Origin of the sequence: Streptococcus equinus ATCC 9812, assembly GCF_000187265.1 — a bacterium.
Classification (GTDB): domain Bacteria; phylum Bacillota; class Bacilli; order Lactobacillales; family Streptococcaceae; genus Streptococcus; species Streptococcus equinus.
The window spans coordinates 1-49,931 of sequence record NZ_GL698432.1 but is presented as its reverse complement, the minus strand read 5'-3'; the positions used below and the strand labels follow the sequence as shown (position 1 = coordinate 49,931).

Genomic DNA, 49,931 nt, shown 5'->3' with positions numbered 1-49,931 from the left:
CGTTTTGTTTCAATTATGGAATTATCATTCGGAATATAAAGTTGAAATATGAAAGATATTCGTAAAAAATCTAAAATAATTCGTTAAAAACGAATTATTTTTCAGATAAAATGGAATTTTTCAGAAAATTGTGGTAAAATTGAACAAATATTAATTTTGGAGGCTTCTCATGAAAGCAATTATTACTGTAGTCGGAAAAGATAAGGCAGGTATTGTAGCGGGCGTTTCAGCTAAAATTGCTGAATTTGGTTTGAACATTGATGATATTTCTCAAACTGTTTTGGATGATTTCTTCACAATGATGGCTGTTGTTTCATCAGACGAAAAACAAGATTTTACAAAACTTCGTTCTGAATTTGAAGCTTATGGTGAAACTCTAAACGTCAAAATTAACATTCAAAGTTCGGCAATTTTTGATGCCATGTACAATATTTAAGGAGGCTACCTGTGGATATTAGACAAGTCACTGAAACGATTGCTATGATTGAAGAGCAAAATTTCGATGTACGTACGATTACTATGGGAATTTCTCTTTTAGATTGTATTGATCCTGACATCAATAAGGCAGCTGATAAGATTTACAGAAAAGTTGTTGAAAAGGCTGGTTCTCTTGTTGAAGTTGGAGATGAAATTGCTGCTGAGTTGGGGATTCCAATTGTTAATAAACGTGTGTCTGTTACTCCTATTTCAATTATTGGTGCTGCAACTGATGCAACGGATTATTTACTTTTGGCACATGCCCTAGATAAAGCTGCTCATGAGATTGGTATTGATTTTATCGGTGGATTTTCTGCCTTGGTTCAAAAAGGCTATCAAAAGGGTGATGAGATTCTGATCAATTCTATTCCTCGTGCTCTTGCTGAAACAGAAAAAGTTTGTTCGTCTGTGAATATTGGTTCAACAAAATCTGGTATCAATATGACTGCGGTTGCTGACATGGGACGTATTATTAAAGAGACAGCTGAATTATCTGATCTTGGTGCAGCAAAATTAGTTGTTTTTGCTAATGCGGTTGAAGATAATCCTTTCATGGCTGGTGCTTTCCATGGTGTTGGTGAAGCTGATGTTGTCATTAACGTTGGTGTTTCTGGTCCTGGTGTTGTTAAACGTGCTCTTAAAAAAGTTCGCGGTGAAAGTTTTGATGTCGTTGCGGAAACAGTTAAGAAAACAGCTTTTAAGATTACACGTATTGGTCAATTGGTTGGTCAAATGGCTAGCGAACGTTTGGGTGTTAAATTTGGTATTGTTGACCTTTCTCTTGCACCTACACCAGCAGTTGGGGACTCTGTTGCACGTGTTCTTGAAGAAATGGGACTTGAAGCAGTAGGTACTCACGGTACGACTGCAGCGCTAGCATTGTTGAATGACCAAGTTAAAAAAGGTGGTATCATGGCTTGTAACCAAGTTGGTGGTCTATCTGGTGCTTTTATTCCTGTTTCTGAAGATGAAGGAATGATTGCTGCTGTTCAAAATGGTTCATTGAATCTTGAAAAATTAGAAGCTATGACAGCTATTTGTTCAGTGGGTTTGGATATGATTGCGATTCCTGAAGACACACCTCATGAAACGATTGCTGCAATGATTGCTGATGAAGCTGCAATTGGTGTGATTAATCAAAAGACAACTGCTGTGCGCATTATTCCAAAAGGTAAGGAAGGCGACATGATTGAATTTGGTGGCCTTCTTGGTGCAGCACCAGTCATGAGTGTTAATCACAATTCTTCTGCTGATTTTATTCACCGTGGTGGTCAAATTCCAGCACCTGTTCACAGTTTTAAAAACTAGTTTAGACAATATTTTGATGATAATAGCCTAGGATAGATTTCAAAGACTATCTTAGGCTTTTTCTTTGGGGAGACTGTATTTTGAGTGAAGGGGTTTCAAGAAAATATGATATAATAAAGTGGCATTAAAGTCTTTAGACTATTTTTATTTTGTTAAAACTGTCTCTATTTGTTTCTGGTTGATTTAGGAGGAAGCTGATGGAAAAAACAAGATTGTATATTGCTCGTCATGGTAAGACTATGTTTAACACAATTGGTCGTGCTCAAGGATGGAGTGATACTCCTTTGACTGATAAAGGTGAACAAGGTATTAAGGAACTTGGTGTTGGCTTGAAAGATGCCGGTTTGGTCTTTAAAGAAGCTTTTTCAAGTGATAGTGGTCGAACTCTGCAGACAATGGAAATCATATTGCGAGAGTGTCATCAAGAAAATATTCCTTACACTCGTGATAAGCGCATCAGAGAGTGGTGTTTTGGTAGTCTTGATGGTGGCTATGATGGTGAATTGTTCAATGGTGTCTTGCCTCGAGTATTTGATAAGGATATGACAAAGCTAACCTATGAAGAATTGGCTGAAGGGATTTATAAGGTAGATACTGCTGGGTGGGCTGAAACTTGGCCTGTTTTGAGTAAGCGTATTTTAGAGGGATTCACAGCAATTGCTAAAAAGATTGAAGCATCAGGAGGTGGTAATGCCATTGTTGTTAGTCATGGGATGACAATCGGAACTTTCTTGTGGTTAATCGATCCAACTACTCCGCGTGGCTTAGGACTAGATAACGGCAGTGTGACAGTTGTTAGCTTTGAAAAGGGAAAATTTACTATTGAGTCTATCGGAGATGTTAGTTACCGTCTTCGTGGTAGACAATTATTAGAAGAAAGAAAAGATGAGAAAAAAGCGTAATTTACCAACCCTAATTGTAGGGTTACTGATTATTGTAATTTTTATTTTTGGAATATTTATTTTTGTCCAAGGCGGCCATTTTTCAATGGAAGGAAAAGTTAAGGACGTTTCGATGAGTCAGACGACTTCAACCAGTGTGTCTTCATCTGAAAAGTCTAAGGTAAAGAATTCGGACTTACCTGATGTTTCAACGAAGGATTGGGAGTTGGTTTTGGTTAATCGTGATAATGTCACTCCAGAAATGAATCCTGATTTGACTCAAATTGATAATATTACTGTAGATTCTCGTATTGCTGATAATGCTCGTAATTTTTTAGCAGCAGCGCAGGCTATTGATGCTAGTGAACATTTAATCTCAGGTTATCGCAGTGTAGCTTACCAAGAGGAGTTATTTAATTCATATGTTTCACAAGAAATGGCAGCTGATTCAAGTTTGACGCAATCGCAAGCTGAAGATCTGGTAAAAACATATTCACAGCCTGCTGGAGCTAGTGAACATCAGACTGGTTTAGCTATGGATATGAGTACTGTAAATTATCTTAATCAAAGTGATGCTGATGTTGTTGAAAAAGTGACAGCAATTGCTCCAGAGTATGGGTTCGTACTTCGTTTTCCAAAAGGAAAAATGGAGTCAACTGGTGTTGATTATGAAGATTGGCATTTCCGCTACGTTGGTAAGGAATCTGCAAAATACATGACTGAAAACAATTTAAGTCTTGAAGAATATATTGCATTGTTGAAGGAGAATAAGCGATGAAATCTCGATTTTCTCTAGTCCAATTTCTGATTTTTCTTGCTGTTTTGGTATTTGGAATTTTTTCACCATTGTATGCTCATCGTGCTATACCGAATGCTGATAAAGTTGAAAAAGTTTCCTATACTCAGAAAGAGTTTTTTGACACAATCGCTCCAAGTGTTCAGGAAGTAGCGAGTGCATACGGTGTTAAATCATCTATAGTGATGGCACAAGCTGCTCTGGAATCTAATTATGGTCGCTATTTATTAGCATCAAAGTATCATAATTTATTTGCAGTTGCTGCTCAGCCAGGAGATAAGATAATCACTCTTAAGTACAGGCATTATTTTGTCAACGAATGGCAGACTGAAATCGGACAATTTGCGGTTTACAAATCATGGGATGATGCGATTTATGATTACTTTGCTCTTTTAAAGGAGGAAAAAATTAGCAATAGCAAAGGAGCTTATGAGCTGATGGTCTCAGATAAAGGGTATAAGAAATTAGCCCAAGCATTGCAAGATATGTCCTTTAGTACTGATCCTGATTATGCGGATAAATTGGTTAAAATCATTGAAGAAAACAACTTAACTTCATACGATAAATAACGAATTAGCACTCTATTTAAAAGAGTGCTAATTTTTTACGCTTTTTCCTTGACACTGTTTTTTAGAGGAGTATAATAGAATTATAAATTAGCAGTCGATGTATATGAGTGCTAAAAATGAAAGGGGCGAGGTTATGATAACACAACGTCAAAGTGATATTTTAAACTTAATTGTTGAATTATTTACGCAGACGCATGAACCTATTGGCTCTAAAACTTTACAAGCGACGATTGATTCAAGTAGTGCAACTATCCGAAATGATATGGCAAAACTTGAAAAACTAGGATTGCTTGAAAAGGCACATACATCAAGTGGGCGTATGCCAAGCGCTGCTGGATTTAAATATTTCGTTGAACATTCATTGACTCTTGATATTATTGATGAACGCGATATTTATCAGGTTGTTAAGGCTTTTGATTTTGAAGCTTTCAAGCTTGATGATATTTTGCAAAAAGCAAGTCAAGTTTTAGCAGATATGACTAGTTATACATCGGTGATTTTGGATGTTGAGCCAGCTCGACAAAAACTGACAGCTTTTGATATTGTTCAATTATCAAGTCATGATGCTTTAGCTGTTATAACTTTAGATGAATCAAAACCAGCAACGATTCAATTTGCTATTCCAAAAAATTTTATGTTGAAGGATTTAGTGACATTGAAGGAAATCGTTGACGAGCGGTTGCTCGGACGCACGGTGATGGATATTCATTATAAGTTACGAACTGAAATTCCTCAGGTTTTGCAAAAGTATTTTACTGTTACAGACAACGTTTTGGATTTGTTTGATTATATTTTTGCAGAATTGTTTAGAGAACTGGTTTTCGTAGCTGGTAAAGTTAACTCACTTGATTATGCTGATTTAGAAACTTATCGTTTTCTAGATAATGACCAGAGAGTTGCAGTAGCTCTTCGTTCTTCTATGAAAGAAAATGAGGTTGCAAATGTTCAGGTCGCAGATAGTCAAGAACCATCCTTAGCAGATGTGACTGTTTTGACACATAAGTTTTTGATTCCTTATCGTGGATTTGGGCTTCTTAGCTTGATTGGTCCGATTGATATGGATTATCGCAGAAGTGTTAGCTTGGTTAATGTTATCGGGCGAGTCTTAGCGATGAAACTTGGTGATTACTACCGTTATCTTAATAGTAATCATTATGAAGTCAACTAAGTTTAGTAATTAATTTAATTTAATTTGATAAAAAGATAGGGAGGGAAACAGTGTCAGAAGAAACTAAAAATGAAGAACTTCAAGAAGAAGTTGAAACCACTGATGTTGTGACTGAAAAAGAAACAAAAGAACAGCCTCAAGAAGAGGCTCAAAACGAAGAATTGCAAAAAGCACTTGAACGTGCTGAAGATTTTGAAAACAAATATCTTCGAGCACATGCTGAAATGCAAAATATTCAACGTCGTGCTAACGAAGAACGTCAACAATTGCAAAAATATCGTTCACAAGATTTAGCAAAAGCTATCTTGCCAAGTTTGGATAATTTGGAACGTGCACTTGCTGTTGAGGGGTTGACTGATGATGTGAAAAAAGGACTTGAAATGACACGTGATAGTTTGATTCGCGCGCTTAACGAAGAAGGCGTTGAAGAAGTTATCGCTGAAAATTTTGACCACAACTTGCACATGGCTGTTCAAACACTTCCTGCAGATAATGAACATCCAGCAGATAGCATTGCACAAGTTCTTCAAAAAGGTTACAAACTTCACGAACGTCTCCTGCGTCCAGCAATGGTCATTGTTTACAACTAATTGGCTTGACCGCAATGTCATTAAACTATAACTGAAAGTAAATAAAGATAAATTCATAATAAAAAAGAGGGATAGAACATGTCTAAAATTATTGGTATTGACTTAGGTACAACAAACTCAGCTGTTGCAGTTCTTGAAGGAACTGAATCAAAAATCATTGCTAACCCAGAAGGTAACCGTACAACTCCATCAGTTGTTTCATTCAAAAATGGTGAAATCATTGTTGGTGATGCTGCAAAACGTCAAGCAGTAACAAACCCAGATACAGTTATCTCTATCAAATCTAAAATGGGTACTTCTGAAAAAGTATCTGCAAACGGTAAAGAATACACTCCACAAGAAATCTCAGCAATGATTCTTCAATACCTTAAAGGTTACGCTGAAGATTACCTTGGTGAAAAAGTAACAAAAGCAGTTATCACAGTTCCTGCATACTTCAACGATGCTCAACGTCAAGCAACTAAAGATGCTGGTAAAATCGCTGGTCTTGAAGTAGAACGTATTGTTAACGAACCAACTGCAGCTGCTCTTGCATATGGTCTTGATAAAACTGATAAAGATGAAAAAATCTTGGTATTCGACCTTGGTGGTGGTACATTCGACGTATCAATCCTTGAACTTGGTGATGGTGTCTTCGACGTACTTGCTACAGCAGGTGATAATAAACTTGGTGGTGACGACTTCGACCAAAAGATTATTGATTGGTTAGTTGCTGAATTCAAGAACGAAAACGGTATTGACCTTAGCCAAGATAAAATGGCTCTTCAACGTTTGAAAGATGCTGCTGAAAAAGCTAAAAAAGATCTTTCAGGTGTTACACAAACACAAATCTCACTTCCATTCATCACTGCAGGAGCTGCTGGACCTCTTCACTTGGAAACAAGCCTTTCACGTGCTAAATTTGATGAATTGACTCGTGACCTTATTGAACGTACTAAAACACCAGTTCGTCAAGCACTTTCAGATGCTGGTCTTTCAATCTCAGAAATTGACGAAGTAATCCTTGTTGGTGGTTCAACTCGTATTCCTGCTGTTGTTGAAGCTGTTAAAGCTGAAACTGGTAAAGAACCAAACAAATCAGTTAACCCTGATGAAGTAGTTGCTATGGGTGCTGCTATCCAAGGTGGTGTTATCACTGGTGATGTTAAAGACGTTGTTCTTCTTGATGTTACTCCATTGTCACTTGGTATCGAAACTATGGGTGGTGTATTTACAAAACTTATTGACCGTAACACTACAATCCCAACTTCTAAATCACAAGTCTTCTCAACAGCTGCTGATAACCAACCAGCTGTAGATATCCACGTTCTTCAAGGTGAACGTCCAATGGCTGCAGATAACAAAACTCTTGGTCGCTTCCAATTGACTGATATCCCAGCTGCACCTCGTGGTATCCCACAAATCGAAGTAACATTTGATATCGATAAAAACGGTATTGTATCTGTTAAAGCTAAAGACCTTGGTACTCAAAAAGAACAACACATTGTTATTCAATCTAACTCAGGTTTGACTGATGAAGAAATTGAAAAAATGATGAAAGACGCAGAAGCTAATGCAGAAGCTGATGCTAAACGTAAAGAAGAAGTTGATCTTCGTAACGAAGTTGACCAAGCAATCTTTGCAACAGAAAAAACAATCAAAGAAACTGAAGGTAAAGGCTTTGATACAGAACGTGATGCTGCTCAATCAGCTCTTGATGAATTGAAAGCAGCTCAAGAAGCTAACAACCTTGAAGATATGAAATCTAAACTTGAAGCTCTTAACGAAAAAGCTCAAGCACTTGCAGTGAAAATGTATGAACAAGCTGCTGCAGCACAGCAAGCAGCACAAGGTGCTGAAGGTGCTCAATCAGCTGACTCATCTAAAAACAATGGTGACGACGTTGTAGACGGTGAATTCACTGAAAAATAATTTAGTCTTCTAGACAAATGACATTGGGTTGAAACTCAAAAGTTGAAAACATAAATCTAAATGCAGAGGTTGCAACCCAGCCTCTGCTTTTGGGTAAATAGACAAAGTCAACGATTAATTTAATAACCTTCTAGATGATGTAGAAAGGAAAAGTGTTCAGAAGTGGACACAGGCTGAAAAGGGCGTAAAATTTATTTTATATATTGGAATACGCCTACGACTCTGTGAAAAAAAGATAAACTTTACCTAGATGCAAGCATCGTCGGACAGTTTCCTATTTTTCTTTGAGTCGCTTAACGGCTTAATATTATAATTATGAACAATACAGAATTTTACGATCGTTTGGGTGTATCTAAAGACGCTTCGCAAGCTGAAATTAAAAAAGCATACCGCAAAATGTCTAAAAAATATCACCCAGATATTAATAAAGAACCTGGTGCGGAAGAACAGTACAAAAAGGTTCAAGAAGCCTATGAAACGCTAGGTGATGAGCAAAAACGTGCAGCTTACGACCAATACGGTCCTGCTGGATCTAACGGTGGCTTTAATGGCGGAGCTGGTGGTTTTGGTGGTTTCGATGGAGCTGGCTTTGGTGGCTTTGAAGATATTTTCTCAAGTTTTTTTGGTGGTGGCGGAGGAATGCGCAATCCTAATGCGCCTCGCCAAGGTGATGACCTTCAATACCGTGTTAACTTGACATTCGAAGAAGCTGTCTTTGGTGTTGAAAAAGAAGTTGCCTACAACCGTGAATCAACATGTTCAACATGTTCAGGTTCAGGTGCGAAACCTGGAACTAGCCCTGTGACATGTAGTCGCTGTCATGGTTCAGGTGTGATTAACGTTGATACACAAACACCACTTGGTATGATGCGTCGCCAAGTAACTTGTGACGTCTGTCATGGTACAGGTAAAGAAATCAAAGAGCCATGTCATACTTGTCACGGAACTGGACACGAAAAGAAAACACACAAAGTGTCTGTTAAAATTCCAGCAGGTGTTGAAACAGGTCAACAAATTCGCTTGCAAGGTCAAGGTGAGGCCGGCTTTAACGGTGGACCGTATGGTGACCTCTTTGTTATCATCAATGTTTTACCAAGTAATAAATTTGAACGTAATGGTTCAACAATTTACTACACAATGAATATCAGCTTTGTTCAAGCAGCTCTTGGTGACACTGTGGAAGTACCAACTGTCCATGGTGATGTTGAAATGACAATTCCAGCTGGAACACAAACTGGTAAGACGTTCCGCCTTAAAGGTAAAGGTGCTCCAAAATTACGTGGTGGCGGTCAAGGTGACCAACACGTTACTGTTAATATTGTGACACCAACAAAACTTAACGATGCACAAGTTGAAGCTCTTAAACAATTTGCGCAAGCAGGTGGCGACAAAGTTGTAAATCCTAAGAAAAAAGGTTTCTTCAACAAAGTTAAAGACGCCTTTGATGGTGAATAATTGAAAACTAAAAAGAGATTGGAATCTATTTTCCGGTCTCTTTTTTTATGGTAAAATCTGTATGGGGACAGATTGTTCGAAATTTTCTGGAAAGTCTCTTAGGAAGGTGATAAAATACTCACATGGTAAGATATAAAGCAACAATTTCATATGATGGTGGGCTTTTTGCTGGTTTTCAGCGTCAGCCGAGTGAACGTTCGGTGCAAGAAGAACTTGAAAAGACGCTGCAGAAGTTAAACAGTGGCACTCCTGTCAAAGTACATGGTGCTGGTCGTACGGATTCTGGTGTTCATGCTTATGGTCAGGTCGTTCATTTTGATTTGCCTCAAGCGCGTGATGTTGAGAAATTGCGTTTTGGCTTGGATACGCAATCTCCAGAAGACATTGACGTGGTGAAGGTTGAATTAGTCAGTGATGACTTTCACTCTCGCTATAATAAACACAGTAAAACTTATGAATTTTTAGTTGATGCTGGTCGTCCTAAGAATCCGATGATGCGCCATTATGCGACGCATTACCCATATCCGTTAGATTTGGCTTTAATGCAGGAAGCTATCAAGGATTTGGTGGGGACACATGATTTTACAGGATTTACAGCTTCAGGAACATCTGTAGAAAATAAAGTTCGCACGATTACACGAGCAACGGTTGACATTGACGAAAAAACTGGTTTCTTTGTCTTTACTTTCAGTGGAAATGGTTTTCTTTATAAACAAGTCCGCAATATGGTTGGGACTTTGCTTAAAATTGGTAATGGTCGTATGCCAGTTAGTCAGATTAAGACGGTTTTGGAGTCTAAAAATCGTGATTTAGCTGGACCTACGGCTGCGGGTAACGGTCTTTATTTGAAGGAGATTATTTATGACGAATAAGTACATTTTGGCAATTTCTGGAAATGATATTTTTAGTGGTGGCGGTTTGTATGCTGACTTGGCCACTTATACGACAAATCATCTGCACGGTTTTTTAGCGGTAACTTGTTTGACAGCAGTGACTGACAAAGGGTTTGAAGTTTTTGCAACAGATAATGACGTTTTTGCGCATCAATTAAATAGCCTCAAGGATGTTCCATTTTCAGGTATCAAGCTTGGACTTTTACCGAATGTGGATGTTGCTGACTTAGCACTTGAATTTGTTAAATCTCATATAGAAATTCCAATTGTACTTGACCCAGTTTTGGTTTGTAAGGAAAAACATGATGTTGAAGTATCAGCTCTGCGTGATGAACTTTTGAAATTTTTCCCATATGCTACAATCATCACACCTAACTTGGTAGAAGCAGAGCTATTAGCACAAACGTCAATTAAAACTTTAGATGATATGAAAGCTGCAGCTAAGCGTTTGTATGATTTGGGTGCAAAAAATGTGGTCATCAAAGGTGGAAATCGTTTAAGTAAAGAAAAAGCTATCGATATATTTTATGATGGTAGTGAGTTTTCAGTCTTTGAAAATGACATTCTTGACACAAATAATATTGGTGCTGGTTGTACCTTGGCATCAAGTATTGCAAGTCAGCTAGTACTTGGAAAATCACCTAAAGAAGCAGTTGCTGAATCAAAAGAGTTTGTTTTTCAAGCGATTCGTCACTCAGACCAATATGGAGTAAAACAAAATTATGAGCAGGACTAAGACATATCATTTAACCCTAATGGCTGTTTTGACTGCCTTGAGTGTTGTTTTGGCGTTTATTCATGTCCCAACGCCGACGGGTTATTTGACCCTGTTAGATGTTGGTATTTATTTTACGGCTTATTATTTAGGTTCAAAATCTGGAACGGTTGTTGGTGGCTTATCTGGCTTTCTCATCGACCTGTTGTTAGGTTATCCACAATACATGTTTCACAGTTTAATTGCTCATGGAGCGCAAGGGTATTTTGCAGGATGGACTGCAAAAAAACGCATTCTAGGGCTTATTCTGGCTAGTATTTTGATGGTTGGCTGGTATTTTTTAGCGGCTCTTCTTTTAGGTTATGGTCTAGGAGGAGCTCTGGCTGGTATTCCTGGAAATCTTTTGCAAAATCTTTTTGGAATGTTAGTTGGTTACTTCGTTTATCTGGCTTATCAACGTTTTGAAAATAAATAGGTACGGAGGTTTAGTATGGATTTAAAGGCTTTAGCGAATCAAACACGAGTGATTGTCGTTGATATTATTGAACGATCTGCCATTAAAAAAGGACAAATTTTTGTCCTTGGATTATCATCTAGTGAAGTGGCTGGAGGTTTGATTGGAAAAAATAGCAGCGCTGAAATCGGTGAAGTGATTGTAAAAACACTTGTTGAAGAATTGACTGAGCGTGGCATTTATTTGGCAGTTCAAGGGTGTGAGCACCTGAATCGTGCCTTGACAGTAGAACGTGAACTGGCTGAGAAAAAGGATTTAGAAATCGTTAATGTCATTCCAAATCTGCACGCTGGAGGAAGTGGTCAAGTTGCTGCTTTTAAATTCATGCAAGATCCTGTAGAAGTAGAAGAAATTGTGGCACAAGCTGGTCTTGATATTGGTGATACATTTATTGGAATGCATGTTAAGCGCGTGCAAGTGCCATTAATTCCGGTACAGCGCGAGTTAGGTGGTGCGCATGTCACAGCTTTAGCTAGCCGACCAAAATTAATTGGTGGTGCGCGTGCGACTTACACCGCTGATCCAATTCGTAAATTTTAAAAATAAAAGGTTGAAGTGTTAAACTTCAACCTTTTTCTTGTCTTGTTATTTTGAAAGTGTTGGGTTAGCGTACATGGTTGGTAGAGAGATATCGTTTTCCAAAAGTGCCTCTTGATAAAGACGATAAAAATTAGAATAGATATAGTTTTGTTTACCATTTTGTACGAAAATATCAACGCGGAAAACTAACTGAGCAGTGCTATTTGTACGTGGGCCGAGGATTGTCGGACTACCAACGATTTCAGGGAAATCAGGTAACTGCTCTTTATTGATGGTTTTAATGATATTTGATACTTTCTCCAAGTCTGTGTGAGCATAGATTGGGATATCAATCTGAACTCGCATATCGCCGCGTGATTTGTTAGAAACAACGGTGATGTTGCGGTTAGGAATAAAATGTAATGTCCCATCAAAACCGCGGATTTGCGTTGTGCGAATACCAACGCTTGAAATATTTCCTTCGACAGAACCGATAACAACTGAATCCCCAACTTCAAATTGATTTTCAAGCAAGATGAAGAAACCATTAACAACATCAGTTAAGAAACCTTGTGCGCCAAGACCAAGGGCAACCCCAGCAAGTCCAGCCCCAGCAAGTAGACTAGAGACAGGTACACCAAGAATGCTTAGCATCCAATAAATAAAGAAGAAATAAAGGGTGTAATTCATGATGTTGTGAAGCAATTTGACAATGGTTTTTTTGCGAGCTTCAGTCTGTCGTGAAAATGAAATTGATTTTGCAATAGCGTGTGTGAAAATGAAATTTAACACGCGTTTTGCGATTAAAAATACGATAAGAAGAAGGAGAAGTGATACGATTTTTGAGATGATATCAACTGCAATTTCTTCTACCTGCAGACGTTCGATATATTTTGAAATAATGTTCATACCCATAGTTTATTAAAAAAATACACGTCAAGCAAGTCTTTATTGATTTGTTTTTTGAAACAAAAATTGACAGTGAAAAATGCTGAAATCAAGCAAAAAAACTTAGCGCCTAAAACCCTTGATATAGCACTATTCTTTGACAAAAAAGCCTGAAATATGTTAAACTAAACTGTATATAAAATTTTAAGGAGAAATGACTTCATGTCTGTATCATTTGAAAACAAAGCTACTAACCGTGGCGTGATTACATTCACAATCGGTCAAGATAAAATCAAACCAGCTCTTGATCAAGCATTCAACAAAGTTAAGAAAAATTTGAACGCACCTGGATTCCGTAAAGGTCACATGCCACGTGCCGTATTCAACCAACAATTTGGTGAAGAAGCTCTTTACGAAGATGCATTGAACGCTCTTCTTCCTGCAGCTTACCAAGCAGCAGTTGCTGAACTTAGCCTTGATGTTGTTGCACAACCAAAAATTGATATCAAATCAATGGAAAAAGGTCAAGAATGGACTTTGACTGCTGAAGTTGTTACAAAACCAGAAGTTAAACTTGGTGACTACAAAAACCTTGAAGTTTCAGTAGAAGCTACTAAAGAAGTAACTGACGCCGAAGTTGACGAAAAAGTAGAACGCGAACGCAACAACCTTGCAGAACTTATCGTTAAAGAAGGCGCTGCAGAACTTGGTGACACTGTTGTTATCGACTTCGTTGGTACAGTTGACGGTGTTGAATTCGACGGTGGTAAAGGTGAAAACTTCTCACTTGAACTTGGTTCAGGTCAATTCATCCCTGGCTTCGAAGACCAATTAGTTGGTGCTAAAGCTGGTGAAACTGTAGAAGTTAACGTAACATTCCCAGAACAATACCAAGCAGAAGATCTTGCTGGTAAAGATGCTAAATTCGTTACAACTGTTCACGAAGTTAAAGCTAAAGAAGTTCCAGCTCTTGACGATGAACTTGCAAAAGACATCGACGAAGAAGTTGAAACTCTTGACGAATTGAAAGCTAAATACCGTAAAGAACTTGAATCAGCTAAAGAAATCGCATTTGACGATGCTGTTGAAGGTGCTGCACTTGAATTGGCTGTTGCTAACGCTGAAATCGTTGAATTGCCAGAAGAAATGGTTCACGACGAAGTTCACCGCGCTATGAATGAATTCATGGGCAACATGCAACGTCAAGGTATCTCTCCAGAAATGTACTTCCAATTGACTGGTACAACTGAAGAAGACCTTCACAAACAATACGAAGCTGACGCTGACAAACGTGTTAAAACTAACCTTGTTATCGAAGCTATCGCTAAAGCAGAAGGATTCGAAGCTTCTGACGAAGAAATCGAAAAAGAAATCAATGACCTTGCTTCAGAATACAACATGGAAGTTGAACAAGTTCGTAACCTTCTTTCAGCAGACATGCTTAAACACGACATCGCTATGAAGAAAGCTGTTGAAGTGGTAACAAGTACTGCTAAAGTAAAATAATTTATCTTTAGATAAATAATTAAAAAGAGGCTGGCACAAAAGTGCTCAGCTTCTTTTTTGTGCCCATACAATTGAAGATGCCATGTTTATGCACCATTAATTAGTGATGCCTGCTTAGCAAGCTAGATTTCTGATCTTAAACAATTCTTTGCAGGAACTTGGTTTGTCTCACTTTCTTTTTATGCATTTCTCAGGAATTTTTGATAAATCTTTTGACGAATTGGCAAAATTAGCGTAAAATAGAGAGTAACGAAAATTAAGATAATAGGTTTTTTGTGGCTGTTTGCCCATATCCTAAGATTAATAAGGAGAACTATCTTGGAATTAGAAGTATTTGCTGGACAAGAAAAAAGCGAACTTTCAATGATTGAAGTTGCACGTGCCATCCTTGAAGAACGTGGACGTGATCATGAAATGTATTTCAGCGATCTTGTAAATGAGATCCAAAATTACCTTGAAAAATCAGATGCAGAAATTCGTGAAGCATTACCATATTTTTATTCTGCATTGAACGTTGATGGAAGCTTTATTCCACTTGGCGACAACAAATGGGGACTTCGTTCATGGTATGCTATCGATGAAATCGACGAAGAAATCATTACACTTGAAGATGATGAAAATGGAGCACCTAAACGTAAACGCAAACGTGTAAATGCGTTTATGGACGGTGATGAAGATGCTATCGATTATTCAGATGATGATCCAGAAGATGATGATTATTCTGCAAAATCTTCAGATATGGAATACGATGATGAAAATCCAGATGATGAAAAATCTGAAGTTGAATCATACGATTCTGAAATCAACGAAATTATTCCAGATGAAGATTTGGATGAAGACGTTGAAATCAACGAAGAAGATGATGAAGACGACGATTTAGACGAAGAATAATATCTAAATCAAAAAAGTTTAATTAAAAAAACTTTGTCTTATCATTTGACAAAAGTTTCTGGATAGTTTATAGTATTATTCGGGCACCTCTTTTTTAGAGGTCGGAGAAAAGCTCCCTAACTTTTTAGGGAGCTATTTTTGTTTTCCTAAAAGTAATTGGACATTTACTTTTTATCTGTCAAATAATGTTGCTGATTATTTGATGTTCTTTTGCTTTTTAATTTTCAAGCACTTATCGTTTGCTATCATTTTTTATTTTAAAGGAGTTTTATTTAATGACTAAGTATATTTTTGTTACTGGTGGTGTTGTTTCTTCTATCGGTAAGGGAATCGTGGCTGCAAGTCTTGGTCGTCTTTTGAAAAACCGCGGTCTTAAAGTAACTATCCAAAAATTTGACCCTTATATTAACATTGACCCAGGTACAATGAGCCCTTATCAACACGGTGAAGTTTACGTGACAGACGATGGTGCTGAAACTGACCTTGACCTTGGTCACTATGAACGTTTTATTGACATCAACCTTAACAAATATTCTAATGTAACAACTGGTAAAATTTATAGCGAAGTTCTTCGTAAAGAACGTAAAGGTGAATATCTTGGTGCAACTGTCCAAGTTATCCCACACATCACAGATGCTTTGAAAGAAAAAATCAAACGTGCCGCGACAACAACTGACTCAGATGTTATCATCACAGAAGTTGGTGGTACAGTTGGTGATATTGAAAGTCTTCCATTCCTTGAAGCACTTCGTCAAATGAAAGCAGATGTAGGTTCAGATAATGTTATGTACATTCATACAACACTTCTACCATACCTTAAAGCTGCTGGTGAAATGAAAACTAAACCAACACAACACTCAGTTAAAGAATTGCGTGGTCTTGGTATTCAACCAAATATGTTGGTTATTCGTACTGAAAAACCTGCTGGTCAAAATATTAAAAATAAATTGGCACAATTCTGTGACGTTGCTCCAGAAGCTGTTATTGAGTCACTTGATGTGGATCACATTTATCAAATTCCACTTAACATGCAAGCTCAAAACATGGACCAAATCGTTTGCGACCACTTGAAACTTGATGTACCAAAAGCTGATATGTCAGAATGGTCAGCAATGGTTGATAAGATTATGAATCTTAAAAAATCAACTAAAATTGCTCTTGTTGGTAAATACGTTGAATTGCCAGATGCATACCTTTCAGTTGTTGAAGCACTTAAACACTCAGGTTATGTTAACGATGCAGCTATCGACCTTAAATGGGTTAATGCTAATGATTTGAACGCTGACAACGTTGATGAAATGCTTGGTGATGCTGACGGTATCATCGTTCCTGGTGGATTCGGTCAACGTGGTACTGAAGGTAAGATTGAAGCAATTCGATATGCGCGTGAAAAAGATGTTCCAATGCTTGGTATCTGTCTTGGTATGCAATTGACATGTGTTGAGTTTGCTCGTCACGTCTTGAACATGGAAGGTGCAAACTCTACAGAACTTGACCCAGATACTAAATACCCAATCATTGATATCATGCGTGACCAAATCGATATCGAAGACATGGGTGGAACACTTCGTTTAGGTCTTTACCCATGTAAATTGAAAGCTGGCTCACATGCAGCACAAGCTTACAACAACCAAGAAGTTGTTCAACGTCGTCACCGTCACCGTTATGAATTTAATACTAAATTCCGTGAACAATTTGAAGCGGCTGGTTTCGTCTTCTCAGGTGTTTCTCCAGACAACCGTTTGATGGAAGTTGTTGAATTGCCAGAGAAAAAATTCTTCGTGGCTGCTCAATATCACCCAGAACTTCAAAGCCGTCCAAACCGTCCAGAAGAGCTTTACACAGCCTTTGTTACAGCGGCAATTGAAAATAGTAAATAATGGATAGAAATGCTCGTCAAACCTTTATGGCTTGACGGGTATTTTTTTGAAAACACTTTATATGAAGGAAGTATTCACATTTTTAGAAAAAATAGTATAATAGTGAGCATGAGAAAAATGAGAATCAGAAAAATAAGAAAACGTATTGTTTTATTATGGATTGTTGCACTGTTATTTGTCACAAGTATTGGGGCAAGTTTTTATTTTTTCCACGTTGCACAAGTTCGTGAAGAAAAATCATTTATCAATCACAAGGCGCGTTCAAAAGATAATGCATTATATGCTTACGAACAAAATTTTGATCAATTATCAAAAGAAACACGCTGGATGACTAATCAAGGTTTAAAACAAGATGCTTGGTATGTTCCTGCAGCAAATGAAACAAATAAGACTGTCATTGTAGTTCACGGATTTAATAGTAAAAAAGAAGATATGAAACCTTACGCATGGATGTTCCATGAGATGGGCTATAATGTTCTTATGCCAGATAATATGTCTCACGGTGAAAGTGAAGGGCAGATTATTGGTTTTGGCTGGAATGACCGACTAAATGTTATTAAGTGGGCTGAGCTACTAGCTTTAGAGAACTCTAACAGTCAAATCACTTTATTTGGAGTTTCAATGGGAGCTGCAACTGTCATGATGGCTTCAGGAGAAGACTCTTTACCGAAACAAGTCGATAATATTATTGAAGATTGTGGGTTCAGCAGTGTCTGGGATGAGATAAAATATCAAGCTAAAGAAATGTACAACCTACCTTCATTCCCATTAGTCTATGAAGTTTCAGTTGTTTCAAAAATTAGAGCAGGATTTTCATATGGACAAGCAAGCTGTATTAATCAGCTTAAGAAAAATGAACGACCAACTCTTTTTATTCACGGTAGTAAAGATGAATTTGTTCCGACAAGTATGGTTTACAAAAACTATCGTGCTTCAAAAGGTGAGAAAGAGCTTTATATAGCAAAAGGTGCGGGTCATGCGAAGTCGTTTGAAACTGATCCAACAACATATTTTGAAAAAATTTCAGCTTTTTTGCAAAAAAATGAAAAATAGTGTTGACAGAAACAAGAATCACTGATATAATTATTTATGTTGTTAAGGAACAGCGGAAATGGCGGAATTGGCAGACGCGCAGGACTAAGGATCCTGTGATCGCTTTAGATCGTGAGGGTTCAAGTCCCTCTTTCCGCAGAGCAGACAAGCTAAGGCTTGTCTTTTTTGTTATTCAATGGAAAGTAATAGTATGAAATAAAGCTTTCATTTTCAGTAAATTTTGTTATTTGTGGGCGTTTTTTCATAGAAAATCAGTCAAATTTCAAGTAACGCTAGCAATCTGATGAGATTTGTGATAAAATGTACGTGTAAAAGGGATTATCCCAAAAAATAAATAGGAGGCCTATATAATGGCAATCGTTTCAGCAGAAAAATTTGTCAAAGCAGCCCGTGACAACGGATATGCAGTTGGTGGATTTAACACAAACAACCTTGAATGGACTCAAGCAATTTTACGTGCAGCAGAAGCTAAAAAAGCTCCAATCCTTATCCAAACTTCAATGGGTGCTGCAAAATACATGGGTGGTTACAAACTTTGTAAAGCACTTATTGAAAACCTTGTAGAATCAATGGGTATCACTGTACCAGTTGCTATTCACCTTGACCACGGTCATTTTGAAGATGCATTAGAATGTATCGAAGTTGGTTACACTTCAGTTATGTTCGACGGTTCACACCTTCCACTTGAAGAAAACCTTGAAAAAGCTAAAGAAGTTGTTGCTAAAGCACACGCTAAAGGTATCTCAGTTGAAGCTGAAGTTGGTACTATCGGTGGTGAAGAAGACGGTATCATCGGTGACGGCGAACTTGCTCCAATCGAAGATGCTAAAGCTATGGTTGCTACAGGAATCGACTTCCTTGCAGCAGGTATCGGTAACATCCACGGTCCATACCCAGCAAACTGGAAAGGTCTTCACCTTGATCACCTTGAAAAATTAACTGCTGCTGTTCCTGGATTCCCAATCGTATTGCACGGTGGATCAGGTATCCCTGATGATCAAATCAAAGCGGCTATCAAACTTGGTGTAGCTAAAGTTAACGTTAACACTGAATGTCAACTTGCATTCGCTAAAGCTACTCGTAAATTTGTTGCTGAATACGAAGCAAACGAAGAAGAATACGATAAGAAAAAACTCTTCGACCCACGTAAATTCTTGAAACCAGGTTTCGAAGCTATTACTGAAGCTGTTGAAGAACGTATCGACGTATTTGGTTCAGCTAACAAAGCTTAATCAGACTTCGTTTCGTTAAAAAAACTTCCCTTTTTGGAAGTTTTTTTGATTTTTTCTTTAGAAATCGCTTCTTTTGTTGACATTATTTTAGCGAGTGCTATAATGAACCTGTTAGCCGATTTAGCTCAGTCGGTAGAGCAACGCACTCGTAACGCGTAGGTCGTAGGTTCAATTCCTGCAATCGGCAAAAGGAAGAAGAGTCCCCATATTTGGGACTTTTTTTGTTTCCAAAAGACTCTTATTTTTCCGGCAGCTTTAGAAATAATATACCTTTTTCTAAAACTTTTTTAATGATTATTGACTAAAATACTTGCTAAATTAGGTCCAATATGTTATCATTTTATGGTATGTGGTGTAAAACACCTATAATCTAAGTAGGAGGACGCAGATAAAATGGCTAAAGTTTGTTATTTCACAGGTCGTAAGACTGTATCAGGAAACAACCGTTCACACGCAATGAACAAAACTAAACGTGCAGTTAAACCAAATCTTCAAAAAGTTACTATTCTTGTAGATGGAAAACCTAAAAAAGTTTGGGCATCAGCTCGTGCGCTTAAATCTGGTAAAGTTGAACGCGTATAAAATAAAAGCCGAAAGGCTTTTTTCTTTGTTTTGTAAACGGTATTTTTCCATTATTTTTTACAATACGGCTAATATATGGTAAAATAAACTGATTAAAACTTTTGAGGTAGTAAATATGACTGTGAAAATTAATACAAAGGATGGCCAGATTGAGTTATCTGACAACGTAATTGCAACTGTTGTTGGCGGTTCAGCAACAGAAATTTTTGGTGTTGTTGGTATGGCAAGTAAAAGTGCTCTTAAGGATAATTTTCAAGCGCTTCTGCGTAAAGAAAACTACGCAAAAGGTGTTGTTGTCAAATCAACAGAAAGTGGTATTTCAGTCGATGTTTACACAGTAATGTCATATGGTGTAAAAATTTCTGAAGTATCTAAGAACATTCAAGAACGTGTCAAGTTTAATCTTGAAAATCAACTTGGCCTCTCAGCAGACATGGTGAATGTTTACGTACAAAATATTAAAGTTGTAGGAGAAGATTAGTGTCAAATATTACAACAAGTTTATTCCAAGAAATGGTTCAAGCTGCTAGTACTCGTCTTGGAAATCAAGCAGAATATGTAAACTCCCTTAATGTTTTCCCTGTACCAGATGGTGACACAGGAACAAACATGGGAATGACAATTGAAAATGGTGCCAAAGAAGTTGCAGACAAACCTGCATCTACAGTTGGAGAAGTCGGACAAATCCTTTCAAAAGGTCTTTTGATGGGTGCACGTGGTAACTCAGGTGTTATCACATCTCAATTATTCCGTGGATTCGGTCAAGCAATCAAAGATAAAGAAGAATTGACTGGTAAAGATCTTGCTCACGCTTTCCAATCAGGTGTTGAAGTGGCTTATAAAGCTGTTATGAAACCTGTAGAAGGTACTATTTTGACTGTTTCTCGTGGCGCTGCTACAGCTGCTCTTAAAAAAGCAGAAGAAACTGATGACGCTGTTGAAGTTATGCGTGCTGCACTTGAAGGTGCAAAAGGCGCACTTGCTAAAACACCAGAAATGCTTCCTGTTTTGAAAGAAGTTGGTGTTGTCGATTCAGGTGGTCAAGGTTTAGTCTTTATTTATGAAGGTTTCTTATCTGCTTTGACTGGTGAATACATTGCTTCTGAAGATTTCAAAGCAACTCCAGCGGTTATGACCGAAATGATTAACACTGAACACCACAAATCTGTAGCTGAACACGTTGCAACTGAAGATATCAAATACGGTTACTGTACTGAAATCATGGTTGCTCTTAAACAAGGTCCTACTTATGTAAAAGAATTTAACTACGATGAATTCCAAGGATTCTTGGGTGGTCTAGGTGATTCACTTATCCTTGTTAATGACGATGAAATTGCTAAAGTTCACGTCCACACAGAAGATCCAGGTTTAGTCCTTCAAGAAGGTCTTAAATATGGAGCTCTTAAAAAAGTTAAAGTTGATAACATGCGTAACCAACACGATGCTGTTCTTGAAAAAGATCAAGCTCAAGCTGCAGCTGCTAGCAAAGAAGTAAAAGACTTTGCAATTGTTGCTGTATGTGCTGGTGATGGCTTAGCTGATATCTTTAAATCACAAGGTGTTGACTACGTTATCTCAGGCGGTCAAACAATGAATCCATCTACAGAAGATATCGTTAAAGCAATTGAAGCTGTTAATGCTAAAAATGTTATCATCTTGCCAAACAACAAAAACATCTTCATGGCTGCACAATCAGCAGCAGAAGTGTCTGAAGTACCAGCCGCAGTTGTTGAAACACGTACTGTACCTCAAGGATTTACAAGCTTGCTAGCTTTCAACCCAACTCAATCATTAGAAGAAAACGTTGAAGCTATGACTGCTAGTCTTTCAGATGTTGTTAGCGGTAGTGTAACACTTGCTGTTCGTGATACTTCTATCGATGGTCTTGAAATCCACAAAGATGACAACCTTGGTATGGTTGATGGTAAAATCGTGGTTTCAAACCCTGATATGACAGCTACTTTGAAAGAAACATTCGCTAAAATGATTGACGAAGATAGCGAAATTGTCACTATCTACGTTGGTGAAGAAGGAAATCAAGAATTGGTTGAAGAAATGGCTGATTACCTTGAATCAACTTACGAAGACGTTGAAGTTGAAATTCACGAAGGTAAACAACCAGTTTATCCATACTTGATGAGTGTTGAATAATATATTATTTGATAAAAGATAAAGGAGGCACTTCGGTGCTTTCTTTTTTTGTCTTCACAAATAAAAAGTGTCAATTAAACATCTAATAGAGAGAAAATTGTTAACTAACAAAATTTTCTGAAAATTACTTGACTTTATTTTTTAAAGTGTTAACATGGTGTGTAAGATTTAATTGATAGGAGAAAACAGATGAGAAGTGACATAATTAAGGTAGGTGTGGATAAAGCACCAGCCCGAGGTCTTCTTTATGCAACCGGGCAAGTAAAATCTGCTAAAGACATGCAAAAACCATTTATCGCAATTTGTAATTCTTATATTGATATTGTCCCTGGACATGTTCATTTGCGTGAATTGGCAGATGTCGCCAAGGAAGCTATCCGTGAAATGGGTGGTATTCCTTTTGAGTTCAATACCATTGGTGTAGACGACGGAATTGCTATGGGGCATATTGGAATGCGTTATAGTCTTCCATCTCGTGAAATCATTGCAGATGCTGCTGAAACAGTTATCAATGCACACTGGTTTGACGGTGTTTTCTATATTCCTAACTGCGATAAAATTACACCAGGTATGATTTTAGCTGCACTTCGTACCAATGTACCTGCAGTCTTTTGTTCAGGTGGTCCGATGAAAGGTGGCGTTGATATGACAGGTCACCAAGCAACGCTGTCAAGTCTTTTTGAAGCTGTCGGAACTTATCAAGCTGGTGATATGTCTAAAAAAGAATTAGATTATTTGGAACAAAATGCTTGCCCAACGTGTGGTTCTTGCGCAGGAATGTTCACAGCTAACTCAATGAACTCTCTTATGGAAGTTCTTGGTCTTGCTCTTCCAGGAAATGGTACAGTCCTTGCTGTATCAGACCAACGTCGTGAATTGGTAAGACAAGCAGCAAAACACTTGATGGATAATGTTAAAAATAATTTGCGTCCACGAGATATTATTACAAAAGAAGCTATCGACGATGCCTTTGCACTTGATATGGCTATGGGTGGGTCAACTAACACAGTTCTTCACACACTTGCTATTGCGCGTGAGGCAGGTATTGACTATGACCTTACTGATATCAATGAAATTGCTAAGAAGACACCATATCTTTCTAAAATTGCACCATCAAGCATTTACACGATGCACGATGTTCAAGAAGCAGGTGGTATTTCAGCAATTATCAATCAATTGATTAAAAAAGGAACCATTAAGGGTGATCGCATTACGATTACTGGTAAGACTCTGAAAGAAAATGTAGCTGGTGCAGAAATTAAAAACGAAGAAATCATTCATCCAATTGAACACCCAATTTCTCCAGTAGGTGGTTTGTCAGTTCTTTATGGAAATATTGCACAAGATGGCGCGGTTATCAAAGTCGGCGGTGTTGATCCTTCTGTTAAGACTTTCCGAGGAAAAGCTATCTGTTGTGATTCTCAAGATGAAGCGCTCGAATTAATTGATAATGGTACCGTTAAAAAAGGTCATGTTGTCGTGATTCGTTATGAGGGCCCTCAAGGTGGTCCTGGTATGCCTGAAATGCTTGCGCCAACGTCTAAAATTGTTGGACGTGGTCTTGGTAAAAATGTTGCTCTTATCACAGATGGACGTTTTTCTGGAGCTACACGTGGTATTGCAATTGGTCACGTATCGCCAGAAGCAGCAGAAGGTGGAAATATCGCACTTATTGAAGATGGTGATGAAATCTATATTGATTTGACTAATCGCACGATTGATCTGATTGTTGATAAAGAGACTTTAGCAGAACGTCGCAAACATTTGAAACCATTTAAATCAAAAATTTCTAGTGGTTGGTTGCGCCGTTATACAGCCTTTGCTTCATCTGCAAACTTTGGTGGGTCAATGATGACTCAAGAAGAGTTTGAAGAACGTAAAGCAGAACGCGAAAGCCAAGATAAAAAGTAAAGTTAAAGATAATTTGTGAAAGTTAGCATTTTATTGCTACTTTCACTTGCTTTATTTTTTTTAAATGTTATCATAGATATAACTTGTTTTAATTTTTAGATAATTCAAAATATATAGAAAAAGGAGGAGCTCGTGAATCAGATTAGATTAGAAGAACCCAAAAATGGATCAGAGTTATTATTGGAAACCTTGGCTAGTCTAGGAATTGATACAATTTTTGGCTACCCAGGTGGGGCAGTCTTACCACTTTATGATGCGATTTATAATTTTGAGGGTATCCGTCATATTCTGTCACGTCATGAGCAAGGTGCCCTCCATGAAGCGGAAGGTTATGCCAAATCAACTGGTAGTCTTGGTGTTGCGATTGTAACAAGTGGACCTGGTGCGACAAATGCCATTACTGGAATTGCTGATGCGATGAGTGATAGTGTTCCATTGCTTGTTTTCACTGGTCAAGTTGGTATGCCAGGTATCGGTAAAGATGCTTTCCAAGAAGCCGATATTATTGGAATTACGATGCCGATTACAAAATATAATTATCAGATCCGTGATGTGGCAGATGTCCCACGCATTGTGACGGAAGCTGTTCACATTGCGACAACTGGTAGACCTGGACCGGTTGTGATTGACCTTCCGAAAAATATTTCGGCAACTAAAACATCATTTTATTATGATCCGACGGTTAACCTTCCAAGTTATCAACCAACCATTGAACCAAATCTTTTACAGGTTAAAAAGATTTTAACGCAGCTGAAGAAAGCAAAACGTCCACTGATTATTGCTGGTGGCGGAGTGAATTACTCTGGGGCATCTGAGGAGTTAATCGCTTTTGCAGAGCGTTATAACATTCCTGTTGTTTCAACATTGCTGAGTTTAGGGGTTATGCCAATCAATCATCCACTTTCTTTGGGGATGGGGGGCATGCATGGATCGTATGCATCAAATATGGCTCTGACACAGTGTGATTTTATGATTAACTTTGGGTCGCGCTTTGCTGATCGTTTAACAGGAAATCCCAAAACATTTGCTAAAAAAGCAGTTGTTGCTCATGTTGATATTGACCCAGCAGAGATTGGAAAAGTGGTCAAAACACAGATTCCGATTGTTGGTGATGCCAAGCGCACTTTACAAATTCTTCTTGATGAAGATGGGGTCAAGACACGTCATGATAATTGGACAGATTCTGTTCTTGCTAATAAAGCGAAAGCGCCATTTAGTTATGATTTTGATGAGTCGGTGATTAAGCCACAACATGCTATTGCAACGATTGGTAAAGTCACTGATGGTGATGCGATTGTTGTTACAGACGTTGGTCAACACCAAATGTGGACAGCACAATTTTACCCTTACAAAAATGAACGACAGTTGATTACATCTGGAGGACTCGGCACAATGGGATTTGGTATTCCAGCTGCAATTGGTGCCAAGTTAGCTAATCCTGATAAAGAAGTCATTCTTTTTGTTGGTGATGGTGGTTTCCAAATGACAAACCAAGAACTAGCTTTGTTAAATGGTTACGGTGTTCCGATTAAAGTAGTTCTGGTTAATAACCATTCACTTGGTATGGTTCGTCAATGGCAAGAGTCGTTTTACGATGAGCATCGAAGCGAGTCAACCTTTGATGATGAACCAAATTTCCAAATGATGGCTGAAGCTTATGGTATTACGCATTACAAGTTCACTAATCCAAACACATTAGAAGAAGACTTGAAGGTCATTACCGCAAATAAACCGATGCTAATTGAACTGGCAATTTCAAATCGTGAACAAGTTTATCCGATGGTACCATCAGGAAAATCAAATAGTGAGATGTTGGGGGTGAAGTTCAATGCGTAGAATGTTAACAGCTAAACTTCAAAATTCAACAGGTGTTCTCAATCGCTTTACTGGTGTCCTGTCACGAAGGCAGGTTAATATTGAGTCTATATCAGTTGGGCAGACAATGGAACCAAATGTTTCTCGCATTACGACTATTATTGATGTTGAGAATTTGGAAGAAGTTGAGCAAATCATTAAACAACTTAATCGTTTGATTGATGTGCTTCGCATTCGTGATATCACTGATATTCCGCATTTGGAACGCGAAGTAATTTTGGTTAAGGTGACAGCTCCGACAAGTAAACGTGCTGAAATCTTAGCTGTTATTCAACCATTCCGAGCGAGTGTTGTTGATGTGGCACCAAAATCAATTACCATTCAAGTAACAGGTGATGGTGATAAGATTGATGCTTTACTTCGTGTCATTAAGCCTTATGGCATTCAAAATCTTGCTCGCACGGGTGCAACAGGATTTTCAAGAGATTTTTCTTGTTAAAATACTTAAATTAGTTAACATTTGCCTTACTCAGGCAGTTAAAATAAAAATAGAAAAGAGATATTTATTATGGCAGTAACAATGGAATACGAAAAAGATGTAAAAGTAGCAGCTCTTGATGGTAAAAAAATTGCCGTTATCGGTTATGGATCACAAGGTCATGCTCATGCTCAAAACTTACGTGATTCAGGTCACGATGTTATCATTGGGGTTCGCCATGGTAAATCATTCGACAAAGCAAAAGAAGATGGTTTCGAAACATATGAAGTAGCTGAAGCAACAAAACTTGCTGATGTTATCATGGTTTTGGCACCAGATGAAATCCAAGCAAAACTTTATGCTGAAGAAATTGCACCAAATCTTGAAGCAGGTAATGCACTTGGTTTTGCTCATGGTTTCAATATCCGTTTTGAATATATTAAAGCTCCAGAAACAGTAGATGTCTTTATGTGTGCGCCTAAAGGTCCAGGTCACCTTGTACGCCGTACTTACACTGAAGGATTTGGTGTGCCAGCACTTTACGCTGTTTATCAAGATGCTACTGGTCATGCTAAAGACATCGCAATGGACTGGTCTAAAGGTATCGGTGCTGCGCGTGTTGGACTTCTTGAAACTACATTCAAAGAAGAAACTGAAGAAGATTTGTTCGGTGAACAAGCAGTTCTTTGTGGTGGTTTGACTGCCCTTATCGAAGCAGGTTTTGAAGTTCTTACTGAAGCAGGCTATGCTCCAGAATTGGCTTACTTCGAAGTTCTTCATGAAATGAAACTTATCGTTGACCTTATTTACGAAGGTGGATTCAAGAAAATGCGTCAATCAATTTCAAATACAGCTGAATTTGGTGACTATGTTTCAGGTCCACGTGTCATCACTAAAGATGTTAAAGAAAATATGAAAGCCGTTCTTGCTGATATTCAATCAGGTAAATTTGCTGAAGAATTTGTAAGCGACTATAAAGCTGGTCGTCCAAAACTTGAAGCTTATCGTAAAGAAGCTGCAGAACTTGAAATTGAAAAAGTGGGTGCAGAACTTCGTAAAGCAATGCCTTTTGTTAACCAAAATGATGACGATGCATTCAAAATTTATAACTAATTTTTGAAGAAATCTACTTATAAAAGGCCGATGTTAGTCATCGGTTTTTTATCTATTAATCAGTCATTTGTCATATAAAATATTTAAATATTAGAAGAGGTAGTTTATGATCTTAGCTAAGGATGTTGTTGACGCCTATGACGTCTTGAAAGATGTTGTTGAGTGTACACCCCTAGATTTTGACCGTTATTTATCGGAAAAATATGGTGCAACCGTTTATCTTAAACGAGAAAATATGCAGAAAGTGCGTTCGTTTAAAATTCGTGGAGCTTATTATGCTATTCATCAGTTGTCAGATGAAGATAAGAAACGTGGTGTTGTCTGTGCTTCAGCAGGTAACCACGCTCAAGGTGTGGCATTTACTTGTCATGAAATGAAAATTCCAGCAACAATTTTTATGCCTGTAACAACTCCTCAGCAAAAAATTGGGCAAGTCAAGTTCTTTGGTGGTCCTTACGTGACAATCAAGTTGGTTGGTGATACTTTTGATGCTTCAGCTCAAGCTGCTCAAGAATTTACAAAGTCAGAAGGAATGACTTTTATTGATCCATTTGATGATGATGATGTCCAAGCAGGACAAGGAACTGTGGCATATGAGATTTATGAACAAGCTCAAGAAGAAGGCGTAACGTTTGATAATATTTTTGTTCCAGTTGGTGGCGGTGGATTAATTTCGGGTGTTGCAACCTACATTAAGGACGTTGCTCCAGAAATTGAAGTTGTTGGTGTTGAGGCATCAGGTGCAAGAAGCATGCGCGCAGCATTTGACAAAGGCCATCCTGTAAAATTGGAAGAAATTGATAAATTTGCTGATGGGATTGCAGTGCAAAAAGTTGGTGACAAGACTTTTGAAATTGCTCGAAAATACGTAGATAAATTAGTCGGTGTTGATGAGGGGTTGATCTCAGAGACTTTGATTGATATGTACTCAAAACAAGGGATCATTGCTGAACCAGCTGGAGCTTCTTCAATTGCAGCACTTGAAGTTATGAAAGATGATATCAAAGGTAAGACAGTCGTTTGTATCATTTCTGGCGGTAACAATGACATCAATCGTATGCAAGAAATGGAAGAACGTGCTCTCATCTATGATGGCGTCAAACATTATTTTGTGGTTAATTTTCCACAACGTCCAGGAGCTTTACGTGAATTTGTCAATAATATCTTAGGTCCAAATGATGATATCACGCGATTTGAATACATCAAACGTGCTAACAAAGGGACAGGACCGGTACTCATTGGGATAACTTTAGGAGATAAAAATGATTATTCGGCTTTTATTGATCGATTATCTGTTTTTGATCCTTCATACATCAACCTTCATGGAAATGAAAGCCTCTATAATCTACTAGTCTGATAAGATGTTTTCTTAGAATAACTTTAATAAGCTAAACTAGCTGGGTCTTATGACTCAGCTAGTTTTTATGATTTTGCTTGACTTTTTAAAGAAATAAAATATAATTGTATTAACCTATAGGTACAAGAAAGGGGATTTAACATGTTTTTAATTATTTTTGTACTTATGTTGCTACTTGTTTTGAGTATTGTCGCAAGTACACTATATGTTGTTCGTCAACAAACTGTTGCTATCATCGAACGTTTTGGAAAATATCAAACAACGTCTACTAGTGGGATTCATATTCGCTTGCCATTTGGCATTGATAAAATTGCTGCGCGTATTCAATTGCGTCTTTTGCAATCTGAAATTGTTGTAGAAACTAAGACTAAAGACAATGTTTTTGTCACTCTAAACGTTGCTACACAGTACCGTGTTAATGAGCAAAATGTCACCGATGCTTATTATAAACTTATGCGTCCTGAAGCTCAAATTAAATCATATATTGAAGACGCACTTCGTTCATCTGTTCCAAAACTTACTTTGGATGAATTATTCGAGAAAAAAGATGAAATTGCCCTGGAAGTTCAACACCAAGTGGCTGAAGAAATGTCTACATATGGTTATATCATCGTAAAAACATTGATTACGAAGGTTGAACCTGATGCCGAAGTCAAACAATCAATGAACGAAATCAATGCGGCTCAACGTAAACGTGTAGCTGCTCAAGAATTGGCAAATGCTGATAAAATTAAGATTGTCACAGCAGCAGAAGCTGAGGCAGAAAAAGATCGTCTTCATGGTGTTGGTATTGCCCAACAACGTAAAGCTATTGTCGATGGTTTAGCCGAATCTATTCAAGAGTTAAAAGATGCCAATGTAGGTATGACTGAAGAACAAATCATGTCAATCTTGTTAACTAACCAATATCTTGACACTTTGAATACTTTTGCTGCTAAAGGTAATCAAACACTCTTTTTGCCAAATCATCCAGAAGGTATTGAAGATATTCGCACACAAATTTTGTCATCATTGAAAACTAAATAATAAAAAATTCTCTATTGCAGACGGAAGGAATTGCAATAGGGAATTTTTTGTCTGGCGTTTTTGTTAGGGATTAGAATAGGAGTTACATGTTTCTTTTATATCTTTTATGTTCATGGATTATTTTCAGAGCACGTTTTCGAGTTTTGATATTAGGGCTTTTAAGTCTGCGATATGCAGATGCTAAATCAGTTTTTTAACCTCCTTAAAATAGATTTATTAACGTTAACATGGGGGATTATATCACAAAATACTTAACCAGTAAAGTATTTGCCGTATTATTTTGAAAAATGAATTTTTTGACATCAAAAACAACCTTCTTTTAAAAAGGTTGTTGTTGATGATTATTTCAAGAAACGTTGTAAGAATACTTTTGTACGATCTTGTTGTGGGTTTTCAAAGATTTGTTGAGGTGTCCCCTCTTCAGCGATAACCCCTTTATCCATGAAGATAACACGGTCTGAAACTTCTTTAGCGAATTCCATTTCGTGTGTTACGATAATCATTGTTAGACCTGATTTAGCGAGGTCTTGCATTGTTTTAAGAACTTCACCAACCATTTCTGGGTCAAGGGCTGAAGTAGGTTCGTCAAATAACATTGCTTCAGGATTAACAGACAATGCACGTGCGATAGCTACACGTTGTTTTTGTCCACCAGAAAGTTGTTTTGGTTTTGCTTTCCAGTATTGCTCAGTCATACCAACTTTTGTAAGGTTTTCTTTAGCGATTTTTTCAGCTTCGCTGCGAGAACGTTTCAAAACAGTTGTTTGAGCAACGATGGCATTTTCAAGAACATTTAAGTTTTCAAAAAGGTTAAATGATTGGAAAACCATTCCGAGTTTTTCACGGTATTCTGTCAAGTTGTAATCTTTTTCGAGAACGTTTTGACCGTGGAAAAGGATTTCTCCAGCAGTTGGGTCTTCTAAAAGATTGATAGAACGTAGGAATGTTGATTTTCCTGAACCTGATGAACCAATGATAGAAATAACTTCACCTTTATTAACAGAAAGTGAAATATCTTTTAGGACTTCATTTTGTCCGTAAGATTTTTTTAGGTGTTTAATTTCAATGATAGGTTGAGACATTATTTCACCTCTTTCGTTTGGTTTTGGTTAGCACCAGTTGTGTAAGTGTCAGCATCGAAGCGACGTTCGATGAAGCGCAAGATGCGTGTCACTGTAAAGGTGAGAACAAAGTAGATAATCGCGATAATAGTGAATGTTTGGAAGTATTGATATGTTTGTGTTGCAACGGTATTACCTGAGAAGTAAAGTTCAACAACTGAGATAACATTCAATACTGAAGTGTCTTTAATATTGATGACAAATTCGTTACCAGTTGCTGGCAAGATGTTGCGAACAACTTGAGGAAGAACGATTTTGCGCATTGTTTGAGCGTGTGTGAATCCAAGTGCAGTAGCAGCTTCGAACTGACCTTTATCAACAGCGAAGATACCGCCACGAACGATTTCACTCATGTAAGCACCAGTGTTGATTGATACGATGAAGATGGCTGCAATTGTACGGTCGATTGAAATACCGAAGGCTTGAGCAGTACCGTAGTAGATAACCATAGCTTGTACAATCATCGGTGTACCACGGAAGATTTCGATATAAACACTAAGTAACCAGCCAAATGCTTTTTGAAGACCAGCAAGGAATTTGTTGGCAGCTTTTGGAGCTGTGCGGAAGACACCAATCAAAAGACCGATGAAAAGACCAACAACTGTACCAATGATAGAGATGAGAAGTGTGACTCCTGCACCGCGTAGGAATTGGCTCCAGTTTTTCTTGAAGATACTCCACATATCTGAAAAGAAGTTGCTGTTAGTATTGTCTGAAGAGTTGTCTGCTGGTTGTTTTTCAATCATGTCATCCATGAGAGCTAGGCGGTCATCGTCAGAAATACTAGCTAAAACAGCATTTACTTTTGCAAGGGTTTCAGTATCATTTTTGCGAAGTCCAACTGCGATAGCTGTATCGGATTTAGATGTTGCAAAACCTTTGCCATCTTCAAATGCAACCATCTTGAAGTCGCTGTTAGCATTTTCGGCAGAGATAGCATCAGGACGTTCAGAAACATAACCATCGATGATACCAGATTCAAGTGCTTGACGCATTTGGTTGAAGTCACCCATGGCTGTTTCTTTTGAAGCGTCTTTGATTTGGTCAATCAAGTTGTAAAGGTAAACACCTTGTTGAGATGTTAATTTTGCACCGGCAAAGTCTTTGAGTGAAGTGGCTTGTGCAAAATCACCTTTTTTAGAAACAACGATAACTGGTGAACTTGTATAGTAACTGTCTGAGAATGCAATTTCTTTCTTACGTTCAGCTGTAGGACTCATTCCGGCAGCAATCATGTCAATCTTTCCGGAAGTAAGCGCTGGAATTAGTCCTGTCCAAGTAGTTTTGACAACGAGGAGTTCCTTGCCTAAGCTATCTGCTATTTTCTTAGCTATTTGGACATCGTATCCGTTAGCGTACTGGCTAGTTCCTTCGATAGGAACAGCTCCATTAGAATCATCATCTTGTGTCCAGTTAAATGGAGCGTAGGCTGCCTCCATCCCGACACGAAGATATTCGTCAGCGTGTATGCTAGTCATTCCTCCAAAGAGAAGAAGAAGGGCTGCAAAACAACTTAAAAGTAACTTTTTCATTTAAGACTCCTGTCTATTCTTATACCTTACCATTTTACATGAAATGGGTCTTGATTTCAACACGATAAGCTTTAAAATAGAATATTTATACAATATATTATGATAAAATAGTGTTATGAGAAAGGAGTAGGAGATCATGAAAAAATTAAGACCATTTTTGATTGCCATCGTCGCATTTTTGGGATTGGCTATACCTGTCATTGCTGATAGTGATGTAGACTATAGTATTAGCGATTACGATGGTGTTTTGACAATTCATGACGATAATACAGCTGATTTTTATCAGACAATTACTTATGATTTTGATTCATCGTATAATGGGCAGATTGTGACACTTGGTGAGGCTGGGCATATGCCAGATGGTTTTACTGTTGATAAGAATCCAGAAATTTTTGCGCAAGTTAACGGTGTTGATAAGACTGTTCGTTCTGAGATTAAAGACCTTGGTGATGGTTACCAGGTGAAAATCTATAATTCAGGAAGGGGCGGAGATATTGTCGTTGTTAAATTGCATTGGAAGTTGGCAAATCTGTTATTTCCGTATCAGGATGTTGCTGAGTTAAACTGGGTGCCAATCAGTGATTGGGATGAAACTTTAAAACATGTGACTTTTACAGTGATAACAGATAGGCTAACTTCTAACCGCAAGCTTTGGGCACATAGAGGTTACTTAAAATCCACCCTTGTAAAAAAACAAGCTGATGGTTACCAAATTACAGCTAGCCATGTAGATGGTAAATTAGAATTGCATGCTTATTGGGATAAAGATATTTTGACCAATCCTGTAACTTTAGCAGGTAAGAAGAAAGCAGCAATTACTAAGCAAGAGCAAAAGATTGCTAGAAAAACTCAATTGTTGAAAACGACTCTGTTTTATGTTGTTCCATCAATCATTGGGGTTATGATTGTTTCAGCTTGTGTTCTTTTCTTTATGGGAAATCAAATAGCTAAAGCACATGAGAAGTTTAGTCGAGATATCCATTCTTATGAGGCACCAGAAGATTGGTCACCGTTATTAGTGATGCAGTATATATATGATGCAGATTTAGAAGATACGGATACTAAGGGAAGCTCAATTCCACAGAAATTTAAATTTGAAACAGCTATGCAGGCAACTTTGCTTGATTTGATTGACCGTAAAATCATTACAGCTGAGGACCAAGAGTTGACTTGTCACCCAGATAAACCAATGACAAAATATGAGGCTGAAGTTCTTGATATGGCATTTGGTAAGAGAAAAACGGTGAAAATTGAAGATTTGTTTTCGGATTATCGTTTTGATGATGATTTGGTTGATAGTTACAAGAAGAAATACAAAGGTCACACATTGGAAGCAAAACTAAACAAGCTCGGCGATGATTTTAACAACCGTTATCTAGGAAAACTTGAGAAAATCACTAGCTTAGTTGATAAAGAAATTTCGCAAAAAGCTTTACCAGCGATTCGTGAAGATTTATCAGATGAAGCTGCAAAGAAATTTGAATACGCAAAAGGTCTTTTGTTTATTTCATTACTACTAATTGTTGTTGGTTTAGTTTATCTAATCTTTAACTTAAACCTTGCTTTTCTTGGTTACGGATTCTTGTTGCTTTTGGTAATCTTGAGTTTAGTTGTAGTTATAAGAAAAGCTGATTATTATGATGTTCACGGAGCAATAACAGCTGAGGGGCAAGAACGTATTCAATCTTGGGTTAGTTTTACTAATATGATGCGTGATATTAATAAATTTGACAAAGTTGATTGGCAAGGAGTCATTGTTTGGAATCGAATCTTAGTGTATGCGACATTGTTTGGCTATGCTAAGCAAGTTCAAAAATATCTTGCAATTCATGATATTAAACTCGCAAGCGAAGCAGCTTATATGTTCGACTCTGAACTTGGTTATCTAATCGGTATGCAGACACATCAACTAAGACTTGCTAGCCACAGTGCTGATTCAGCATCGAATTTCTCTGTTTCATCTGGTAGTTCAGGAACTAGTGGCGGCTTCTCCGGCGGTGGAGGCGGCGGAGGCGGCGGAGCGTTTTAAAATGTAGCCAAATCTGCTATAATTGAGAAGATATTAAATTAAGGAGAGCTTATGTTATTTTTCGAATTACTAAAGGCTATCTTTTTGGGGATAGTTGAGGGAATTACAGAGTGGTTGCCTGTGTCAAGTACAGGACACTTGATTCTGGTTCAAGAGTTTATCAAATTGAATCAAGATAAGGCATTTTTGGATATGTTCAACATTGTTATCCAATTGGGAGCAATCTTGGCTGTTATTGTGATTTACTTTAAGCGTTTGAATCCATTTCAACCTGGAAAAACAGCGCGTGAAGTTCAATTGACTTGGCAGCTTTGGTTGAAGGTTGTGATTGCATGTATTCCATCAATTTTGATTGCAGTGCCATTTGATGACTGGTTTGAAGCGCATTTCAATTACATGATTCCGATTGCGATTGCTTTGATTGTTTACGGTGTTGCTTTCATTTGGATTGAAAAACGTAATGCAAATGTTGAACCTGAAGTGACTGACCTTGCTCGTATGCCTTATTTGACAGCATTTTGGATTGGTTGCTTCCAAGTCCTTAGTATCGTACCAGGAACAAGCCGTTCAGGTGCAACTATCTTAGGTGCTATTATTGTGGGAACAAGCCGTTCAGTTGCTGCTGATTTTACATTCTTCCTCGCAATTCCAACTATGTTTGGTTACAGTGGTTTGAAAGCTGTTAAGTTCTTCTTAGATGGTAACGTGCTTAACTTCAGTCAATTCTTGATTTTAATGGTAGCAAGTGTGACAGCATTCCTTGTCAGCTTGTATGTTATCCGCTTCTTGACTGATTATGTTAAAAAACATGACTTCACTGTCTTTGGTAAGTACCGTATCGTTTTGGGTACGATTCTTATCCTCTACAGTATTGTTAAATTTATCTTTTAAAATAGCAGCAGTCTGTATCAGGACTGCTTTTTGTGACCAATAAATTGAAAAAACATAACTTTTCTTGTATAATAAAATGACTACTCGTGCGAGGTATATAGTATGGAAATGAAACAGATTAGCGAGACAACGCTAAAAATAACGATTAGTATGGAAGATTTAGAAGAACGAGGAATGGAGTTAAAAGACTTTTTGATTCCGCAAGAAAAGACAGAAGAGTTCTTCTATTCAGTAATGGATGAGTTAGATTTACCAGATAATTTTAAAGATAGCGGCATGCTTAGTTTTCGTGTGACACCACGTAAAGACCATCTTGATGTATTTGTCACAAAATCAGAAATTAACAAAGATATCAATTTTGAAGATTTAGCTGCATTTGATGATGTGTCTAACATGTCACCAGAAGAATTCTTTAAAACGTTAGAACAAACAATGATGGCTAAAGATGACACTGAAGCTCATGAAAAATTAGGTAAAATCGAAGAAATGATGGAAGGTGCTGTTGAAGAAGTCTTGACAGAGCACGCTAAGCAAGCAGATACAGAACCTGAAGAAGATGTAAATCCATCTGATTATGTTCATTACGTCTTAGATTTTCCAAGTTTAGAAGCAACAGTTGCTTTTTCTAAAGCGATTGATTTTCCTGTAGAAGCTTCTGAACTTTACAAGATGGACGGCGTTTATTACATGACAATTTTGCTTGATTTGCAGAACCAACCTTCTTATTATGCAAATTTGATGTATGCCCGTATGTTAGAATACGCTGGCGCCGGTACAAAAACTCGTGCTTACTTGCAAGAGCACGCAGTTGAACTATTGACGGATGATGCCGTTGCAAAATTAAAAATGATTGAGTTAGTATAGTATGGCACCCTTTACAATTGAATATGTTTTAGTTTTAATTGGCGCATTTTTATTGTCACTATTCTTGACGCCAATTGTTCGTTTTGTTGCTTTTCGTGTTGGTGCCGTAGATAAGCCAAATGCTCGTAGGGTTAATGAAGTCCCTATGCCAAGTAGCGGTGGAGTTGCGATTTTTCTATCTTTCTTGGTCTCTTCGTTAATCTTTATGCCAATGGTATTAAAAGAGCCAATTTGGACAATTTCGTACTTTAATTATGTTTTACCAGTTATCATTGGTGGATTCATTATTACGGCGACTGGATTTATTGATGATATTTATGAATTAAAACCCAAAACAAAAATGCTAGGTATTATTCTTGGCGCTGTTATTGTTTGGGCATTTACGGATTTCCGCTTTGATAGTTTTAAAATTCCATTTGGAGGACCACTGTTAGAATTTAATTCTGTTGTGACCTTCTTCTTAACAGTTTTTTGGATTATTGCTATCACTAATGCGATGAATCTGATTGATGGCTTAGATGGTTTGGTGAGTGGTGTCTCAATCATTAGCCTTATCACGATGGCTTTGGTATCGTATTTCTTTTTACCACAAACTGATTTTTATCTAACATTAACAATCCTACTGTTGATTGCTTGTATTGCAGGATTTTTCCCATATAACTACAATCCAGCGATTATTTATCTTGGTGATGCAGGAGCTCTTTTCATTGGATTTATGATTGGTGTCTTGTCTCTTCAAGGATTGAAAAATTCAACAGCAGTTGCAGTAGTAACACCGGTGATTATTCTTGGTGTGCCAATTTTAGATACGACAGTTGCAATTATTCGTCGTAAATTATCTGGACGTCCTGTGACTGAAGCAGATAAGATGCACCTGCACCATCGTCTGTTAGCTATGGGATTCACACATCGCGGTGCTGTTTTAGTCGTTTATGGCATCGCCATTCTTTTTTCATTGATTGCACTTTTACTTAACGTTTCTAGCCGTATAGGTGGAGTACTTTTGATGATTGGCTTAGCATTTGCATTAGAAGTCTTTATCGAGGGACTTGAAATTTGGGGAGTTGGACGTACACCGCTCTTTGATGTTTTGAAATTTATTGGAAATAGCGATTACCGTCAGGCAACCATGCTAAAATGGAAAAACCGTAAAAATAACAAATAATAAGTGATTGAAAAGCCTACTATGGCTTTTTTTTGATATAATGATTAATAACCCTATAGAACTGCGGTAATTTTCAGAAAAAAGTTACTGCCGCATTTATTTAAATTGGAGGAATGTACACATGTCTGTACTTGAAATAAAAAATCTTCATGTTTCAATTGAAGATAAAGAAATTCTTAAGGGTGTCAATCTAACTCTTAAGACAGGAGAAATTGCTGCGATTATGGGTCCTAACGGGACTGGTAAATCAACGCTTTCAGCTGCTATCATGGGAAACCCAAACTATGAGGTTACTCAGGGTGAAATTTTACTAGATGGCGAAAATATTCTCGACCTTGAAGTCGATGAACGTGCTCGTCTTGGACTATTTCTTGCTATGCAATACCCAGCTGAAATTCCTGGAATCACAAATGCTGAGTTTATTCGTGCAGCTATGAATGCCGGAAAAGAAGATGACGAAAAAATTTCTGTCATGGACTTCATCACAAAATTGGATGAAAAAATGGAATTTCTTGGTATGAAAGAAGAAATGGCAGAGCGTTACCTTAACGAAGGTTTCTCAGGTGGTGAAAAGAAACGTAATGAAATTCTTCAACTGTTGATGTTGGAACCTAAATTTGCTCTTCTTGATGAAATCGATTCTGGTCTTGATATCGATGCTCTTAAAGTGGTGTCAAAAGGTGTCAATGCCATGCGTGGTGAAAATTTTGGTGCCATGATTATCACGCACTACCAACGTCTTCTTAACTACATTAAACCAGATGTTGTCCATATTATGATGGATGGACGTGTTGTCCTTTCAGGCGGTGAAGAACTTGCTGCTCGTCTTGAAAAAGAAGGATATGCAAAAATTGCCGAAGAACTCGGTATTAAATACGAAGAAGAAGTGTAATTGATGATGTCAAAGTCTATGGTTTTAACCTAGACGATACTCGTATGTAGGATATAAAAAGGAGTAAACATCAAATTATGACGAAAGAATTAGTTTTAAATTTTTCACAAGCAAAAGCAGAGCCGTTGTGGTTGCAAGAACGACGTCTGGCTGCTTTTGATAATATAGATAAATTACCGTTACCAGAAATCAACCGTGTGAAGTTTCACCGTTGGAATCTTGGTGATGGAACAATTTCAGAGAATGTAGCACTTGCTAACGTTCCTGATTTTACAGCTCTTGGAGACAACCCTAAGCTTGTTCAGGTTGGAACACAGACTGTTCTTGAGCAGTTGCCAATGGACTTGATGGAAAAAGGTATTGTTTTCACAGACTTTTACAGCGCTTTAGAAGAAATTCCAGAAGTGATTGAAAAATATTTTGGGTCTGCGCGTGGAGGTAAAGAAGATAAGTTAGCTGCTTATCACACTGCTTACTTTAATAGTGCCGCAGTGCTTTATGTTCCAGATAATGTGGACATTAAAGAACCAATCGAGGGGCTTTTCTTCCAAGATAAGGCAAGTGATGTTCCGTTTAACAAACATATTCTCATCGTAGTTGGAAAAAATAGTCACATTAGCTACTTGGAACGTTTTGAATCAATCGGTGAAGGAGAAGCAACAGCAACTGCAAATATTTCTGTTGAAGTCATTGCTTTGGACGGAAGTCATGTGAAGTTTTCAGCTATTGACCGTTTGGGCGAAAATGTTACGACTTATATTAGCCGTAGAGCTCATCATGGCAAAGATGCAGTAGTGGATTGGGCGCTTGGTATTATGAATGAAGGCAATGTCATTGCTGATTTCGATTCAGATTTGTATGGTGATGGCAGTCAAGCTAATCTTAAAGTAGTTGCTGCTTCATCTGGACGCCAAGTTCAAGGTGTTGATACACGTGTTACAAACTATGGCTGTCATACTGTTGGGCACATTTTACAACACGGTGTTATTCTTGAACGTGGTACATTGACCTTTAATGGAGTTGGACATATCGTCAAAGGAGCTAAGGGAGCAGACGCCCAACAAGAAAGCCGAGTTCTCATGCTTTCAGATAAAGCTCGTTCAGATGCTAATCCAATTCTATTGATTGATGAAAATGATGTCACAGCAGGTCACGCAGCATCAATTGGACAAGTTGACCCAGATGATATGTATTATTTGATGAGTCGTGGTATTGATAAGGAAACAGCAGAGCGCCTAGTTATTCGTGGTTTCTTAGGTACTGTTATTACTGAAATTCCTGTCAAAGAAGTACGTGACGAAATGATTGCTGTGCTAGATAATAAATTGGAGCAACGCTGATATGAAAAAATTAGATGCTCACAAAATTGCTCAAGACTTTACGGTGCTTAATCAAATTGTAAATGACGAACCTTTGGTTTATCTTGATAATGCAGCAACAACTCAGAAACCACAAAAAGTTCTTGATGCACTTAATGATTATTATCACACGATTAATGCTAATGTCCACCGTGGTGTTCACACACTTGCTGAACGAGCGACAGCAGCTTATGAAGCAAGTCGTGAAAAAGCACGTCGGTTTATTAATGCAAAATCAACTAAAGAAGTCTTGTTTACACGTGGAACGACGACGGGACTCAATTGGGTTGCGCACTTTGCGCAAGAAGTACTTCAAAAAGATGATGAAGTGCTCATCTCAGTTTTAGAGCACCATGCTAATGTTGTTCCTTGGCAGCAAGTTTGTCAAAAAACAGGTGCAAAATTAGTTTATGTCTATTTAAAAGACGGGCAGTTGGATATGGACGATTTGCGTAGCAAACTTTCAACTAAAACTAAATTTGTCAGCATCGCTCACGTTTCAAATGTTCTAGGTTCAATTCAACCAGTTAAAGAAATTGCTAAATTAGCTCACCAAGTTGGAGCTTGTATGGTTGTTGATGGCGCGCAGTCTGCTCCGCATATGACAATTGATGTTCAAGATTTAGATTGTGACTTTTTTGCATTTTCAGGGCACAAGATGCTTGGGCCTACGGGTATTGGTGTTCTTTACGGTAAAGAAGAACTTCTTAATCAAATGTCACCTGTTGAATTTGGTGGTGAAATGATTGATTTTGTTTATGAACAAGAAGCGACTTGGACAGAGTTGCCTTGGAAGTTTGAGGCAGGAACACCAAATATTTCTGGTGCTATTGCTTTAGGCACTGCAATTGATTATTTGAACAACCTTGGTTTAGATGCTGTTCATGCACATGAACAAGAACTTGTTGATTATGTTCTTCCTAAATTACAAGCAATTGAAGGACTAACAGTTTATGGTCCTAAGGATCCTAGCCAACACACTGGGGTAATTTCATTTAATCTTGATGGATTGCATCCACATGATGTAGCGACAGCACTTGATTATGAAGGTGTTGCGGTTCGCGCTGGACATCATTGTGCGCAACCTTTGATTACTTATCTAGGAATTCATTCAGCAGTGCGTGCAAGTTTTTATATCTATAATACGAAAGAAGATTGTGATAAACTAATAGAAGCAATTCTTAAAACAAAGGAGTTTTTCAATGGCACTTTCTAGATTAGATAGTCTTTATATGGCAGTTGTTTCAGATCATTCAAAAAATCCACACCATCATGGAAAATTAGAAGACGTTAATCAAGTTAATCTTAATAATCCGACTTGTGGTGATGTGATTTCACTTTCAGTAAAATTTGATGGTGATCGCATTTCAGATATTGCTTTTGCTGGTGACGGTTGTACAATTTCAACAGCTTCATCTAGTATGATGACTGATGCAGTTCTCGGTAAAACAAAAGAAGAGGCGCTTGAACTGGCTGAGATTTTCTCAAAAATGGTTCAAGGTGAAAAAGACGATGCTCAAAAAAGATTAGGTGAGGCTAGTTTCTTAGCAGGAGTTTCAAAATTCCCACAACGTATTAAATGTTCAACTCTAGCTTGGAATGCCTTGAAGAAAGCTATTGAAAACGACGATAAAGATACAGAAAGGTAATTAGATGCCTGAAAAAAATGAAAAAGTAACTCCAAAACCAATTGACCTTGGTGATTATCAATATGGCTTTCATGATGATGTGACACCGGTCTTTTCAACAGAAAAAGGAATCAGCGAAGAAGTTGTTCGTGAATTATCTGCTGAAAAAGGTGAGCCTGAGTGGATGCTTGAGTTCCGTTTGAAATCATTGGAAATTTTTAACAAAATGCCAATGCAAGATTGGGGACCAGATTTGTCAGATATTGATTTTGATGAAATCACTTATTACCAAAAAGCTTCTGATAAACCTGCTCGTTCATGGGAAGATGTCCCAGAAAAAATCAAAGAAACTTTTGAACGTATCGGAATTCCAGAAGCTGAGCGAGCTTACTTGGCTGGGGCTTCAGCACAATATGAATCTGAAGTTGTTTACCATAATATGAAAGATGAGTATGATAAGTTAGGGATTATTTTTACAGATACAGATTCAGCTTTGAAAGAATACCCAGAGCTGTTCAAAAAATATTTTTCAAAATTAGTCCCACCTACAGATAATAAATTGGCAGCTTTAAACTCTGCATTTTGGTCAGGTGGAACATTTATTTATGTACCAAAAGGTGTCAAGGTTGATATTCCTTTGCAGACTTATTTCCGAATCAATCGCGAATCAATGGGACAATTTGAACGTACCTTGATTATCGTTGATGAAGGAGCAAGTGTTCACTACGTTGAAGGATGTACAGCACCAAATTATTCATCTGCTAGTCTTCACGCGGCAATTGTTGAGATTTTTGCACTTGAAGGAAGCTACATGCGTTATTCAACTATCCAAAACTGGTCAGATAATGTCTATAATTTGGTAACAAAACGTGCTACAGCTAAAAAAAATGCTACAGTTGAATGGATTGATGGTAACCTTGGTGCTAAAACAACTATGAAGTACCCATCTGTTTATCTTGATGGTGAAGGCGCGCGTGGTACAATGCTTTCGATTGCCTTTGCTAATAAAGGGCAACATCAAGATACTGGTGCTAAAATGATTCACAATGCACCACATACTTCATCATCGATTGTTTCAAAATCAATCGCTAAAGGTGGAGGTAAGGTTGACTATCGTGGTCAAGTAACTTTCAATAAAAATTCTAAGAAATCTGTCAGTCACATTGAATGTGACACTATTTTGATGGATGATATATCAAGTTCAGATACAATTCCATTTAACGAAATTCATAATTCACAAGTTGCCCTTGAACATGAAGCAAAGGTTTCAAAAATTTCTGAAGAACAGCTTTATTATTTGATGAGTCGTGGACTCTCAGAACAAGAAGCAACTGAAATGATTGTTATGGGATTTGTTGAGCCCTTTACAAAAGAACTTCCAATGGAATACGCTGTTGAACTTAATCGTTTAATCAGTTATGAAATGGAAGGGTCAGTTGGATAAAACAAAAGAGACGAGTTTTAAACTCGTCTCTTTTTTACATATTACATATATTATATAGAAGGAAATTGGTAATTTTTAAAGTTTTTCGTTGACGTAAGTTACGAACTGGTTCCACCAGACTTTAAGAAAATTGCTTTTTTTAACCTCTTTTTTAGCAAGAGCAGGAACATTTGGTTTTGAATCAAGGTAACCAGTTCCTACAATTTGGTTATCATTATATTCAAATTTTCCAACTTTGTCACCTTTGTTAATAGTTGCTTCGTAACCTTTAGCTTTTGAAGAGAATTTGGCAGAAACATCAGTGCCAATGCGATGCACTACATTCAAATCTTGGGCAGCAACGACAGGGACTGTTTTTTCTTTCCCGTCTTTAACCTTTGCTTTGCTATTTTTATAAGATTGACCAGCTTCGATAATAGTAGTTATTTCATAATTTGATTTGACATAATCCAGGAGCTCGTTAGTAGCTTCGAAACGAGCAAAATCATTTTCTTCCCAACCATCCGCATTCATCACGACAGAGATAATGCGCATACCGTTTTCAGTTGAAGTAGCGACAAATGAAGCTCCTGCAAGTTCAGTTGTACCAGTTTTTAGACCATCGACGCCATCTCGTTCATAAGGCATATCTTTAAGCATGTAATTGTAAGTGTTCATTGTTGAACCATCAAAATCTGCTGTTGTTTGACTACTGATTTTTAAGACATCAGGATATTCTGTAATGAGATGGCGGGCAATTATAGCAATGTCTCGAGCACTTAGCATATTTTCGTCTGTAGAACTAGATTCAGGGTAAATGTTATCGCTGAGGTAACTGTTATTTAAACCAGATGCGTTGACTAATTTAGCATCAGTAATTCCCCATTCATTGAGTTGAGCTTTCATCATGTCTACAAAATTGCTTTCGCTACCACCAATTTGTTCAGCTAGTGCAATTGCAGCGCTGTTAGCACTGGCGACCATAGCGGCATTGACTAGTTGTTCAACAGTGTATTCGTGAGCTTCCATAGGTACGTTACTTGCATCTGAGTTAGCTGTTAAATCGTAAGCATAATCAGAAATTGGAACTTTAGTATCCCAAGAAAGATTTCCGTTATCGATTTCTTTATAAGTTAAATAAACAGTTAATATTTTTGTCATAGAAGCGATACCAGCAGGTGTAGTAGCATCTTTTTCATAAAGAACCTTACCTGTAGTAGCTTCGACAGCAATTGCGTGCTTAGCAGCGACATCAAAATCATCTGCGTAAACACTACTTCCAATAAAAGCCAAGAGAATGGCTAAAGCAGCAATAACCTTTTTCATTGTTCCATCCTTTGTTAAAAAATTCAACAATATAATTATACCATATTAATAGCATATAAATGGTGTGTTAGATAATCTGACAAAAAATTCAGAAAAAACTACTTTCTTCAGAAAAAACTATTTTCTTTAAAGAAACTTTATGATATAATTCTACTTGTCAAATAATATAATTTAGAGAGAACAACTAGGAGGGCGTCACATGTCACTAGAAAGTAAAACATGGAAACGCATTGGCTTAGGAGCTGTTACTTTGCTCTCAACTGCGGTATTGGCAGCTTGTGGAGGAAAAAGCTCATCAACTTCTTCAAGTGATGAGATTAATTGGTACACTCCTACTGAAATTAGCACTTTGGATGTTTCAAAAGTTACAGATACTTATTCTTCAATTGCAATCGGTAACTCAGGTAGTAATCTTCTTCGTCGTAACGAAGATGGCGAATTGAAACCTGATTTGGCAGAGAAAGTTGAAGTATCTGAAGATGGATTAACCTATACTGCAACATTACGTGATGGTCTAAAATGGTCTGATGGTAGTGATTTGACTGCAGATGATTTTGTCTACACATGGCAACGTATTGTTGATCCAGCGACAGCTTCTGAGTATGCAAATCTTGCGTCAGATGCGCATGTTTTAAATGCTGCAGAAGTTATCAGCGGTACTAAGAGCGTTGATGAATTGGGAGTAAAAGCAGATGGCAATAAAGTTATCTTTACATTGTCTAGTCCATCTCCTCAATTTATGAGTCTTCTATCGTTTGCTAACTTCGTTCCTCAAAACAAAGCTTTTGTGGAAAAAGCAGGTAGTGATTATGGTACAACTTCTGAAAAAGCACTTTATTCAGGTCCATATACAGTAACAAAATGGAACGGTTCTAATGGTACATTTACACTTGTGAAGAACAAATACTATTGGGACGCTAAAAACATAAAAGTTAAAAAAGTTAATATCCAAGCTGTTAAAAAACCTGATACTGCCGTGCAAATGTACAAAGATGGTCAGCTTGATACAGCGAACATCTCAGGTACAGAAGCCATTTATAAAGCAAACAAAAATAGTAAAGACGTTGTAGATTCACCAGAAGCTACAACAGCATACCTAAATTACAATGAGACAGGTTCTGTTAAAGCTTTGACAAATACTAAGATTCGTCAAGCACTTAACCTTGCTACAGATCGTGAAGGAATTGTAAAAGCAGCTATTGACACAGGTTCAAAAGCAGCGTCAGCTCTAGTTCCAACAGGACTTGAAACTTTGGAAGATGGAACTGATTTATCTGAATACGTATCGCAAGATTACACTTATGATGAAAAACAAGCCGCAAAACTCTTCAAAGAAGGACTTGCTGAACTTGGTGAAAAATCAATCACATTGACAATTACAGCCGATTCAGACACACCTGTTGCGAAAGCGTCAGTAGACTACATTAAACAAACATGGGAAGATGTTCTTCCAGGATTAAAAGTAGAAGAAAAATTCGTAACATTCAAACAACGTTTGCAAGATTCTAAAACACAAAACTTTGATGTAGTTCTATCACTTTGGGGTGGTGACTATCCAGAAGGATCTACATTCTATGGATTGTTCACATCAGATTCAGCTTACAACTATGGTAAATTTAGTGATGCGACTTACGATGCTGCTTACCAAAAAGCATTGACGACTGATGCTTTGGATCCTGCAGCTGCAGCAGATGATTATAAGACTGCTGAAAAAGCACTTTATGATAATGCACACTACAATCCACTTTACTTCCGTAGCACAAAAGCACTTCAAAATTCATCAATCAAAGGACTTGTTCGTAATTCAACTGGTTTGCAAGTTGACTTTACATATGCCTATAAAGACAAATAATCTTTAATAAGTATGGATATGGGCAAGAATTGGTTGCGACCAATTCTTGCTTTTGTTGACAAGTAAAAGTTTTCTCCTGCCAACAAAAGCAAATACAGAGAAGGAAATATTATGGTAAAATACATTCTTAAACGTGTTGCAATTCTTCTTGTAACACTCTGGGTAGTTGTTACCCTGTCGTTTTTCCTCATGCAAGTTATGCCTGGGACACCTTACAATAACCCAAAATTAACTGATGAGATGATTGCTTTAATGAACAAACAATATGGTTTGGATAAACCAGTTTGGCAACAATACCTTACTTACCTATGGAATATTCTTCATGGTGATTTCGGTACAAGTTACCAATCTATTAACCAACCTGTTGGACGTTTGATTTCTCAACGTTTGGGTGTATCAATTCAATTGGGTGTTCAAGCTTTAATCGTTGGACTTCTTTCAGGTATTGTTGTTGGTGCGGCTTCAGCACGTAACAAAAATAACTGGATTGATGGTGTTCTTAGTGTTATTTCTACACTTGGTATTTCAGTACCATCATTCATTATTGGTCTCTTCTTATTAGTTACACTTGGTTTCAAATGGAGCTTGTTCCCACTTGCTGGTTGGGGTTCATTTGAGCAAACTATTATGCCATCAATCGCCTTGGCAATTCCAGTATTTGCTCAAGTAACACGTTTCTTCCGTGGACAAATGATTGAAACTTTGAGCTCTGATTATATTCAATTGGCGACAGCTAAAGGTTTAAATAAACGTCAAGTTGTTCGTAAACACGCATATCGTAACTCAATGATTCCAGTTTTGACTTTGGTTGGTCCAATGGCAGCTAACTTATTGACAGGTTCAGCTTTAATTGAACAAATTTTCTCAATTCCCGGAATTGGTCAACAATTTGTTACATCAATCCCAGCTAAAGACTATCCAGTAATTATGGGAACAACAATTGTCTATGCAATGATGTTGATGGTTGCTATTTTGGTAACAGATATTGCAACAAGTATTGTTGATCCACGTGTACGCTTGCAATAAGGAGATTATTCATGGCAGATAAAAATAGAGAATTTAAACTTGTTGGTGTTGGTTCAGCCAGTTCACAAGAAAAAATTGAAAAGCCTGCTCTTTCTTTTATGCAAGATGCATGGCGCCGTTTGAAAAAAATAAATTAGCTGTTGTTTCAATGTGGTTCTTGGGAATCTTACTAGTATTCTCAATGATTTCAGTAATCTTAGTTCCACGTGATGACGCAAATGCTTTTAATACAAAAGAAGTTACAACATATCGTAACCTTCCACCAAAAATCAGTGACAATCTTCCTTTCTGGAATGGTACAATCACATATTCTGGTAGTACAGAAGCTACTGATGCTTATGCTGATCAAGGAGTACCAGAAGGAACTAAATTTATCCTTGGTACAGATAACCTAGGACGTAGCGTTGCAAAACGTATCATTGTTGGTGTTCGTATCTCACTTCTTATTGCCATTGTTGCTACATTGATTGACCTTTTGATTGGTGTAACTTATGGTTTGATTTCAGGTTATGTTGGTGGACGTGTCGACATGGTCATGCAACGTATTATCGAAGTCATCTCTTCAATTCCTAACTTGGTAATCGTAACAATGCTTGGTTTGTTGCTTGGTAATGGTGTTACATCAATCATCATTTCAATTGCCATCGTTGGTTGGACCTCAATGGCACGTCAAGTACGTAATTTGACACTTTCATACCGTGAACAAGAGTTTGTTCTTGCAGCTCGTTCATTGGGCGAAAGTGCACCAAAAATTGCATTCAAACATATCCTTCCAAATATTTCAGGTATTATTATTGTTCAAATCATGATGACAGTTCCAAGTGCCATCATGTACGAAGCTGTACTCTCAGCTATTAACCTCGGGGTAAAACCACCAACAGCATCACTTGGTTCTTTGATTACTGATGCTCAAGAATATTTACAATATTACCCTTATCAAGTTACTCTACCAGCCTTTGCTTTGATATTAATCTCACTTGCTTTCATCTTGCTAGGTGATGGTCTTCGTGATGCATTTGATCCAAAATCTGGTGATCGTTAGGAGGAAAAATTATGAGTGAAGAAACAATTTTACAAGTTAAAAACCTCCATGTAGATTTCCATACCTACGCTGGAGAAATTAAAGCTATCCGTGATGTCAATTTTGACTTGAAGAAAGGTGAAACCCTTGCTATCGTAGGTGAATCTGGATCAGGTAAATCTGTAACTACAAAAACATTGATGGGGCTTTCTGCTTCAAATGCAACAATTACAGGTGAAATTGACTTTAAAGGTAAAAAACTTACTGAACTAAAAGAAGACGAATGGATTAAAGTACGTGGAAATGAAATTGCGATGATTTTCCAAGATCCAATGACAAGTCTTGACCCAACAATGAAAATTGGTCAACAGATTGCTGAACCAATTATGATTCACGAAAAAGTTTCAAAACAAGAAGCTTGGGATCGTGCGCTAGATTTGATGAAAAATGTTGGTATCCCAAATGCTGAAGAACACATCAATGATTACCCACACCAATGGTCAGGTGGTATGCGTCAACGTGCGGTTATTGCGATTGCACTTGCAGCTAATCCAGATGTTCTGATTGCAGATGAACCAACAACTGCTTTGGACGTTACAATTCAAGCACAAATACTTAACTTGATGAAGAAAATTCAAAAAGAAAGTGGTTCATCAATTATCTTCATCACACACGACCTTGGTGTTGTTGCTGGTATGGCTGATCGCGTAGCAGTTATGTATGCTGGTAAAGTGATTGAATACGGTTCTGTTGATGAAGTATTTTACAATCCACAACATCCATATACTTGGGGCTTGCTAAACTCAATGCCAACGACTGATACAGAAGCTGGTAGTCTACAATCAATTCCAGGTACTCCACCAGATCTTCTTAATCCACCAAAAGGTGATGCTTTTGCTCCGCGTAATGAATTTGCACTAGACATTGATTACGAAGAAGAACCACCAATGTTTAAAGTTAGTGATACACACTATGCAGCAACCTGGTTGCTAGATGAACGTGCACCTAAAGTAACACCACCATTACCAATTCAAAAGCGTTGGGCAAAATGGAAAGAACTTGAAGGGAGAAAAGCTTAATGACTGAAAATAGAAAAAAGCTTGTTGAACTTAAAAATGTATCTTTGACCTTCAATGAAGGTAAAAAGAATGAGGTAAAAGCAATCAACAACGTTAGCTTTGACATCTACGAAGGCGAAGTATTTGGTCTAGTTGGTGAATCAGGTTCTGGTAAAACAACTGTTGGACGTGCTATCTTGAAACTTTATGATATCAATGGTGGAGAAATTGATTTTGATGGTGAAACAGTTTCTAACCTTAAAGGTAAAGAATTGCACGAATTTCGTAAAAATGTCCAAATGATTTTCCAAGACCCTCAAGCAAGTCTTAATGGTCGTATGAAAATTCGTGACATTGTTGCAGAAGGTCTTGATATTCATAAATTAGTTAATAGTAAAGAAGAACGTGATGAAAAAGTTCAAGAATTACTGTCATTAGTTGGTTTGAACAAAGATCACATGACTCGTTACCCACATGAATTTTCAGGTGGTCAACGTCAACGTATCGGTATTGCTCGAGCACTTGCAGTTCAACCCAAATTCATCATTGCTGATGAACCAATTTCAGCCCTTGACGTATCAATCCAAGCTCAAGTTGTAAACTTGATGCAAAAACTTCAACGTGAACGTGGTTTAACATACTTGTTCATCGCTCACGATTTGTCTATGGTGAAATACATTTCTGACCGTATCGGTGTTATGCACTGGGGTAAAATGCTTGAAATTGGGACATCTGATGATGTTTACAACAATCCAATCCACCCATATACTAAGAGTCTGTTATCTGCTATTCCAGAACCAGATCCAGAATCTGAACGTGGACGTGTACACCAAGTGTATGATCCTACTGCAGAGCTTGATGGCCAAGAACGTGAAATGCGAGAAATTACTCCAGGACACTTTGTACTTTCAACAGAAGCAGAAGCAGAAGAATACAAAAAAGCATTACAATAAAAAAGAGAGCAAGAAGCTCTCTTTTTTGCTGTTCAAGCAGATTTTTAAATTAACATAACAGCTCAAATATAACCGAAATTTAACGTTTGAAAACGAAATGTAAATAAGATGAA

At 37.6% G+C, this 49,931-nt stretch carries 44 protein-coding genes, 2 tRNA genes and 2 pseudogenes; 43 read left to right on the top strand and 5 right to left on the bottom strand.

Annotation, left to right across the window (positions count from 1 at the left end; genetic code table 11):
• Window positions 1-169: 169 nt before the first annotated feature.
• From HMPREF0819_RS07725 to HMPREF0819_RS07665, 13 genes are all read left to right on the top strand, one after another.
• Window positions 170-436, top strand: a complete 267-nt coding sequence (locus HMPREF0819_RS07725; protein WP_003067640.1) for an ACT domain-containing protein — start codon at window positions 170-172, stop codon at window positions 434-436.
• An 11-nt stretch (window positions 437-447) separates the two neighbouring features.
• Window positions 448-1,785, top strand: coding sequence for a PFL family protein (locus HMPREF0819_RS07720; protein ID WP_003067638.1), 1,338 nt, complete (start codon window positions 448-450; stop codon window positions 1,783-1,785).
• Between the two features lie 197 nt (window positions 1,786-1,982).
• Complete coding sequence (locus HMPREF0819_RS07715; RefSeq protein ID WP_003067636.1) at window positions 1,983-2,687, top strand: histidine phosphatase family protein; 705 nt, start codon at window positions 1,983-1,985, stop codon at window positions 2,685-2,687.
• Window positions 2,671-3,444, top strand: coding sequence for a M15 family metallopeptidase (locus HMPREF0819_RS07710; RefSeq protein ID WP_003067635.1), 774 nt, complete (start codon window positions 2,671-2,673; stop codon window positions 3,442-3,444). The genes HMPREF0819_RS07715 and HMPREF0819_RS07710 overlap by 17 nt, the downstream gene beginning before the upstream one ends.
• Complete coding sequence (locus tag HMPREF0819_RS07705; RefSeq protein ID WP_003067633.1) at window positions 3,441-4,031, top strand: glycoside hydrolase family 73 protein; 591 nt, start codon at window positions 3,441-3,443, stop codon at window positions 4,029-4,031. The genes HMPREF0819_RS07710 and HMPREF0819_RS07705 overlap by 4 nt, the downstream gene beginning before the upstream one ends.
• Before the next feature lie 133 nt (window positions 4,032-4,164).
• A complete protein-coding gene (gene hrcA / locus HMPREF0819_RS07700; RefSeq protein ID WP_044023465.1) occupies window positions 4,165-5,199 on the top strand; it encodes a heat-inducible transcriptional repressor HrcA in 1,035 nt (344 codons plus the stop codon).
• Window positions 5,200-5,249: 50 nt separating this feature from the next.
• Window positions 5,250-5,789, top strand: coding sequence for a nucleotide exchange factor GrpE (grpE, locus tag HMPREF0819_RS07695; protein ID WP_003067631.1), 540 nt, complete (start codon window positions 5,250-5,252; stop codon window positions 5,787-5,789).
• 78 nt (window positions 5,790-5,867) lie between these two features.
• Window positions 5,868-7,700, top strand: coding sequence for a molecular chaperone DnaK (gene dnaK, locus HMPREF0819_RS07690; RefSeq protein ID WP_003067630.1), 1,833 nt, complete (start codon window positions 5,868-5,870; stop codon window positions 7,698-7,700).
• 315 nt (window positions 7,701-8,015) lie between these two features.
• Window positions 8,016-9,155, top strand: a complete 1,140-nt coding sequence (gene dnaJ, locus HMPREF0819_RS07685) for a molecular chaperone DnaJ (protein ID WP_003067629.1) — start codon at window positions 8,016-8,018, stop codon at window positions 9,153-9,155.
• Window positions 9,156-9,277: 122 nt separating this feature from the next.
• On the top strand, window positions 9,278-10,027 hold the full coding sequence (gene truA, locus HMPREF0819_RS07680; RefSeq protein WP_003067628.1) for a tRNA pseudouridine(38-40) synthase TruA: 750 nt from the start codon (window positions 9,278-9,280) through the stop codon (window positions 10,025-10,027).
• Window positions 10,017-10,784 (top strand): bifunctional hydroxymethylpyrimidine kinase/phosphomethylpyrimidine kinase, encoded by a 768-nt coding sequence (locus HMPREF0819_RS07675; protein ID WP_003067627.1) that lies wholly within the window; start codon window positions 10,017-10,019, stop codon window positions 10,782-10,784. The genes truA and HMPREF0819_RS07675 overlap by 11 nt, the downstream gene beginning before the upstream one ends.
• The gene (locus HMPREF0819_RS07670; protein WP_003067626.1) at window positions 10,771-11,238 is read left to right on the top strand and encodes an ECF transporter S component; all 468 of its coding nucleotides are present in this window, start codon (window positions 10,771-10,773) and stop codon (window positions 11,236-11,238) included. Before HMPREF0819_RS07675 ends, HMPREF0819_RS07670 begins: the two co-directional genes overlap by 14 nt.
• Before the next feature lie 15 nt (window positions 11,239-11,253).
• Entirely contained in the window at window positions 11,254-11,817 is a 564-nt protein-coding gene (locus tag HMPREF0819_RS07665) for a TIGR01440 family protein (protein ID WP_003067625.1), read from the top strand.
• 45 nt (window positions 11,818-11,862) lie between these two features.
• On the opposite strand, the gene HMPREF0819_RS07660 is transcribed toward HMPREF0819_RS07665, so the two are convergent.
• Entirely contained in the window at window positions 11,863-12,705 is an 843-nt protein-coding gene (locus tag HMPREF0819_RS07660) for a mechanosensitive ion channel family protein (RefSeq protein ID WP_044023467.1), read from the bottom strand.
• A gap of 201 nt (window positions 12,706-12,906) precedes the next feature.
• Here HMPREF0819_RS07660 and tig point away from each other — a divergent pair, with 201 nt between their 5' ends.
• The 16 genes from tig to HMPREF0819_RS07580 all read left to right on the top strand — a co-directional run bounded on the left by tig (window position 12,907) and on the right by HMPREF0819_RS07580 (window position 29,679).
• Window positions 12,907-14,190 (top strand): trigger factor, encoded by a 1,284-nt coding sequence (gene tig / locus HMPREF0819_RS07655; RefSeq protein ID WP_003067622.1) that lies wholly within the window; start codon window positions 12,907-12,909, stop codon window positions 14,188-14,190.
• Window positions 14,191-14,508: 318 nt separating this feature from the next.
• A complete protein-coding gene (rpoE, locus tag HMPREF0819_RS07650; protein ID WP_003067620.1) occupies window positions 14,509-15,081 on the top strand; it encodes a DNA-directed RNA polymerase subunit delta in 573 nt (190 codons plus the stop codon).
• Window positions 15,082-15,356: 275 nt separating this feature from the next.
• On the top strand, window positions 15,357-16,961 hold the full coding sequence (gene pyrG, locus HMPREF0819_RS07645; RefSeq protein WP_003067619.1) for a CTP synthase: 1,605 nt from the start codon (window positions 15,357-15,359) through the stop codon (window positions 16,959-16,961).
• Between the two features lie 123 nt (window positions 16,962-17,084).
• Window positions 17,085-18,014, top strand: coding sequence for an alpha/beta hydrolase (locus tag HMPREF0819_RS07640; protein ID WP_413081337.1), 930 nt, complete (start codon window positions 17,085-17,087; stop codon window positions 18,012-18,014).
• A gap of 52 nt (window positions 18,015-18,066) precedes the next feature.
• A tRNA-Leu gene (locus HMPREF0819_RS07635) sits at window positions 18,067-18,152 on the top strand.
• Window positions 18,153-18,364: 212 nt separating this feature from the next.
• Window positions 18,365-19,246 (top strand): class II fructose-bisphosphate aldolase, encoded by an 882-nt coding sequence (locus HMPREF0819_RS07630; protein WP_003067616.1) that lies wholly within the window; start codon window positions 18,365-18,367, stop codon window positions 19,244-19,246.
• Between the two features lie 114 nt (window positions 19,247-19,360).
• Window positions 19,361-19,433: transfer RNA gene (locus HMPREF0819_RS07625), tRNA-Thr, on the top strand.
• A gap of 206 nt (window positions 19,434-19,639) precedes the next feature.
• Window positions 19,640-19,828 carry a 50S ribosomal protein L28 gene (rpmB, locus tag HMPREF0819_RS07620; RefSeq protein WP_002885786.1) on the top strand — a complete coding sequence of 63 codons (189 nt, stop codon included), beginning with the start codon at window positions 19,640-19,642 and terminating at the stop codon, window positions 19,826-19,828.
• Window positions 19,829-19,943: 115 nt separating this feature from the next.
• Window positions 19,944-20,309 (top strand): Asp23/Gls24 family envelope stress response protein, encoded by a 366-nt coding sequence (locus tag HMPREF0819_RS07615; RefSeq protein WP_003067614.1) that lies wholly within the window; start codon window positions 19,944-19,946, stop codon window positions 20,307-20,309.
• On the top strand, window positions 20,309-21,979 hold the full coding sequence (locus HMPREF0819_RS07610) for a DAK2 domain-containing protein (RefSeq protein WP_003067611.1): 1,671 nt from the start codon (window positions 20,309-20,311) through the stop codon (window positions 21,977-21,979). The genes HMPREF0819_RS07615 and HMPREF0819_RS07610 overlap by 1 nt, the downstream gene beginning before the upstream one ends.
• Before the next feature lie 189 nt (window positions 21,980-22,168).
• The gene (gene ilvD / locus HMPREF0819_RS07605; protein ID WP_003067609.1) at window positions 22,169-23,890 is read left to right on the top strand and encodes a dihydroxy-acid dehydratase; all 1,722 of its coding nucleotides are present in this window, start codon (window positions 22,169-22,171) and stop codon (window positions 23,888-23,890) included.
• Between the two features lie 132 nt (window positions 23,891-24,022).
• Window positions 24,023-25,726 carry an acetolactate synthase large subunit gene (locus HMPREF0819_RS07600; RefSeq protein ID WP_003067607.1) on the top strand — a complete coding sequence of 568 codons (1,704 nt, stop codon included), beginning with the start codon at window positions 24,023-24,025 and terminating at the stop codon, window positions 25,724-25,726.
• On the top strand, window positions 25,719-26,204 hold the full coding sequence (ilvN, locus tag HMPREF0819_RS07595; RefSeq protein ID WP_003067605.1) for an acetolactate synthase small subunit: 486 nt from the start codon (window positions 25,719-25,721) through the stop codon (window positions 26,202-26,204). The genes HMPREF0819_RS07600 and ilvN overlap by 8 nt, the downstream gene beginning before the upstream one ends.
• A 69-nt stretch (window positions 26,205-26,273) precedes the next feature.
• The gene (ilvC, locus tag HMPREF0819_RS07590) at window positions 26,274-27,296 is read left to right on the top strand and encodes a ketol-acid reductoisomerase (protein ID WP_003067603.1); all 1,023 of its coding nucleotides are present in this window, start codon (window positions 26,274-26,276) and stop codon (window positions 27,294-27,296) included.
• 106 nt (window positions 27,297-27,402) lie between these two features.
• A complete protein-coding gene (ilvA, locus tag HMPREF0819_RS07585) occupies window positions 27,403-28,653 on the top strand; it encodes a threonine ammonia-lyase IlvA (RefSeq protein WP_003067601.1) in 1,251 nt (416 codons plus the stop codon).
• A gap of 141 nt (window positions 28,654-28,794) precedes the next feature.
• Entirely contained in the window at window positions 28,795-29,679 is an 885-nt protein-coding gene (locus HMPREF0819_RS07580; protein ID WP_003067599.1) for an SPFH domain-containing protein, read from the top strand.
• An 82-nt stretch (window positions 29,680-29,761) separates the two neighbouring features.
• Here the strand turns inward: HMPREF0819_RS07580 and HMPREF0819_RS08985 are convergent.
• The 3 genes and pseudogenes from HMPREF0819_RS08985 to HMPREF0819_RS07570 all read right to left on the bottom strand — a co-directional run.
• Window positions 29,762-29,872: pseudogene (locus HMPREF0819_RS08985) on the bottom strand (putative metal homeostasis protein); the annotation flags it as partial.
• A 148-nt stretch (window positions 29,873-30,020) separates the two neighbouring features.
• Complete coding sequence (locus HMPREF0819_RS07575; protein WP_003067598.1) at window positions 30,021-30,761, bottom strand: amino acid ABC transporter ATP-binding protein; 741 nt, start codon at window positions 30,759-30,761, stop codon at window positions 30,021-30,023.
• Complete coding sequence (locus HMPREF0819_RS07570; RefSeq protein ID WP_003067596.1) at window positions 30,761-32,332, bottom strand: ABC transporter permease subunit; 1,572 nt, start codon at window positions 32,330-32,332, stop codon at window positions 30,761-30,763. The genes HMPREF0819_RS07575 and HMPREF0819_RS07570 overlap by 1 nt, the downstream gene beginning before the upstream one ends.
• Window positions 32,333-32,468: 136 nt before the next feature.
• Here HMPREF0819_RS07570 and HMPREF0819_RS07565 point away from each other — a divergent pair, with 136 nt between their 5' ends.
• From HMPREF0819_RS07565 to sufB, 9 genes are all read left to right on the top strand, one after another.
• Window positions 32,469-34,361 (top strand): DUF2207 domain-containing protein, encoded by a 1,893-nt coding sequence (locus tag HMPREF0819_RS07565; RefSeq protein ID WP_003067594.1) that lies wholly within the window; start codon window positions 32,469-32,471, stop codon window positions 34,359-34,361.
• A 51-nt stretch (window positions 34,362-34,412) separates the two neighbouring features.
• The gene (locus HMPREF0819_RS07560) at window positions 34,413-35,252 is read left to right on the top strand and encodes an undecaprenyl-diphosphate phosphatase (protein WP_003067592.1); all 840 of its coding nucleotides are present in this window, start codon (window positions 34,413-34,415) and stop codon (window positions 35,250-35,252) included.
• A 102-nt stretch (window positions 35,253-35,354) separates the two neighbouring features.
• A complete protein-coding gene (mecA, locus tag HMPREF0819_RS07555; RefSeq protein WP_003067590.1) occupies window positions 35,355-36,116 on the top strand; it encodes an adaptor protein MecA in 762 nt (253 codons plus the stop codon).
• A gap of 1 nt (window position 36,117) precedes the next feature.
• The gene (locus HMPREF0819_RS07550) at window positions 36,118-37,281 is read left to right on the top strand and encodes a glycosyltransferase family 4 protein (RefSeq protein ID WP_003067588.1); all 1,164 of its coding nucleotides are present in this window, start codon (window positions 36,118-36,120) and stop codon (window positions 37,279-37,281) included.
• 121 nt (window positions 37,282-37,402) lie between these two features.
• On the top strand, window positions 37,403-38,173 hold the full coding sequence (gene sufC / locus HMPREF0819_RS07545) for a Fe-S cluster assembly ATPase SufC (protein ID WP_003067585.1): 771 nt from the start codon (window positions 37,403-37,405) through the stop codon (window positions 38,171-38,173).
• Between the two features lie 77 nt (window positions 38,174-38,250).
• Window positions 38,251-39,513, top strand: a complete 1,263-nt coding sequence (sufD, locus tag HMPREF0819_RS07540; protein WP_003067583.1) for a Fe-S cluster assembly protein SufD — start codon at window positions 38,251-38,253, stop codon at window positions 39,511-39,513.
• 1 nt (window position 39,514) lies between these two features.
• Entirely contained in the window at window positions 39,515-40,747 is a 1,233-nt protein-coding gene (locus HMPREF0819_RS07535; protein WP_003067581.1) for a cysteine desulfurase, read from the top strand.
• Window positions 40,734-41,180: a Fe-S cluster assembly sulfur transfer protein SufU gene (gene sufU / locus HMPREF0819_RS07530; RefSeq protein ID WP_003067579.1), complete on the top strand. Its 447-nt coding sequence runs from the start codon at window positions 40,734-40,736 to the stop codon at window positions 41,178-41,180. The genes HMPREF0819_RS07535 and sufU overlap by 14 nt, the downstream gene beginning before the upstream one ends.
• Before the next feature lie 4 nt (window positions 41,181-41,184).
• Entirely contained in the window at window positions 41,185-42,603 is a 1,419-nt protein-coding gene (sufB, locus tag HMPREF0819_RS07525) for a Fe-S cluster assembly protein SufB (RefSeq protein WP_003067578.1), read from the top strand.
• Between the two features lie 75 nt (window positions 42,604-42,678).
• On the opposite strand, the gene pbp3 is transcribed toward sufB, so the two are convergent.
• A complete protein-coding gene (gene pbp3 / locus HMPREF0819_RS07520; RefSeq protein ID WP_044023464.1) occupies window positions 42,679-43,908 on the bottom strand; it encodes a D-alanyl-D-alanine carboxypeptidase PBP3 in 1,230 nt (409 codons plus the stop codon).
• A gap of 199 nt (window positions 43,909-44,107) precedes the next feature.
• On the opposite strand from pbp3, the gene HMPREF0819_RS07515 reads away from it, so the two are divergent.
• The 5 genes and pseudogenes from HMPREF0819_RS07515 to HMPREF0819_RS07495 all read left to right on the top strand — a co-directional run bounded on the left by HMPREF0819_RS07515 (window position 44,108) and on the right by HMPREF0819_RS07495 (window position 49,818).
• Window positions 44,108-45,760, top strand: a complete 1,653-nt coding sequence (locus HMPREF0819_RS07515) for a peptide ABC transporter substrate-binding protein (RefSeq protein ID WP_003067574.1) — start codon at window positions 44,108-44,110, stop codon at window positions 45,758-45,760.
• A gap of 111 nt (window positions 45,761-45,871) precedes the next feature.
• The gene (locus tag HMPREF0819_RS07510) at window positions 45,872-46,786 is read left to right on the top strand and encodes an ABC transporter permease (RefSeq protein ID WP_003067572.1); all 915 of its coding nucleotides are present in this window, start codon (window positions 45,872-45,874) and stop codon (window positions 46,784-46,786) included.
• An 11-nt stretch (window positions 46,787-46,797) separates the two neighbouring features.
• A pseudogene (locus HMPREF0819_RS07505) lies at window positions 46,798-47,828 on the top strand (ABC transporter permease).
• Between the two features lie 11 nt (window positions 47,829-47,839).
• Entirely contained in the window at window positions 47,840-48,886 is a 1,047-nt protein-coding gene (locus HMPREF0819_RS07500; RefSeq protein WP_003067561.1) for an ABC transporter ATP-binding protein, read from the top strand.
• Window positions 48,886-49,818, top strand: a complete 933-nt coding sequence (locus HMPREF0819_RS07495; protein WP_003067560.1) for an ABC transporter ATP-binding protein — start codon at window positions 48,886-48,888, stop codon at window positions 49,816-49,818. Before HMPREF0819_RS07500 ends, HMPREF0819_RS07495 begins: the two co-directional genes overlap by 1 nt.
• Window positions 49,819-49,931 lie beyond the last annotated feature (113 nt).

What these genes read in the sequence shown, in the direction of transcription:
- HMPREF0819_RS07725 (WP_003067640.1), top strand. Translation starts at nt 170, where the DNA reads ATGAAAGCAATTATTACTGTAGTCGGAAAAGATAAGGCAGGTATTGTA.
- HMPREF0819_RS07715 (WP_003067636.1), top strand. Translation starts at nt 1,983, where the DNA reads ATGGAAAAAACAAGATTGTATATTGCTCGTCATGGTAAGACTATGTTT.
- HMPREF0819_RS07710 (WP_003067635.1), top strand. Translation starts at nt 2,671, where the DNA reads ATGAGAAAAAAGCGTAATTTACCAACCCTAATTGTAGGGTTACTGATT.
- HMPREF0819_RS07705 (WP_003067633.1), top strand. Translation starts at nt 3,441, where the DNA reads ATGAAATCTCGATTTTCTCTAGTCCAATTTCTGATTTTTCTTGCTGTT.
- hrcA (WP_044023465.1), top strand. Translation starts at nt 4,165, where the DNA reads ATGATAACACAACGTCAAAGTGATATTTTAAACTTAATTGTTGAATTA.
- dnaK (WP_003067630.1), top strand. Translation starts at nt 5,868, where the DNA reads ATGTCTAAAATTATTGGTATTGACTTAGGTACAACAAACTCAGCTGTT.
- dnaJ (WP_003067629.1), top strand. Translation starts at nt 8,016, where the DNA reads ATGAACAATACAGAATTTTACGATCGTTTGGGTGTATCTAAAGACGCT.
- truA (WP_003067628.1), top strand. Translation starts at nt 9,278, where the DNA reads ATGGTAAGATATAAAGCAACAATTTCATATGATGGTGGGCTTTTTGCT.
- HMPREF0819_RS07675 (WP_003067627.1), top strand. Translation starts at nt 10,017, where the DNA reads ATGACGAATAAGTACATTTTGGCAATTTCTGGAAATGATATTTTTAGT.
- HMPREF0819_RS07670 (WP_003067626.1), top strand. Translation starts at nt 10,771, where the DNA reads ATGAGCAGGACTAAGACATATCATTTAACCCTAATGGCTGTTTTGACT.
- HMPREF0819_RS07665 (WP_003067625.1), top strand. Translation starts at nt 11,254, where the DNA reads ATGGATTTAAAGGCTTTAGCGAATCAAACACGAGTGATTGTCGTTGAT.
- HMPREF0819_RS07660 (WP_044023467.1), bottom strand. Translation starts at nt 12,705, where the DNA reads ATGAACATTATTTCAAAATATATCGAACGTCTGCAGGTAGAAGAAATT.
- tig (WP_003067622.1), top strand. Translation starts at nt 12,907, where the DNA reads ATGTCTGTATCATTTGAAAACAAAGCTACTAACCGTGGCGTGATTACA.
- pyrG (WP_003067619.1), top strand. Translation starts at nt 15,357, where the DNA reads ATGACTAAGTATATTTTTGTTACTGGTGGTGTTGTTTCTTCTATCGGT.
- HMPREF0819_RS07630 (WP_003067616.1), top strand. Translation starts at nt 18,365, where the DNA reads ATGGCAATCGTTTCAGCAGAAAAATTTGTCAAAGCAGCCCGTGACAAC.
- rpmB (WP_002885786.1), top strand. Translation starts at nt 19,640, where the DNA reads ATGGCTAAAGTTTGTTATTTCACAGGTCGTAAGACTGTATCAGGAAAC.
- HMPREF0819_RS07615 (WP_003067614.1), top strand. Translation starts at nt 19,944, where the DNA reads ATGACTGTGAAAATTAATACAAAGGATGGCCAGATTGAGTTATCTGAC.
- ilvD (WP_003067609.1), top strand. Translation starts at nt 22,169, where the DNA reads ATGAGAAGTGACATAATTAAGGTAGGTGTGGATAAAGCACCAGCCCGA.
- ilvN (WP_003067605.1), top strand. Translation starts at nt 25,719, where the DNA reads ATGCGTAGAATGTTAACAGCTAAACTTCAAAATTCAACAGGTGTTCTC.
- ilvC (WP_003067603.1), top strand. Translation starts at nt 26,274, where the DNA reads ATGGCAGTAACAATGGAATACGAAAAAGATGTAAAAGTAGCAGCTCTT.
- ilvA (WP_003067601.1), top strand. Translation starts at nt 27,403, where the DNA reads ATGATCTTAGCTAAGGATGTTGTTGACGCCTATGACGTCTTGAAAGAT.
- HMPREF0819_RS07580 (WP_003067599.1), top strand. Translation starts at nt 28,795, where the DNA reads ATGTTTTTAATTATTTTTGTACTTATGTTGCTACTTGTTTTGAGTATT.
- HMPREF0819_RS07575 (WP_003067598.1), bottom strand. Translation starts at nt 30,761, where the DNA reads ATGTCTCAACCTATCATTGAAATTAAACACCTAAAAAAATCTTACGGA.
- HMPREF0819_RS07570 (WP_003067596.1), bottom strand. Translation starts at nt 32,332, where the DNA reads ATGAAAAAGTTACTTTTAAGTTGTTTTGCAGCCCTTCTTCTTCTCTTT.
- HMPREF0819_RS07565 (WP_003067594.1), top strand. Translation starts at nt 32,469, where the DNA reads ATGAAAAAATTAAGACCATTTTTGATTGCCATCGTCGCATTTTTGGGA.
- HMPREF0819_RS07560 (WP_003067592.1), top strand. Translation starts at nt 34,413, where the DNA reads ATGTTATTTTTCGAATTACTAAAGGCTATCTTTTTGGGGATAGTTGAG.
- mecA (WP_003067590.1), top strand. Translation starts at nt 35,355, where the DNA reads ATGGAAATGAAACAGATTAGCGAGACAACGCTAAAAATAACGATTAGT.
- HMPREF0819_RS07550 (WP_003067588.1), top strand. Translation starts at nt 36,118, where the DNA reads ATGGCACCCTTTACAATTGAATATGTTTTAGTTTTAATTGGCGCATTT.
- sufC (WP_003067585.1), top strand. Translation starts at nt 37,403, where the DNA reads ATGTCTGTACTTGAAATAAAAAATCTTCATGTTTCAATTGAAGATAAA.
- sufD (WP_003067583.1), top strand. Translation starts at nt 38,251, where the DNA reads ATGACGAAAGAATTAGTTTTAAATTTTTCACAAGCAAAAGCAGAGCCG.
- HMPREF0819_RS07535 (WP_003067581.1), top strand. Translation starts at nt 39,515, where the DNA reads ATGAAAAAATTAGATGCTCACAAAATTGCTCAAGACTTTACGGTGCTT.
- sufU (WP_003067579.1), top strand. Translation starts at nt 40,734, where the DNA reads ATGGCACTTTCTAGATTAGATAGTCTTTATATGGCAGTTGTTTCAGAT.
- sufB (WP_003067578.1), top strand. Translation starts at nt 41,185, where the DNA reads ATGCCTGAAAAAAATGAAAAAGTAACTCCAAAACCAATTGACCTTGGT.
- pbp3 (WP_044023464.1), bottom strand. Translation starts at nt 43,908, where the DNA reads ATGAAAAAGGTTATTGCTGCTTTAGCCATTCTCTTGGCTTTTATTGGA.
- HMPREF0819_RS07515 (WP_003067574.1), top strand. Translation starts at nt 44,108, where the DNA reads ATGTCACTAGAAAGTAAAACATGGAAACGCATTGGCTTAGGAGCTGTT.
- HMPREF0819_RS07510 (WP_003067572.1), top strand. Translation starts at nt 45,872, where the DNA reads ATGGTAAAATACATTCTTAAACGTGTTGCAATTCTTCTTGTAACACTC.
- HMPREF0819_RS07500 (WP_003067561.1), top strand. Translation starts at nt 47,840, where the DNA reads ATGAGTGAAGAAACAATTTTACAAGTTAAAAACCTCCATGTAGATTTC.
- HMPREF0819_RS07495 (WP_003067560.1), top strand. Translation starts at nt 48,886, where the DNA reads ATGACTGAAAATAGAAAAAAGCTTGTTGAACTTAAAAATGTATCTTTG.